Origin of the sequence: Ferruginibacter albus, from assembly GCF_020042285.1 — a bacterium.
Classification (GTDB): Bacteria; Bacteroidota; Bacteroidia; order Chitinophagales; family Chitinophagaceae; genus Ferruginibacter; species Ferruginibacter albus.
Window position 1 is genome coordinate 3,653,575 of record NZ_CP083388.1, and the last position, 57,671, is coordinate 3,711,245.

A 57,671-nucleotide genomic window follows, 5' to 3' on the forward strand; every position below is an offset into this window, starting at 1 on the left:
GAGGTTAGAACGAAATTTCCTTTTTGGAAAGATGCGGATGATTTTAATATACAGGTTTGAATTAGATCAGCTTATTACTTATTTTCTTCTTTGATCATTTGTTTCACTATCTCCATTTTCCTATCCTCTGAGTTTCGTACACCATCTACCGTTGGTGGAATATAAATGTCAGGCATAATTCCTGTTCCTTTGAAGGGAACATGATTGTATTGCACGATACGAAATAAAGGTAACCGAACTCTTAGTTTGGTAATTGGTAAAGTAATATCCGGAATCATAACACCATCATTGCCATACCAGCCGCCGCCGGTTTCTTCACCAACAATTTTTACGTTTTCTTGTCCCTTAACCTGGTTACAAAAAATTGTAGATGCAGAAAAAGTTGGCCCATTCACCAGCACATACAGCTTACCGTTAAAATGATTTTTTACTTTGGGTTTAAAAAGATGGTGTTCCAAATAGCCATAATGTACTAAGCCATCTTTACGCCGTTTGGTTAATAAAAAGAAACCAAGATTATTAATAAAACCATGCTTAATATAACCGGTATAAGGCTTTAGGCTTTTGGTTACAGCAAAAGCAGAATCTGTTGCTTTAAATGGAGTGTTGCGTAAAAACTTTGCCAACACCATGCTCATATTAAGATCACCGCCACCGTTCCTTCGCAGATCAAGAATTACATTTCCAATTTTATTTTTGCGAATGGTTCTGAACGAAGATTTTATAAAATGCCGCAAGTGTTTTCGTCTTCCGTTTGTAAACGTATTTAATGTAATGACTGACGTCTTTAAGCTTGCATCTATGGTAAATGACCGAAGGTTTTTAATATATAGCTTATGTAATTGATGCCTGGTTATTTTGCTTTCAGAAGAATCTACAATTTTATTTCTACCGGTATCGGGAGATTGAATATACATTGGCACAATCGTGCTTTTTTCTTTTCCCATGCTATCAATATACCCTACCCGGTAAGTACTATAAACTCCAAAAACATTTCTATGATAAAAAGGAAAATTACTGCTGATGCGTACATAATTTACATTGTCGGCATACCCATCTAACGGTAAATAATCAAACATTGTTTTAATAGTTTCATTATTGCGCATACCATTAATAGAGGTAACAAGCATTCCCTGTTTTAATATAGAATCTTTTTTATTAAGATTTTCTATTATTACCATAGTGTCTTTCCACACTTTCAGATGAAGAGGGAAAGAAGGAATTCTTATTTTTTGTTGAAATTGATACCAGTTCTTGCTCATGCTGAAGCTTGTATGCCCGCAACGGATTTTATTAATAACGGGAGCCAATACATTCCAGCCAAACTGCAATTCGGTCATTGAATCGGTTATGCTTTTATACCCGTTATCAAAAAACATGTTCATGCTGTCTTTTGATGTGTACCAATAAAGTGAGGGATGTTTTGCCTCTAAAATTTTTCTTAATAAAGTATAGTCTTGCTGAAGCTGTTGAACGGAATATTTCTTATTCGGGTTATAATTTTTACTGGCTGCACAGCCCGATAGCAAGGCAATGCAAATAACTGCCGGTAAAAATATCCGATAGAGCATTTTTATAGATTAGCTTTTCAGGTGATTCCAACCCTGAGCAACCAGCGCATGTTTATTGCCTCCTCTTGTAATAATCGTTTGTCCTTCATTTGCTTCCGTTATATATCCTATCACACTTATCTGGTCGTTCAGTTTAATTTTTTCGTAATCATTTTGTGCAATTGTAAATAACAATTCATAATCTTCGCCGCCGCTTAATGCACATGCTGTCGGGTCTACCTCTAATTTATACGCATATTGGCGGGCTTCTTCATACACAGGAATCTTATCTTCATACAATACACAGCCTGTTTCGCTTTGTTTACAAATATGCATCAGATCGCTGCTTAGTCCATCACTTATATCCATCATGGATGTTGGCGTAATATTATTTTCCGCAAAAAACTCAATTATATCTTTCCTGGCTTCAGGCTTCAATAATCTTCCCACAATATAAGACTGGCTTTCCAGATCCGGTTGCACACCCGGGCTTTCTAAAAATATTTTCTTTTCTCTTTCCAATAAGGTCAGTCCCAAATAAGCCCCGCCCAAAAATCCACTCACACAAACAAGATCTCCTTTATTTGCTGTACTTCTCTTTACATATTTTTCAGGCGCTACTTCACCAATAGCGGTAATTGAAATTACGAATCCTTTTTGTGAAGAAGTGGTATCACCACCGATTAAATCTATATTATATTTTTCGCAAGCAAGATAAACGCCTTCGTAAAATTCATCCAATGCTTCCAGGCTAAAGCGGCTGCTAACGGCAATGCTTAGGGTAATATGTGTAGGCGTGGCGTTCATTGCATAGATATCACTGATATTCACCACTACGCTTTTATACCCTAAATGCTTTAATGGAGTGTACATCAGATCAAAATGAATCCCTTCTACCAGCATATCGGTTGATATAACGGTTTGTCTTCCGAAATGATCGATCACAGCGGCATCATCCCCTATGCTCAAAACAGTAGAAGCATTTTTTGTTTCATTGTTTTGGGTAAGATGATCTATTAGTCCAAATTCACCTAATGATGCTATTTCGGTTCTTGCTTCGCTCATAATTGTTTTTTATTGTTTATCACATCCAACATTTCCTCGTGTATTTTTCCGTTTGTTGCCAATAAATGAGGTTGATATACAGAATAATAATTTCCATCAAAGTCTGTTATCTTTCCACCAGCCTCTTCTACCATTAAAAACCCCGCTGCACTATCCCACGACTGCAATTTATGTTCATAAAAACCATCAAATCTTCCGGCAGCCACCCAACAAAGATCAATAGCAGCACTACCCAAACGTCTCACAGCAATTCCTTTTCGAATAAAACGCTCAAACACTTGCAACGGTCCATTTTCAGAATCAAGATACGTGTAAGGAAATCCGGTAACTAAACAACTTTTAACTACTTCTGTTTTGTTGCTTACAGATATTTTTTTATCGTTCAATGTGGACCCTTTTCCCTTCTCTGCAAAAAAGAATTCATTCAAAAAGGGATTATAAACAGCTCCCAATATCATCTTTCCATTTTGTTCTACAGCTATGCTTACACAACAAATAGGGATACCATTTGCAAAATTCACGGTACCATCAATAGGATCAATGATCCATTTATATTCACTATCCATTTTTATCTCGCCCGCCTCTTCACTTAAAATAAAATGATTCGGAAATTCATCTTTGATAACCTTGAAGATCGCTTTCTCTGCTGCATGATCAGCTTCTGTAACCAGGTTATTGATTCCTTCTTTATTAGAAATTTTAAACTCGCCATTGAAAAAACGCCTCAATTCTTCTGCTCCCGCTTCTGTAGCCTTGATCAGTGTAGCTTTTAACATGGCGCAAAGATAAGAAAGTGATATTTCACAGGGGCAATAAGCAAGTAGAGAAGATCAAATTTATAATATGCTGATAAATGTCATTATTCTCATACGGAATGTTTATCAAAACTATATTTTACTTAATTTAACTTTGTTATCTATCAACATGTCACTTTCATTTATAGTAGAACATAACGAGGTCTTTGACCTGGCGTTTCGATTTGTTACTGAAACCAGTGAAAATATTTTTCTTACCGGTAAAGCCGGGACAGGCAAAACCACTTTTTTAAAATACCTGAAAGATAATTGTGCAAAGAATATTGTAGTTGCTGCGCCAACAGGAGTAGCAGCGATCAATGCAGGAGGGGTTACTTTGCACAGCTTATTTCAATTGCCGTTCCACCCTTTTTTACCAACGGCTAATAATAAATCAGAATTGTTGTCTAAGCTTCGTTTTACAGGGCAACGGCAACAATTGTTACGTAAAATGGAACTGCTGGTCATTGATGAAATAAGCATGGTACGTGCAGATACCTTAGATGCTATTGATACAATATTAAGAAGTGTGCGTCGTAATCATGATCTTGCTTTTGGCGGTGTTCAGCTATTGTGCATTGGCGACCTGTTTCAATTGCCACCCGTTGCACAACAACATGAATGGATGATTTTACAAGAGTATTATTCTTCCCCTTTCTTTTTTGATAGCCTGGCGATAAAAGAACAAATGCCTTTATTGATTGAGTTAAATAAAATTTATCGGCAGAAAGAAGAATCATTTGTACGACTATTAAATAAAGTACGCACCAATAATATGGACGCAGATGATTTTGAGGACCTGCATCTGCGCTATAATCCCACCTTCACGCCAACTGAAGAAGAGAAATATATTACACTTACCTCACACAATAAGCAAGCAGATGCCATTAATGAGCAACAATTAAACAGAATAATTGCACCTGCAAAAACATATAAGGCAGATATAGAAGGAGATTTTGCAGAAAATAATTTTCCTGCAGAAGCAGCATTAGTTCTAAAGGTTGGAGCACAAGTAATGTTTTTAAAAAATGATGCGGTACAAAAAAGATATTTTAATGGTAAGATAGGCGTAGTGAAAAATTTAGAAGATGAACGAATTATTGTGGAATGTGATGGTTTTGATATTGATGTTCGAAAGGAAACATGGGAAAACAGTCGTTATGTATTAAATAGGGAAGATGGGAAATTGGAGCAGGAAACATTGGGCATGTTTACACAATATCCTTTGCGATTGGCATGGGCTATTACTATTCATAAAAGCCAGGGATTAACTTTTGAAAAAGTAATGATAGATGCAGGCGCATCATTCAGCAGCGGACAGGTATATGTTGCATTAAGCAGATGTACCAGCCTGGATGGTATTGTATTGTTATCTAAATTGAATGCTGCTACGCTTTTTAATAACGACAATGTTTTAAAAGCTCAGCAATCATTAGCACATAAAGGCTCGCTGGCAGAACGTTTTGAAGGAGCAAGAAAATTATTTACACAACAGTTAATGCAAGAGATATTCTCTTTTACTAATATTCTTCTTGCTTTAAACTCATTGGAATATCATATAAAAGAACAGCATCTTAAGTTAAGTGATGGAAGTATTGAATGGATAGGCAACCTTAAGCAAAATGTTATTTCCGATAAATCTGTTGGGGAAAAATTCATTTTACTTGTCAATGAACTATTAAAAGAAGAAGGAGTGATTGAAAAAAACCCTTTGTTACAAAAGCGTATTAATGACGCAGCCAATCACTTTATTCCAAGATCGACTCAATATCTTAGCTCAGTAAAAAATACAATTCTTAGTACAGAACATAAAGAAACCTCTGCTGTAATTAACGAGCAATTACAAAATACAGCAATAACAATTTACACTTCTCTTTACTTTTTAGAATATTGTAAGAATGCTTTTTCGATCAGGGATTTTTTGCATTACAAATTGAAATTTGTAACGCCTAAGTTTTCTATTAATAGTTATGCCGGCGCAAAAAAAGAAACAGTAACCATTACGGATACAGCCAACATGGCTTTATATGATAAATTACGGATTTGGAGAGATAATATATTAAAAGAAACCGGTCAGCCAATATACATGGTTGCCAATAAAGCTTCTTTAATGGAGATATGTCAATATCTTCCTTTAACAAAAAAAGAGCTGCAGCAAATTGGCGGCTTTGGAAGAGCTAAGGTAGAAAAGTACGGCGATGAGATACTTGATACAGTGCAGCAATATTGCACTGAAAATAATTTAGTATCTCTTATCAATTTAAAAGAGCCTGTTACAAAAAAGAGCACGAAAACCAAAGCAACAACAGAAGAAAAGATTGATACAAAAACGCTTACATTAAATTTATACAAGCAAGGAAAAACAATTAGCGAAATTGCTAAAGACCGGAGCTTTACAATAAGCACTATTGAAGGGCACTTAGCACACTTTATTCAAACAGGGGAAATTAATATTGATAATTTAGTAAGCATAGAAAAGCAAATTGAAATTAAAGCAGCCATTGAAAAAGCAGGTTCCGAAAACTATAAAGCCTTATTCAGCGAACTAAAAGGAATTATGAGTTATGGTGAGATCCGTATGGTAGCTGCCTCTATGAATATAAGCCAGCAAGCAACTTCTTAATATTTTGAATACTGCTATAAAAAATCGTATTTCGTAGTATAAACTTTTTATTTGCGGCTATCGATCATCATAGTAAACTATAACGTAAAGTTTTTTTTAGAGGATTGCCTTAATTCTGTACTAAAAGCATCTGCAAATATTACTACAGAAATTTTTGTGGTAGATAATAATTCTACCGATGGAAGCAAAGAGTTCTTTGCTAATAGATTTTCTTCTGTAAAATTTTTATGGAATAATCAAAATCTCGGTTTCGCAAAAGCCAACAATATTGCATTAAGCCAATGTAGAGGCGAGTATATTTTATTTTTAAATCCCGATACAATTATTCCGGAAGATTGCCTTGATAAATGTTTGACTTTTTGTAACGCTACAAATAATCTTGGCGGATTGGGTGTACATATGGTTGATGGCAACGGAAAATTTTTAAAAGAAAGCAAAAGAGCTTTTCCCGGTTTAGCTACTTCCTTCTATAAGCTGACGGGTTTAGCGGACCTATTTCCTGCTTCTCCAACATTTGCCAAATATTATTTGGGAAATTTAGATGAACATAGCACCCATGAAGTAGATGTTTTAGCTGGTGCTTTTATGATGCATCCTAAAAAAGTATTGGATGAGGTCGGCAGTTTTGATGAACAATTTTTTATGTATGGTGAAGATGTTGACCTTAGCTATCGCATACAAAAAGCAGGATATACAAACTATTATTTTGCCGAAACGAGTATCATTCACTTTAAAGGCGAAAGCACCAAAGCCGGCGATTTAAATTATGTAAAACACTTTTATGGCGCTATGGCAATCTTTGTAAAAAAACATTACAGCGGCAGCCAATACAAATTTTTTGTAGCGCTTATTCAAGCAGCCATTTGGCTTAGAGCAATACCGCTAACAATCGGGAGCTTGTTTAAAAAAATAACAAATTCAAAAAGCTAGCCTTTCCTACTCATACAACAAAAAAACCACCCCTTTCGGAATGGCCCTTTTATTACTAACTAACCCATCACAAAACATTATGCGGCTTGCATTTCTGCAATTTTTGCTCTTATTTTAGCTTCAATTTCCTTACTTAATTCAGGATTATCCAATAATAATTGTTTTACAGCATCTCTTCCTTGTCCTAATTTATTGGTATCATAGCTAAACCAGCTACCGCTTTTTTGAACAATACCTAATTCAACGCCCATATCAATAATTTCACCGGTCTTTGAAACACCTTCTCCAAAAATTATATCAAACTCTGCGCTACGGAATGGCGGAGCCACTTTATTCTTTACCACTTTTACTTTTACGCGGTTACCGATTGCTTCATCGCCATCTTTTATCTGTGCCATTCTGCGAATATCCAGACGTACTGAAGCATAGAATTTCAACGCATTACCACCGGTAGTAGTTTCAGGGTTACCGAACATTACTCCGATCTTTTCACGCAGCTGGTTAATAAAGATGCAGCAGCAATTTGTTTTAGCAATAGTAGCAGTCAGCTTACGCAAAGCCTGGCTCATTAAACGAGCTTGTAAGCCCATTTTACTATCGCCCATTTCACCTTCCAACTCGCTTTTTGGAACCAGCGCCGCAACAGAATCTATTACCACTACATCCAAGGCTCCCGACAATATCAATCTATCTGCAATTTCCAATGCCTGCTCTCCGTAATCCGGTTGGGAGATCAATAAATTATCTATATCAACGCCCAATTTTTGCGCATAAGAGCTGTCAAAAGCATGCTCCGCATCTATAATAGCACACATACCGCCTTTTTTCTGCGCTTCTGCAATTACATGCGTGGCAATGGTTGTTTTACCGCTGCTCTCAGGACCATAAATTTCAATTACGCGTCCTTTGGGCAAACCACCAATTCCCAGCGCCACATCCAACCCTAACGAACCGGTAGAAATTACTTCCTGTTCCAGGTGTGGTTTTTCGCCCATCATCATTACGGAACCCTTACCAAAATCCTTATCAATCTTGTCAATTGTTAGTTTTAATGCTTTTAATTTTTCTGCGTTACTCATGTGTCTAAGTTTTATTAAGTGATGTATCTGGTTTTACGTGTTAAATTTAAATCTTGAGTCAAAGATAATAGGTTTTCTTTATCAACACTAATTTTTTTAGTATTTTTTAGTAAAATTTTTTAGCAATCTAAATATTATAGCATTAACCAATATTAACAAATTGTTACGCAAAAAACACAGGTTGCAAGTATAAAAGTTAAGATGTACCTTTTCATTCTAAAGTAAGCACTTATGAGATGGGTACTAGTAAGCGGTCCAAATGCGGCTCTGCAGGAGTTTCATTTGTTACAAAACGATGAATGCATAGTTGTTTTGAAGTATAATCCTTTGCATCGCTCTGCCAGAGTGATTTCCGGGCAATACCAGCGTTTGTTTTTTATGCAAAGCGCAGGTGCATTAACCGGTAAAAATATTTTCATGAATGAATATGGTTTGGAAGTCGGAAGTCTTACTTCAGAAAAATGGGGGAATAATGGCGGGACACTTATTATTGAGGAAAAGAAGTTTACTTATAAAGTACAAAATTCATCAGAATTAACCGTTTCAGATAGTGCACAACATTCAACTTCCTGTAATCTTAAACCTGAAAGCATTGACAATAACTATTTGTTATTAGGACTTTGCTGGTATTTACATCTTCCTGTTGTAAAAGAAAAGCTGGAATACGCTGCGTAGTTTTTTGAGACAATCATTTTAGCGTCTACTCATCACCGTTGAGTTTGTCCTGAGGAATGAAGGATCACTCACTTATACTGCATATTACTATTGGGCAAGTTAGTAGTATGTCCCTGGCTACAGTTTACAAATATTTTAAAGAACCTCTTTCACTACATTATAAATAACCTTTGGTTTTCCCAACGTATAATAATGTAATACCGGCACGCCAAACTTTTTTAATTCTTTAGATTGTTGAATTAACCATTCCGTTCCGATCTTTTCAACCTCTTCATCAGTTTTAGTTTTTAAAATTGCATTCGACAGATCAGAAGGAATATCTACATGAAATATTTTAGGTAAAATGCTTAATTGCTTTTTATTGGTAATAGGTTTTAATCCCGGAATGATAGGAACATTAATGCCCATTGCTTTACAATCTTTCACAAATTGGAAAAACTTCTGATTATCGAAAAACATCTGTGTCATTATATAATCAGCTCCTGCATCTACTTTTTCTTTTAAGCGGATCAGATCAGTTTGCAGGTTCGGTGCCTCAAAATGTTTTTCAGGATAGCCTGCTGTGCCAATGCAAAAATCAGGCTTGCCGCCATTCTTAATATCTTCTTCCAGGTAAATACCATTCTTTAAATTCATTACCTGCTTGATCAGATCAATTGCATAATTATGGCCATCTGCTTCCGGTTCAAAATGCGCTTCGTTTTTAGCAGCATCGCCACGCAAGGCCAATACATTATTAATGCCTAAAAAATTCAGATCGATCAATGCGTCTTCTGTTTCTCTTTTTGAAAACCCACCGCAAATAAGGTGTGGCACAGCATCGGTTTTATAATGATTCATTATAGCCGCACAAATGGCAACCGTACCCGGGCGTTTACGCACTTCCACTTTATCAAAGCTTCCATCGGCCTTTTTCTTAAACATCGTTTCGCTACGATGGTAAGTAACATTGATAAATGAAGGTTTGAATTCCATTAGCGGATCTAAATGTTCGTAAATGGAGTTGATCGTTTTACCTTTTAATGGCGGAAGGATCTCAAATGAAACCAGCGTGTCTTTAGCCTGCGCAATATGGTCGGTTACTTTCATATTTTTAAATATATACAAACTTAGTCAAGTACTCACTAAAACACAAACTCCGGTTAAATATTGTGTTCTGCAAAGGCTTTTACATGTTTACACTAAATTTGTTCCATGAGTCTTACGATACAAACCAAAGATCTTGTAAAAAAATACGGCAGCCGCACAGTAGTAAACCATGTTTCCTTTAATGTAAAGCAAGGGGAGATCGTTGGTTTATTAGGACCGAATGGTGCCGGCAAAACCACCTCTTTTTACCAGGTAGTGGGTTTGGTTAAGCCGGATGAAGGTGAAGTATATTTAGATGATATCAACATCACTAAAATGCCCATGTATAAAAGGGCACAGATGGGTATTGGTTATTTACCTCAAGAGGCAAGCGTTTTCAGAAAACTAAGTGTAGAAGATAATGTGAAGGCTGTTTTGGAAATGACCAGGCTTAGCAAAGATGAACAAAAAGAAAAACTAGAAACTTTATTAAATGAGTTTCACCTGCAACATGTACGCAAAAACAATGGCGATACATTAAGTGGCGGGGAAAGAAGAAGAACAGAAATTGCCCGCTCGCTGGCAGTTGACCCAAAGTTTGTTTTATTGGATGAACCTTTTGCAGGGGTTGACCCCATTGCAGTAGAAGACATTCAAACCATTGTAGCAAGGTTAAAATATAGAAATATCGGCATACTTATCACCGATCACAATGTAAACGAAACACTCTCCATCTGCGACAGAGCCTATCTTTTAATAGACGGTAAGATCTTTAAACATGGTACTGCCGAAGAATTAGCTGCGGATGAACAGGTAAGAAGCTTATATCTTGGCAGAAACTTTGAGTTAAAACGCAAAGATTATTTGCATGATGAAGCAAGGCAAGCATAACCATTCTTCTCTATGTTGTCTTAACTAATTTTATCATTACGATTCTATTGTGTATTTTGCTACGGTATGAAGTTGCTTTCGCCGGCCATATCGAGATTAGCACGTATGCGCAACTGGCGCATCGAAAATTGGACGAACAATCCAATTGCAGCACAACGTGAGGTTTTGCAACACCTGGTAACAGAAGCGCAATACACAGAGTTTGGTAAAAAACATAATTTCTCCAAATTATTTACTGTCCGGCAATTCAAACAACATGTTCCTATTCATCAGTATGATGATATAAAACCGTACATCCAACGGATGATGAATGGCGAGAATAATATTTTGTGGAATACACCCATAACCTGGTTTGCGAAATCATCCGGAACGACCAGCGATAAAAGCAAGTTTATACCTGTGAGTGAAGAAAGCTTACAGGACAATCACTACCAGGCATCCAAAGATGTATTGACTACTTACTACAAAAATTTTCCATCCAGCGACTTATTAACAGGTAAAGGATTGGTGGTCGGCGGTTCTCATCAAATAAGCAAGGTGAACGAAGAAATTCAGTATGGTGACCTAAGCGCTGTGCTGATGCAGAACTCTCCTTTCTGGGGACAATGGTTGCGTACACCGGAATTAAGCGTTGCCTTATTAGATGAATGGGAAAACAAAATTGAAAAGCTGGCGCAATCAACAGCGGAAGAAAACGTAACCTCTTTAGCCGGCGTTCCCACCTGGACCTTATTATTATTAAAACGGATTTTAGAAATAAAAGGCAAAACAACTATTAAAGAAGTTTGGCCAAACCTTGAATTATATATTCATGGTGGTGTTTCGTTTGTTCCTTACCGTGAACAGTTTGACAAGATCATCGGGGCTCCTATAAACTATTTGGAAATATACAATGCCAGTGAAGGCTTCTTTGCAGGACAAGATCTCCCGGATAACGATGGCATGTTGTTATTTACCGAGCATGGAATTTTTTACGAATTCATGCCGATAGAAGAATACGGAAAACCAGACCCTAAAACAATTGGTTTAGACAAAGTAGAGATAGGCAATAATTATGCATTAGTGATCAGTACTACCGGTGGATTGTGGAGATATTTGGTGGGAGATACCATTCAATTCACTTCCTTAAATCCATACCGCATAAAAGTATCCGGCAGGTTAAAGCATTATATCAATGCTTTTGGCGAAGAAGTAATTATTGATAATTCGGATAAAGCCATTGCAGTTGCTGCTGAAAAAACAAATGCCATCATTACGGATTATACAGCGGCGCCCGTTTATTTTAGCGAAGGTAGCAATGGCGCCCACGAATGGTTAATTGAATTTGAAAAAGAACCGGCAGACCTTCAACAATTCACTATTGAACTTGATAATGAATTGAAAGCGATCAACAGCGATTATGAAGCAAAGCGTTATAAAGATATTGCGTTGAGGCTGCCTATTGTTCATCAATTAGCTAAAGGAACTTTTAAAGAATGGCTGCGCAGCAAAGGCAAATTAGGCGGCCAACATAAAGTGCCAAGATTGAGTAATGAAAGAAAATTACTGGAAGAAATCATTGCATTTTCAAAAAAAGTACAATAGAAAACAAAACGTACAAGAGAGTGACACAAGGATGTTGATTTCTGTACATTTGCCGACAACATAAAAATAAACAATGAAATTACTAGAAGGAAAAACAGCTCTGATAACCGGTGCTGCCCGTGGTATTGGCGAAGGCATCGCCATAAAATTTGCTGAGCATGGTGCGGATGTTGCATTTACATATGTAAGTGCCGGCAGCGCCGACAAAGCAAAAGCATTGGAAGATAAATTGACAGCGTTAGGCGTAAAAGCAAAAGCCTATCAAAGCAATGCGGCTGATTATGCAGCCAGCGAAACATTGGTGAACGATATATTAAAAGAGTTTGGTAAAATAGATATTGCCGTAAACAATGCCGGCATCAGCAAAGACAATTTAATGTTGCGCCTTACTCCCGAACAATGGCAGGAAGTAATTAATGTAAACCTGAATAGTGTATTTAATATAACCAAGCAGGTTATCCGCCCGATGATGAAAGCAAAAAGCGGAAGCATCATTAATATGAGCTCTATCATTGGCGAGATCGGTAATGCCGGGCAGGCAAGCTATGCCGCATCAAAAGCCGGTGTGATTGGTTTTACAAAAAGCATTGCTAAAGAATTAGGAAGCAGAAATATTCGTTGCAACGCCATTGCCCCCGGCTTTGTTGAAACGGATATGACCAGCTATTTAAAAGAAGGCGAAGCAGCCGACAAATACAAAGCAGGTATTCCTTTAGGCAGATTTGGTTCTGCTGAAGATATTGCGAACGTTACGCTGTTTTTAGCAAGCGACTTGAGTAGTTATGTAACCGGACAGGTTATCAGTGCCTGCGGTGGTTTAAATATTTAATTGTGCATCGCCGGGCATTGCCTTTCGCAATGCCCGGCGGTTTTTATTTGTATAGGGCAGAAGCATACTTAACAGGTGCACCACACTTTAACCTTACACTACCTTTCACTATTGCCCATTCACCTCTATCTTTGCAAAAATTTTAAAAAGCCTTTATGAGTTCACATTTGTCCGAACAGGAAATTATTCGCAGGGGAAAATTAGATGAATTAAACAAACTGGGAATTGATGCCTATCCTGCTGCATTATACCCGGTAAATACCTCCGCATTGTTCATCAAACAAAACTATAAAGGCGAAGAAAACAAAGAACAATTTGCAGAGGTATGTATTGCCGGCCGTATCATGAGCATCCGCGATATGGGTAAGGCCAATTTTGCCGTGATACAGGACGCTTCAGGAAAGATACAGGTGTACATTAAGCAAGATGACATCTGCCCAACAGACGATAAAACATTGTATCAAACCGTTTGGAAAAAATTATTAGATATTGGTGATATTATCGGCATTAAAGGATATGTATTTACTACTAAAACAGGCGAAACCTCTATTCATGTAAAAGAGTTTTCGTTGCTGGCAAAATCCTTGCACCCGTTACCGGTGGTAAAAGAAAAAGATGGCGAAGCGTTTGACGAAGTAACCGATCCTGAGTTTCGCTATCGTCAACGCTATGCAGACTTAATTGTAAATCCCGGAGTAAAAGAAGTTTTTGTAAAGCGTTCAAAAATGATAAACGCTATCCGTGATTTTTTAAATGAACACAATGCATTGGAAGTTGATACGCCTGTTCTGCAAAGTATTCCCGGTGGTGCAGCCGCACGCCCGTTCATTACACATCACAATGCATTGGACATACCGATGTATTTGCGTATTGCCAATGAACTTTATTTAAAACGTTTGATCGTTGGCGGTTTTGAATGGGTGTATGAATTCAGTCGCAACTTCCGCAATGAAGGAATGGACCGAACGCACAATCCTGAATTTACTGTACTGGAATTTTATGTAGCGTATAAAGATTATGAATGGATGATGGATACGACGGAACAGCTGTTAGAGAGAACTGCCATTGCTACCAACGGCACAACCGTTATAACATCAGGAGATAAAGAAATTGATTTTAAAGCTCCGTATAAAAGGATCTCGATCTTAGAGGCTATTAAAGAACATACCGGTTTCGATCTTTCCGAAATGGATGAAGCCGAAACAAGAAGTGCTTGCCAACAACTAGGCATACACGCAGATGCAAAATGGGGTAAAGGAAAATTGATCGATGAGATCTTTGGCGAAAAATGTGAGCATCATTATATACAACCAACATTTATTACCGATTACCCCGTAGAGATGAGCCCGCTTACTAAAAAGCATCGCAGCAAACCCGGCTTGGTAGAGCGTTTTGAGTTGATCGTAAATGGTAAAGAAATTGCCAATGCCTACAGTGAATTAAATGACCCGATCGATCAGCGTGAACGTTTTGAAGACCAGGTAAAATTAATGGAACGTGGAGATGATGAAGCGATGTTCATTGATCATGACTTTTTACGTGCCTTAGAATATGGCATGCCGCCAACTGCCGGTATTGGTTTTGGAATAGACCGGTTGTGTATGTTGCTCGTAAACCAGCCTTCTATACAGGATGTGTTGCTCTTTCCGCAAATGCGCCCGGAGAAGCGAGAAGAGTAAATCTATTCTTCTCCTTCCTTTCGTCGCCTTAAAGTGATCGCAGCATTTTTTTCCAGATCACCGGAGAAACGGACCTCGTATCTTTTTTTACCATCTTTTAATATCAATACACCGGTATTAGGTGGTATGCTTCCCAAATTTTCCGCGTACATCACAATTTGCATGGAGTCGCCAACTTCATTTGTATAAATAGTTTTAGTAACCGGGTTGGTGCTCAACCCTTCTTTACCCATAATAACAACTCCGTTCAATAATACACTTACGGTATCACCATCTACATAACCATTATCGTATAAAGTAATGGTTACACTATCCGATGTAAAGTATAGTGTTTGAATATTTTCAATAGTGCGTTTAGCAATGTCCTTTGCCGAGCCGGCAGGAACAAAAACAGGTGGTGGCTTTGGCACAGGCGGTTTTGCAACAACGGGGGGTGGAGTAACCGTAGGTGCCGGCTTTGCAATTACCGGTTGCGGTTTGGGTGCTACGGGCGCCGGTTTTTGTACAACAGGCGGTGCTTGCGGTTTTGATATAACTGTTGGCTTGGGTTGTGGAGTGGCGGGCTTAGCTGCCGGTGGTGCCGGTTTGTTTACGGCTACCGTTTTATCTGCTTTTACAACAGTTGTTTTTGCTGTAGTATCAACAGGTTTTACAGCGGGCTTATTTATTACGATCGCTTTTTGTTTTTGGGTAGTATCTACTTTTTTAATGATCGGTTCAGGTTTTGAAATAACGGTAGTGGGCGGAGCAACGGCTTCTTCTTTGGGTTTTACTATAGCAATTGCTGTTGTATCTTTTTTCTCAACAGGCGGCGGTGCTATTGCTTTTACTTCAGGTAATTTTTTTTGCTGAACCAATAATTGCCCGGTGTCAGTTTTAGGTATATCATTATCCACTACTTCAACTTTATCATTCATTTTCTTTTTTGTTTTAAAAGAGAATGGGGTGGCTAAATTAAGCTCCAGCAATTTGGCGTATAATTTTGAAGTGTCCGGGTTATCTGTTTTTTGCAAAGCGATCTGTCCGCCGATAGGCTTTAGATCCATTACCCGTTTTACCGTAAAAGAGCCGCTCAACTTTTTGCCATCATCTTTAAAAGAAAACTCATCTACCTGTTTTATTTTTTTGGCTCCTTCATCTTTATACGTGTCATACACCAGGGTTTTATCTTCTGTAATTATTTTACCGTCGTCTTCACTGATAGATAATTTTTTAAGCGCAACTTCTTCTGAATTTTTTATAGGAAAGCTGATATAAGAGTACGCCACTATTTTTCCGCTGTCTTGAAAAAATGCCACTTCATACGGAAGCTTTTGTTGTGAGGTTGATAAAACGCCTGTCCATATACCAATAAGCTCCTGTGCAAAAACAAAAGAAGGGAGCAATAATAAAGTAAGTAAAAGTATTCTCATGAATTACATGTTAGCAGCTTAAAGATAAAGATATTGCTGCTGCTGTATAAATTTTTTAAAGCTGCTAACTAAAAAAGCTACCTCTGTTTAGAAGTAGCTTTTTTCAGTTTTATGGATATTAAATATCTTTTATCCGAAGATGCCGCCTTTCTTTAATTCTTTTGTTCCTTCTCCAATTTTAAATCCGTTTTGATAGATCTGGATAGTGTAACTTCCTTCCTGGAATTGAGAGCTTGGCTTAAACGCAAACTCTACATTTTTCTTCTTAGCTGTTTCAATATCAACTGTTACTTTAGCTGAATAAGGTTTATCCCCTTCTTCACGTGTTGTAAAGGTTGATGCAGCGGAAGAATCCTGAATAACAGGTTTTCCGTCAGGACCAATAACACAAACATATACATCTGTTGCACCTGTCTGAGCAATGCGGTTGTCAACGTCGAAAGAGATCACCATTTTATCTACACGTTTAGCAGTAGTGGTTACTTTTTCTTTTCCGCTTCCTTTAATTTTTACGGGTGTAATAGAAATATTGGACGCATTCAATGTAGAAGCAACATCTACTTTGTTGCTAAGCGCTTTATTGGAGCTGTCTGATGTAGCCAGATCCTGCGTTAATTTGTCTTTTGCCTGCGTTAAGGTGGCCTTGTCTTGCGTTAGCATTTGGTTATCCTGGGTTAACTGTGCAATTTGATTTTGCATATCAGTTATTTTTCCATTCAAGTCGGCGATCAATGATTTTGCTTTGTTCAATTCTGCAGCTGTAGCATTTTTCTTATTTAAGATGCTGCGGATTTCTGCTTTTGTTTTATCAATTTCCTGGTTGCTTTCTGCCAACTTTGTTTGCAGGGTATTGCTGAAATTGGTCATTGAATCCAGACGTACCAACGATGCGTCAAAGCTTTTTTGTAAATCACTTTTCTCATCGGTTACTTTCGCAATTTGGCTTTGCTGAGTTTGAATTGTTTCACCGGACCTGTTTTTATCTACAATCAAATATCCTCCTACAAGAATAAGCGCTGCAGTTAATATTCCGATGATCACATTTTTTCCTTTTTGTTGTGATGGCTGATTTTCGGAGCCTGGCACTGAATATTCTGATGTACTCATAGTAATTAAATTTTTTGTTTAAAAATGTTAACGAACACTATATTTCCACAACCGTGCCACAGCGTTTTAAAAAAAAGTTAAAGCGATTTTATTCTATAGTAAAAGAAGAGTTATAATAAGGATAAGGGAATTTTATCTACAATTTGGGTAATGGTATAAATCCAAAAGTGTTGTAAAAGAGGGTTGTAATAGTATAAACCTACTGGCGTCTAATCTGTGACAAGTTCATCCGAGTTCCAATCTATTTTTAAATCGTTTACTAAATCTAAAAACTCTGAAAGATTCAGCTTTTAACTCCACCAATGCAGTAAAAAACTTCAGTCGCAGAGCACCAAACTCCGATCTTTCAAAGCTTTTACTACAACATCAAATAAAAAACTGCAGATTGACAGTTCGTAACTCCAACTTTGTAGCCTTTAGCTCTGATCATTCAGTAAAAGTGTTTCGGTAATCAGTTTAATAACTGTGGCTTTGGAGTAAAAGCTTCGTTGGCAGGGTTGTTAAAAGTGAGTTTGCGGTAATTAGCTAAGAGGTGCAAGTTGTTTGCATAGTTCAGGAGGTTTTAAAGCAAAAGAAAGAGCCACCCAACAGCGGTGACTCTTATTTCTAATTCAAACAACATGTATTTTTAAGAACCGGCAGTAACATCTCCTGCTTTACTCCTGTTACCACCCGGATACCGTTTCTTTAATTCTTCGTGAATAGTGCGGGCATTACGGGCACCATGGCTTTCACCTAATACTACATTGCTGTAGTAAGCACGGGCAGCATAAAATGCTTCGCTGCCGGCAAGCATAGCAATATCGGCCAAGCTATTAGCTAATGTATGTCCAAGGTTTGCCAATGGAGTAACATTAACTGCGTTGTTCACATCAATATCAAAATCTTGTGAAACAATAAAGGCGGGTAAAAACTGGGGGTCGCTTTTATTGTAATCATTTGCTTTGGTTACAAAGGCAACCGACTTGTCGCCCATCTTTGTCATAGATTGTCGCTCATCAGGGTTTAACGGAGTAAGAAAAGGGGCTATCGCTTGTGAGGCCTGCGTTAATAGCGAATTTATCTGGTTAATTACATCGATAGGAATTAGCTTGTACGATCTGTTTTCATTTGGCATAACAAATAATTTAGTAGTTAAAAAGTAATTTATACTACTAGTCTACGCCTTTATTTTTTTCTAAAAAATAGTCCTCTGCCAATTATTGATCTATGTCATTATAAACTTATAGTCCTCTGATAATATCTGGCCGGTCCTCTTAATGCTTTCTAATTCTTCTTATTAAAATAATTTTTATCTTGTAGCCCTACCATATGAATATAGATAAATTAGAAAACCGCAGTCGCACTTATATAATTGCCATAGTAAGTTTATGTATAGTGAATATCCTTTTAATGCGACTTGGGGTAAAGAATCGTTTTTTGAATTGGTTGTTATTTCTGCCTTGTAGTCTTATTTGGATTGCCGCATTGGTTCACTACTTTTATATAATCTATTTTTCAGTTAAAGAACGAGTCTCGTTGTTCTCACTAAAGGCATTTACAATATTAGTTTTAGTGTTGTTTACCTTTTTGTTCTTTTGTATAATTCTTTTTTTCTGCTTTGTAAACGGTCTTCGTGGATTGAGCTTTTAACTTATAGTACTGCGGGATTTATAGTGCCTTTTTTAATTGCCCCTGTTTTATTTGAGAATTGCCTTTTGACAAGTCGCTTAATGATTACTTAACAACCAACCTGCCAATACTTTTATTATAATATTAAATAAATTATATACATTAGAGTGTTGCTTCAATTGTCAACCCAGGCGGTTCCGTTTAATATCCTATCAAAGATTCGTATCAGTTTTCTTTACTAATTCTTACACAACAAAACATTTGCTTTATGAAAAAGCTTTTACCCTTATTGGCATGCCTTACTTTTTTAAGTATGAACAGTAAGGCGCAGTATGTCGACATCAATGATTTTGGTTTCAGGTATTTTTTGGAAGAAAAATATCCGTCCTGTCTTAATAATGACCTTATGCTGGATACTACCTGTATCGCTACAATAGCAGATTCACTAATTATTGACATGGAGTTCAGAGATATAGTTGAATCTTTGGACGGACTTCAATATTTTAAGTCATTAAAGTATTTAGATTTTTCAAATTGTACTAACTTAACTACTATACCGGCTTTTCCTTCCTCATTACAGTATTTGGATTTATCACAATGCCCTAACCTGGTTATAATACCGTCTCTTCCATCTTCCTTACAACACCTGAACTTATCAAATGCTTCTAAACAGCTTGCTATACCGGCTTTCCCCTCTTCATTAAAATATTTGGATTGCAGTTACAATGCAATAAATTTTTTAGACATCTTACCCGATTCGTTAGAGTATTTAAATTGCTCTAATCAATCTGGTTATTATTTTGACCCTTATTTGGGTGAAGGCATTTATAGGACATTATCCTCTCTACCCACCTTACCTAAAACATTAAAGTATTTAGATTGCTCCGTTAATGCTATGGAGCATTTGCCCCAATTACCCGATTCTTTAATCTATCTGGATTGTTCCGGACAAGATTCTCTCATCAGTTTACCTGCTCTCCCTGCTAAACTGGAGTATTTAATTTGTGCAGGTAATTATAAGCTTGGTAATTATTTGGGAGGGCAAGGTCCTGGTTTACCTGCTTTACCTAACTCATTAACTCATCTTAACTGTTTTGGAGACAATTTAACACCCTTGCCGACGTTGCCTAATAATTTAAAAACGCTTGTTTGCGGAGGTAATCTCTTTACTAAGTTATCAGCGTTACCTAACTCATTGGATAGTTTAGATTGTTCAAATGGAGCACGGTTGTTTACCAGTTTACCTCAATTACCGAATACTCTTAAGTATTTAATTGTAGACAATAATAATAACCTTACCTGTCTGCCTCGATTACCTGATTCATTAAAGGTGTTAAGTTGCTCTTATACCAATATCAGCTGTCTGCCTAATCGCCCACAGCATTTAACCGGCACATTTACTTCAACTATTTGCAATCCTGCAAACAATACCTATCACTGCCAGCAATTTCCTTCAATAACAGGAACCGTTTTTTACGATAATAATAGCAATGGTATAAAAGATGCCAACGAATTTTTTGCATCCAATATAAAGCTGCAGCTGTCTAATAGCTTGTATACATTTACAGATAATAATGGAAGCTTTGCTGTAACTACCGGCAACTTAGGTCAATATAAGCTTACAACAATTTCCCCTTACTATTACAAACCAATGCCCGACAGCAGCTCTTATACATTTACCAGCTACGATACAAGCGTATCTACCAGCATTGCTTTACAACCAATAGCCAATGTGGATAGCCTGCATATTGCTATTGGTTCTTATTTTGAAGCAAGGCCCGGCTTCCCTTTTTACTATAAAGTAAATTATATCAATACCGGAAGCACAACATTATCGCCCGATATTTCCATCGATTATAATGCACAACTACTTACGTTTGATTCAAGCTCTAATTCATTAATAACAGGAACAGGAAGTCCGCTTCATTTGCACATAGCAAATTTGAAAGCAGGAGAGCAGGGTAGTTTTATTGTTTACTTTACAGTAAATACTTTTGCTTCATCCGGCACACATTTTAATGGAACGGCTTCCATTAGTACCAATGCAATAAATTTAACCAACAGTATATCAAATGTAATTGTTGCTTCTCTTGATCCTAATGATAAACAAGCTACTCCGCAGCTTACTCCGCACGAAGTGTCTATAGGTAAACCAATAAACTATACCATACATTTTCAAAATATCGGTGATGCATCTGCTGTTAATATTTATATTGTAGATACGCTCAGCAGCTTGCTTGACGCTAATAGCTTACAGGTGAATAGCAGTTCTCATTTATGTAAAACAACCATCAATGGAAACCTGGTAACATTTGAGTTCTCTAATATATTCTTACCCGGGTCATACAACGAACCTGCCAGTCATGGTTTTGTTAGCTTTAGCGTAAAACCACAATCAACGCTAAGCTCCGGATCCATTGATAATACAGCCGCTATTTATTTCGATTATAATTCTCCGGTAGTTACCAATACTGCTAGCACCTTAATATCAGATGGAACGGTTCCGTTACAGCTTTTATCTTTCTCCGGATCCATGCAAACTGTTTCCAATACTGTTTTATTAAGATGGAATACAGCCAATGAATTCAATACAAATTATTTTACTGTTGAGCAAAGCGCTGATCGCATGCATTTTACTGAAATTAAAAATCTAACCGCAAAAGGAATAGGTGATAATAGTTATAATTACAGTGTACCCGCTAAAGATGCGGTGATGTATTATCGTATTAAGATAACAGATAAAGATGGACATTATATTTATTCAAACATTGTTGAAATAAAATACATAGCAGATAACAATGATCTTATAGTGCTAAACAATCCTGTAACCAATACACTCTTTATAAAAACCAATGCATATTCCTTGATAAATACAAAAGCAGTTATCGTTACCAGTAAAGGAGAGGAAGTAAAAAGGATCATTTTACAACAAGGCATTCAACGAATAAATGTAAACGAATTGGCCGCAGGGGTTTATTATATTAAAGCCGGAACGGGAATTAAAAAAATAATAATCAACCATTAGTATTAAAAACTTAAAAACAAAACAGCCTTACAAAATTTGTAAGGCTGTTTGCTATATTATCAATTCAATTAAAACTGATGTTGAACGTTAGTTACTTCCTGCAACAGTTAATTTAAATCCGGTTGATACCTGAACAGTTATGCCCGGAGAAGTAGCTAACGATCTGCAGGTTGCCATCGATGATACTACCGGGTAATTAGGTGCCGGCGCAGCAATATATACATCCGTGTTGGCATCAGGTACTTTGCCTGTGCTCCAGTTGGAAGGATTTTCCCATGCTGTGCTTACGGTCCCCGTCCAGTTAGATGCTTTTATACTGGCGGTATTTTTTGAAATAAAGAAATTGCTGAAGCCGGTAACTTTTATCTCAATATAATAGCCACCGGTAACAGCCGCCCATGATAATGGCGCTACCGTTTGTTCGCCCGCTACAACGCTGTAAGTGCTTCCCGAGCCCGTGCCCGGTTGTTTTATTACAGCAAGGTCTGCGGGTGTTGTTATAGAAGGGTCTGCTGTTTTCAACGCATTGAATTCTGCCGTAGTAAAAAACAAACGAACAGTAATAGTAGCGCTTCCATTAGGATTGTTAGCAGGAGTGATGGTATAGCTTCTGTCAAGGTAAGCCTTACCGCTAGTAGTGCGAATGCCACTTGTATTTTCATATACTTTCACCGTTACACTACCTAAATTGTAATTATCAGAAATATCAACTGCAGGAGAATAGCCTGCATCGCCATACGGGCCATAGGCATCAAAAGTAGTGAGTGTATTAGTAGTGCCGAAAAGAACGGCAGTAGTAATTACAGGACCATAAGGATTGGGCATGCTTCTTACTCTTTTATAAGGTGGCTTATAGTCTGTCTTATTCAGATCATCTAAATGCCGTACATATATATCGTATCCTGTGGTTCCGTTGTTGCGGGTGTCTGTCCATGCGATCAAACCTGTGCCATTGACAGGGTCTAATGAAACAACCGGGGTGATCACATCATAATAACCACTCCAAACACCGGTACCAATGGTTTCACCCATGGCACCCCACGCCAATTGCGTTCCGCTGAGAACAGGACTAACACGAACAGGTCCGGTAGAACCATCATATTCTTTTACATAAAACAAAGCATTGCCATTTTTATTTACACAGATCTGCGGCGGAGAACTATAACTTCCTTGTCCTATTACAGTTCCTTGCTTTAACCCTGTTTTATAGATCACCGCAAAAGAATCGGCTGTTTGTTTTTCTATTGCCAGTCGTTGCAGGTTTACAAAGCCGCCCGAAGATTGTACAGCTGTTGCATAGACCTGGTTGCTGCCGCCACTTAAACCAAAGTCGTAATTAAAAGGAGAGGGCAATATGGTATCGCGGAAAAAAGTAAGCTTGTTTAGTGAACCGGGCTCTACTGTATTATAGCCGGGATAATTAGGATTGGTATTGGATGTTCTTTGATAAGGAATGCTATCATAGATCTCATCTTTTATTACATATCCTTCAACAAAAGGATCAGAAACACTGGTTATATACGTTCTTTTCCAGCTTGCTAAAAAAGCAACATTGATATTACCGGTTGTAGTTACGGTAACACCTTTAGGATAATCAAGATCGTATAATGTAGGGCCACCATCCACTTCCAAAAATCCATTTTGAACTAAGCGGTATTGAGTTACGGTATATACATTTGAACTACTTCCGCAGCTGATGGTTTGATGATCTGTTTTTAAATAGTACAACCGATATACATTTCCTTTTGTATAATAATCTGCGCCGGCAACAGGATTATATTTATCATCCAATGAATATTCAACAGCCGTAGATGTTTTTTTAGCACGCCATAATTTATTATAACCAAGCATAGGACCTTGCCCGTTTACATTCAACTGCATTACCACATTACAGCCACCCTGCCAATCGCTGAAAATATTATAATCTTTTACTTCCGCATCGGGATAATTTAAATACGTATAATTGCCACAAGGTGATGTTGCTGTTACCTGTACGGCATTCTCATTCATCTGTCCGCCGCCATAGCTTTGCAAGGTTCCGCTCACCTCTTTATAACAATAAAGAAATACGCTGTTAGGAGTGCCCACTACAGGTGCTGCTCCAATAAAGGAATAAAAGAAACCACCTGCACCATCAGCGATCAATTGAGGAGAGATATTCAGGTTGGCTGTTGTAGAGCTTTTAATGATATAACCCGGTCCGCCAAAAACAGTAGTGCCATTGCTTTTTACATGTTGCAAACAGGCACGCTGGTAAACATAATTGGTAACACTGTCATCTGCATATGCTATAAAAAAACCATTGGCACTGTCGGTAGCGGCATAAGAACGATTGCGATAGTCTTGCCCCTGGTAAGTATAATGCTGGCTGTTAGCACTTGTTGATACAGGTATCCCATTAGCTGCCCATAACGCAACTCCATTCTTACTATACTTCTGCGCAAATACAACGGTCTTGCTATTGTTATGGTCATTGCGACTGTCCTGCCATATTACAAAATACCCGCTATCCGGGTAGCTGCGTACAATAATGGGAGAGCTTTGGTTGTAAGAAGCATTGGTGGTCTGCATGTGCAGGCTATCGGTAAATAGATTGGTAGTATCGCTCCACTGTGCAGCAACGTGTAAACTGATAAAAAAGAGGAATGACGTAAAAGTAAGTTTCATGTGCTTTTATATTGATAAGTTGGTATGATAACCCAAAGGAATATTCCTAATAGGTATTAAAGAATGTGATCAACGGCTAATAAGAAGGGACTAATGCAAGATCTTAAACAGGATGGAGGAGATGTCTTATACTACGAAAGTACAGTTTTCGGCAATCTTGGTGAAAGAGATGTTTTGTAAACGATTTGTTAATAGGATAGGAGCTTTTATAACATACGCTTGTTGTGAAAAAAGGCATATAAAAGTTTATACTAATAAATAAAAAATCGAATTTTACAGAAAACCACATGATGAAACATACATTACTTTTTTTATTTACTGTAATAAGCATACATATACATGCACAGAATGTCGGCATTGGTACATTAACTCCCAACACAAAATTTTCGGTATTAAATGAAGGCTTTGGAATAGAGCATACCAATGGAACTGTTAGTCTTAAAACATATGTGTTTGGTACTAAGCTGGCGCAGATAGGAACATTCAGCAATCATCCTTTTCAGCTAATGGCAAATAATGGTAGCGGACAGTTTATCTTAATGCCGAATGGTGTGGTTGGTATTGGTATAGCAAACAGTACTCCTACTTTAGCAGGGTTGGTAGTAGATAAATCCGTTGGTGCTGTTTATGGACTTTTTGGCAGCGATACAACAGGTGTTGCCATTGAAAGTAATTTTCCGGGTATTGGTTTTAATAGCTACTATAGTAGCGGCAGAAAATTTATTGCCGAAGGATATGGTGGCGGCATCGGCTTTAATCCGTTAACAGGAGGTGTTACATTCTATAGTTCCACTACAAGCGGGGTTGCAAAAACCGCCGGAACGTTTAATACGATTTTTAGCTTATCAAAAGATGGTTCAGAAAAGATCAGCGGTACTGATGCCGGATATATTTTCGCAGATCGTAATGATGCCGCTTATGGCGGCTGGAATTGGTATGCCAGTGATGGGAAAGCTAAACTTTATAGATATACGTTAGGTGGAGATATATTAACTATAGATTCTTTGGGAAGAATGGGTATCGGCACTACAGCTCCATCAGGCAAGCTGGATGTAGCCGGTACCACACGTACGCAAGGACTTTCCTCTTCTACCTCAAGCGGTACATTTGCAATTTCGGGGAATTCTCAAAATGGAGATGCAGTTTACGGCGCTGCATCCGGCACAGGTGCAGGAGGTGAATTTACATCGGCAAGCGGCGCCGCATTGGTTACCGACCTGGGAAATGCCGGTATCGGCACTTCCACTCCATCTTCAAGGCTGCAGGTAGCAGGTTCAATGTCTTTGCCAATTAAAGTTATAACTGCAGCGTATACACCAACCAGTAGCGACTATACTATTATCGTTGATCTGAAATCAGACTCCACTAAAAACATTACCGTTTCCTTGCCGGAAGCATCCAACTGTACAGGAAGAATATACAGGATCGTTGGTAGAAATATTCCTTATGTACATTATCCAACCAGTACCGGTTATGCAATTGTAAAACCATTGAACAGTTCCAATTACTTTTACATTCTTCATCCTAATGCATTCAATGCGATCTTTCCGCAAAGTAATATCAGAACTTTAAATGAGGGTAATTCTAACATAACAGAAACGTTTACTGTTGTACAATCAGATGGCACCGACTGGAATGAGATAGAAGATGATGAGACCCAGATATATTTTTAAAGTATAGTATAAAAAATAAAGTCGTCTAATTAGACGACTTTATTTTTTATCTCTCTCCAATTGTTTTTATATCATTTTTTATTTCTATCCTTGTTGGGATGGTTATAAAATGATAAACATTATTACTCTTTAATTATTTTTTTATTTACTGTATGTATGCCATCAAAAACACTCAGCAAATAAACTCCGGGAAGGAACGATTTTGTTTGAATCTTTATTAATGAATTACGGAATAATTTCCTTCACTCATTTTTCTGCCGGTAATATCTGTTATAACGGCATGGATATTTTTAATGCTGGAATTTGCATTGATATATAAAATCTCTTTTACGGGGTTTGGATAAACAGTTAATATATATTGCGAGAATTGAAAACTGACTTTAGCGATGTCACTGTATGTGTATTCTCCATTGTTATCAATACTCTTCAGGCGATAATAATTAGTTCCGCTATAAGGATATTCATCTATAAATGAATAGCTATTATCATTCGAAGCATTTACAAGAGCTATCTTAGTAAATGTAATTCCATCGGTGCTACGTTCAATAGTATATTCTTTTAAATTTATCTCTGCAGTGGTTTGCCAGCTAATCAAAACATTTTTTTCTTTTGCCTGCGCAGTAAATGACAGTAGCTTTATTGGTACTGGCGTACAGATGATTTGATTCGAAGCAATTACGTTTACCTTGAAAGAAAAATTTACTGAGTCGCCATATCCGTCATTTGCAATAACCGAAATAATAGAGACACCAGTTTGGTTAGCTGAGCTTGTATAAGTGATAGTGTAAGTACTGTCTGTATGTGTTATTAAAATATTCTGTTTCGGAATCAATGCTGTATTGCTGCTGGCAATGCGAAACAGCATACTGTCATTATCTGCGTCGCTTAACGTAAAATTAGTTGTATGAGGTGCTTCATTGGTACAAACAGTTAAAGTACCCGGTGTGTTTGACAAGAGGGGAGCCTGGTTGGGAATTACTTCCACTAACTGTGTATAAAAGTTGGGAGCGGTGCAACTTTTATTCCAATTGCCGGGGTTTGTAGGTATTTCCCTTATCCAATAAGAAGTATCCAAAACGGGATCATAGGCATAAAGATCCAACACGGTTAAATTAGTAGCAGATGCAAAATAAATTTTCCCTTCGCTATAGGTTGGATTTCCAAAACAACGATAAGCAAGCTGACTGCATTTTTTTAGAACATTTGTTGCAGGGTTCCACTTAAATAAAACACTATAAGGCGACGGACCGCTACCATAATTAGAAGTAATGCCATAAAATTCATTGCCAGCCAATGTTAAACTGCCATAAGGCACAAAACCACCAATGCTATCTAATATTACTTTTCGTACAGCAACACGGGTTGTTGTATCCCACTCATATATCATAGCCCCCTTCCCGTATCCTGTACCGCCGCTCATTGTCATGCCATAAAATTTTCCATTATAATAGCTTATCCCATTTGCGTTAAATGGATTTCCTTCTACTGCTTTTATTATCGCCCTATCTTTAAAACTATCAATAATTGGATCGTATTCTTTTACTGTTCCGGAAGCTAAAATTTTTGTTGCTGTATCTGTATAAGATTCGGGTTGTATGGTATAAAGTTTATTGTTATAATTAATAAATGTTGCGCCCGGGTAAACATTTAGCCCCTGCCTTACATCATTATAACTAATATTTTGATAGAGATTACTTACAGGATCCCACGAATAGATCTCTCCGTAAGATCTGTTATTGGTCCAGCCACTGGCAAAGGTTTGCGTATTACCTACACCAATGCTGCCTTTAAAAGATCTTCCCCTGCTATTGATGCCGTAAAATTTTCCATTACAATAAGTAAGCGAAGTGGTTGGCTGTAAACCTGTTTTATATCCGTCAAATTCAAAACGGGTTTGGTATTGGTGTGTGGTTAGATCATATTCGAAAATAGTTCCGTTATGATTATAACCACCGGTAGCGGTTACACCAAATAGCTTATTGTTTAATTTAGTTAAATACGTATTGGGATACAATCCATCTGCGGCGCCCATGTGCACGGCACTTACAAACTGGTTTGAATCCGGCAAAAATTTAAAGATGCAACCGGTATACGTTACTCCGGCAGAAGAATAAGTACCTAGCAGCATATTTCCACTTACTAAAAACGATTCGTACGATTCGGCAGCCGGTGTAGTTAATCCTACATCGCAAACAGGATATCCTGAAGAGTTATTAAAAAAATAATCAGAAAAAACATTGGTGGCCGGATCATAAGAAAATATTGCACCTGCACTATTGCCATTTGAAGTTACTCCCCAAAAAATATTTCCTTTCAGCGTTAAAGATCCTAAAGGATATACCGTACGTATATTGCCTAATTGCGGGTAGTATACAAAACCCATGTCTAACTTTTTTGTGTAAGTATTTGATGTAGGGTTGTATTGAAAAATTACTCCGTAGTTATGTGTACCGCCATCATAAGTAGTGGCATATAAATTATTATTATAGAAAGATAAAAAGCCCAACGGATGTGAGCCATTTGTACCGGTAAAATCAACTTTTTTAGTAACGGTGTTTGTTACGTAATCCCATTCGTAAAGCGTACCCATATTGCTACTTCCACCTGCATTGCACATAGCATATAGCTTGCCGTTGAAAGGAACCAGCTTCCCAACAGGATTGCTTCCTTTTGTACTATCAAAATCAAACTTTTTTGTATAGGTATTTGATGTAACATCCCATTCAAACAGAACGCCTTTATTGTATTGTCCTCCTGTGTGGGTAAAGCCGTAAAATTTATTTCCTATTAATGTTAATGTTCCATCGGGATTGCTTCCGCTGGCATTATCAAGATCAATTTTTTTAGTGTACACGTTATTGCTATAATCCCACTCATAAATAACACCAGCATTATTTGTTCCTCCCAAATTTGTTATGCCGTAAAATTTATGATCGTATTCGATCATTTCTCCCCTGGCATCATTCCCATCGATGCCTGTAAAATGATAAGGCTCAGTATACTCGTTTGTAGCAGAATCCCACACAAAGATCACCCCTGCGTTATAATTTCCTCCGGACGTAGTAGTACCATAATATTTACCATTACCCGGGGCAACTATTTTGCATTTTGGAGTTGCTCCCTGTACTTTCCTTTCAAAGCTATAGTCTGTTGTGAAAATATTAGTGCCGGGTGTATAATGAAAGATAGAACCTAAATAATTGTTTCCGCCAAATGTTGTTACGCCATACAATTGTGCAGCATGTGGCGATTGGGCAATTAAGGTGGAAGAAAACAAAAAGGAAATGAATAATAAAAAATAAAGTTTGAGCATAATTTATATTGGTGAAGTATACTTAAAAAGCCAAGATATACTTGCATTTACTTTCAGGTATATCTTTAAATATACACTTGAATTATGTTCTTGAGCTGATAAAGTTTAAGCCTTCAATTTTAAAACCCGGTTTTAATAGTGTTTTACTCTTTGCTGAACTTATAGCTTTTGTTCTCAATTGTAATAAAGTAAATTCCTTTTGCTAAGCTACTAATATCAAAATCCCTTTCAGGCGTGTTTATCCAATTTTTAATTGTTGCGCCGCTTTCATTAGTAAGTTTAATGTTGTTGGTTGAATTTATCAAACCGGTTATATGTACTGAATTGCTTGCAGGATTTGGGAATATTGTAATGAAACTAGTCGTACAATAGTTCTTTACAGAAACAATTGAGGAATATTCAAAACTTCCGTCAATATCAATTTGCTTTAATCGAAAATAGGTTTGTCCGTATATTAAATTGTTACAATTAAAATTATAGACCAGTCCATTATTATTGGTTGCTTTAGCTGCTTCGAAACCAACTTTATAAAAAGTGTGGCCGTCTGTACTTTGTTCTATGTCAAAACCTTTGTTGTTTATTTCTTGTGCTGTCTTCCAATTTAATAATGCAACATTGCAGCTTTGGGCAATAGCCGTAAAGGAAATCAGTTGTACTGGAGTTACAACATCCGGCGCAAGTTTTACTATCCAGTAATCGTAGCCGCTGGCATTGGGCAATGAAACATTTAAATGAAAACCCGTTACATCGTCATCGTTTACTTTTTGAGCAACAGTTGAACCCACTACTACATAACCACCATCAGTAGTTTGCTTAACGTCGTAAGCATAATCCAGATAACTGCTACCCATTGTTTTTTGCCATTGTACTTTCCCTGTGTCACTTATTTTTACCACCCAATAATCAGGGATAACCCCACTGGTATTACTATAAGCCCCGGCTGTACCATGATAACCACTCGCATCTCCATCGTTTGAATTAGTGATACCTGCAATGATATAACCACCGTCAGTAGTTTGTTCAATACTATTTGCCTGATCTACATAGGAACCTCCTAATGCTTTATTCCATTGCAGCTCACCCATACTGTCTAATTTTATTACCCATGCATCAGAGCTGCCTCCATGGTACCCTGTAACATCGCCGGATTGCGTATAGCCTGCAACGATATAGCCGCCATCACGGGTTTGTTTAACACTATTGGCAACATCGGGTCCGCTGCCCCCATAAAACTTCCACCATTGTTGATAGCCAAGGCTATCTATTTTTAAAATACTAAACTGGCCCAACAAGGCACCTGCAATAATATACCCGCCATCGGAGGCTTGTTGCACGCTGTAATTGAAATTGCCTCCCTGGTAATGGTGCCATTGTATTTCGCCGGTGGAAGATAGCTTTACAATATTGCCGCCATTTACAAAATCACCATCACCCGAATTGCTAACCCCAGCAACAATGTACCCACCATCCAAGGTTTGCGCTACGCTATAGGCTTCATCAAATCCTGTTCCCCCCAATGTTTTCTGCCATTGCAGCTCACCGATGCTGTCTATTTTTACAACCCAATAATCTTCCCATAGCGGATTCTGTAGATTACGGTGAAACCCGGTTACCTGTCCATCGCTAGAAAGTGTAGAGCCTGCAATAATATAACCACCATCGGTTGTTTGTTGAATGCTGTAGGCTATATCATCATAACTGCCGCCATAGCATTGTTGCCATTGAATTACACCTGCAAACGATAATTTTACTACCCAGAAATCGTCGCCGCCATGATTGCCTGTTACATCGTCTTCATTATAATTGGCGTAACCGGCTACTATACATCCGCCGTCTTTTGTTGGTTGGGTGGAGTATGCCCTTTCCGCCCAGCTGCTTCCGAATGTTTTTTTCCATTGTATGGCAGGAGCTTGACTATTAGCAAAATCAAAACAAAGAGATGTGAAAAAAAGCAGTAGTAGGTTTTTCATGTTAGATTTATATATGGATTAACTATTCTTCATCAAGAATATTCCAAACAGTATTGATAGATGGGCTATTGGGGTCTTTGGATGAAATTTTTTCTTTAGTGGTTTCAGAGGGTTTAATTTCCTCTATTTCAAAATGATCTATTTTGGCGTTCTTTAAATCATCATCAGAAATTATATCATTCTGATTTTTCAAATGCTCATGTACTCTTTGTGTAGTACCCTCATCGAGTGAGTCGCTTTTGCTTTCTTCGTCTTTTTTGTTTTTTGGATCCATCACTAATTATTTATTTGTAACACTAATTCAGGCTTGAGTTTTTATCTCTTACAACGTAAAATGAGAATTTTTTTCCTGTTCTCCCAATTGCCTTTAGAATTTCAGCATTGATCTCCTGAAGCGAAACATTCCCTGATTTGCTCAATACTATTTTGGATGGGTGTTTCAATTTATCAGCATTGATATTTTCATTTTTAAAAGAGGACCTTAAAAGTTCTTTATTTAAGCTGGAAAAGTCTTCCAGGTTTCCGTTTTCCATTTCAATGTGAGTAATATACTTTGGCATCTTTAATACGTTGTTTAGATATTCATTTCAATAGCCGCAAATATAGAGCCCATATTTAGCGAAGGCTGTTAATTTGATTGTGATAAACATTAATTAATATGTGATCTCTATTTCAGCCTGCATTTGAAGAAATAAGTGAGTAGAAGATGAGCAATTTAAGTCTCCTCCTCATGATGTATCCTTTATTAAGAAAAAGAAAACTTAAGAGTTCGAAGTTATTTGAGGTGCAAATAAAAAAGCAGCTACAACTTAATTCGTTATAACTGCTTTATTTTTTCCGCTCCCCCTGTTGGACTTGAACCAACGACCCTCTGATTAACAGTCAGATGCTCTAACCAACTGAGCTAAGGAGGAATTTCCCTTTTTGAAAGGAGTGCAAAAATAAGGGGTTTTTAGTTTTTTTTAAAAATAAAAGCAAACTATTTCAGCCAGCTAAATAAACCCTCCTGTTCCAATCCTATATAGATGCCATCGGCACGTGTTTCTATCGGGAAAGTCTTTAAAAAATATCCTTCTCCGCTGGTATTTCTACCGTTTTGCAGGCTGAATTTGTAGCGGTGTATCGGGCAAACAATATTGCCTAATGCATCAATATACCCTTCCTCCATATAAGCGCCGGCATGCGGGCATTTTTGCGAGCAGGCATGTAACACATCATTGTGTTTTGCCATGCAAACTATTTTTCCGGCAACTTCTACTTCCAATAAATTATTTTCATTGAAAGGAAGCTCTTCTACCGAGTCTGCAATTTTATGCCACTTGTATCTTTTCATAAGAAATGCTTTGCCGGTAAGATAGTAAGACGTAAAGTTTAAAATTTTCTCGCCTTCCCGACTTTACGGTATCAATAAAAGAATTCAGCTTTATAAGGATAACGAATGCGATATAGTTCACGTACTTTATTTAAGATTGTTTGTCGCAGTTCGGCGATATTCATTTTTTCAGTAGCCGAAACAAATACACAATTGTCTTTTGTTTCGTTCTGCCAACGTTGTTTTAGATCTTGCAGAATTTCTTTTTTTACATCATCTTCCAACCATTGATCAAACGTCTCTGCCTCGTATTTGTCCATCTTATTAAAAATGGTAACGGTTGGTTTTTCGGCAGCACCTAATTCTGCCAATGTTTTATTTACTACGTTCAGCTGATCTTCGTATTGCGGATGCGATACATCTACCACATGCAATAAAATATCTGCTTCTCTTACTTCATCCAACGTGCTTTTAAAGCTCTCAACCAAATGATGCGGAAGCTTACGAATAAATCCAACGGTATCGCTTAATAAAAAAGGAGTTTGTTCAAATACTACTTTACGGGTGGTAGTATCCAGCGTAGCAAATAATTTATTTTCTGCAAATACTTCACTCTTGCTCAATAAGCTCATTAAGGTTGATTTACCAACATTGGTATAACCTACCAATGATACGCGTATGAATTCTCCTCTTTCTTTACGTTGTGTGAAAGCCTGCTTATCAATTTCGGCCAAGCGTTTCCGTAAGAGACTGATCTTATCTTTTACAATACGACGATCGGTTTCAATTTCCGTTTCACCGGGGCCACGTGTTCCAACGCCACCACCTTGTCTCTCCAAGTGCTTCCACATTCCTTTTAAGCGAGGTAAAATGTATTGGTATTGTGCCAGCTCCACCTGTGTTTTGGCTTGTGCTGTTTTTGCACGACTGGCAAATATGTCGAGGATAAGATCGCTACGGTCTATGGTTTTAACCTTCAGCTCTTTTTCTATATTCTGAATTTGAGAACCTGTTAGCTCATCATCAAATATTACCAATTGAACATCATTGTTCTTATGCTGAATGAAGTTTTTAATTTCTTCCAGCTTTCCTTTACCAACAAATGTTCTTGTATCGGGATGAAGTAATTTTTGAGAGAATGTCTTGATGGTTTTAGCGCCGGCGGTTTCTGCCAAAAAAGCCAACTCAGATAAATATTCATTGAGTTGTGCTTCTGTTTGCTCTTTAGTTACCAAACCAACTAAAATTGCTTTTTCCTCTTTCTTGATTTTTGATTGTTTCTCTATCAATTTGTTCTAAACGAATTTTGACTGTATGAATTACTTTATCCACTTTTTCATTTCTTCACAGCTCTTGTATTCATCATCTATTTTGATATAATAGGTAGGGATTTGTTCAACAAACCATTTATCTAAAGCTGCGTTCTTTTTTTCTTCTAAAGCTTGTTGTGCTATTTTACTGTAATCATCTTTTAAATTTTCACGATGCGGTTCTGTTTTACTTTTCAGATAAATAATACGAATGCCTTGTTTGCTTCTGTCGTCTGTAAATACAGTAGGTTTAGAGTATTCACCCACTTTAATATCTTTTAACATCAGCACCATATCCTTATCCAATTGGTCGATGGTTACAATAGAACTACCTTCTCTATTGGTTACCATGCCACCGGTAAATTTGCTATTGTCATCATCGCTGTATTTAGAAACGGCATCACCAAACTGTAATTTACCGCTTACCAGTTGTTGTTGAACAGAATCCATTTTGTCTCTTGCTGCATTTAATTCTGTTGGAGTTATCTGCGGAATGATCAATATATGACGCACCAATGCATCATCGCCATTACGTGTTTCCATCTGCACAATATGATAACCGAATTTAGATTTAAAAGGACTCGAGATCTGTCCTTCTTTTAAGCTAAACGCCTTTGCTAAAAAGGTAGGGTCCCATTGGCGTTCATTCCGGTTGATCTGGTATTCGCCGCCTTTATCTTTACTGCCCGGATCGTTTGAATAAATGCTTGCCAACGTTTCAAATTTTTTAGCGCCGCTTTCTATTTGCTGCTTAAATTCTTTCAATTGGTCGACGGCATATTCCTCTGCCTCCCTGCTGGCTTTAGGATATTCTACAATTTGTCCTATTTGTAATTCGCTTTCAAAAAAAGGCAAACTGTCTGTCGGTATCTTATCAAAAAACTGCTTTACTTCATATGGAGTGATCTTAATATCGCCTATGATCTTATCACGCATTGCTGCCGCTAATTTTCTTTCACGAAAGCTTTGCTTGTAATCTTCTTTCATTTGATAAACCGTTTTACCGGCTATTCTTTCCAGCTCTTCTTTAGAACCGTAAGCGCTGATGAAATAACGTATTTGGTTATCCAGGTCAGCATCTATTTCTTCATCAGAAACTGGCAAAGAGTCTTTTTCTGCCTGCAATACCAGGGCTTTTATGCCCATGGTTTGCTCTAATGATGCACATCTGGCATTTGCCGGAACAGGCATATTCTGCCGCTGCATATCAATAATGCTATTATCAATATCGCTTTTTAAAATTACTTTGTCACCAACAACAGCGATCACTTTATCAGCCAGCACTTTTTGCGTTTGTGCAAAACCGTTAGTAATAAATAATGCCGAAATAAAAACTGCAAGAAGAAATTTCTTTTTCATGTTACCAGCGTATGTTCTTTTCTCAACATGGTTGTGTCACTCTCTGCAACTGCATACCAATATTGAACTTTGTTTTATGTAGTATAACTACCTGATTCTATTTAATTAAAAAAAGCCAAAAGTAAGTTGCTGTTCATTCTTTTGGCTATTCAACATTCGTATTAACAAAATATTACAGCGTTCTTTTTACTTCCACTTCTTCAAAAGCCTCCACAATGTCGCTCACTTTAATATCATTATAATTCCTGATGCTCAATCCGCATTCCATGCTCGATGTTACTTCCTTAACGTCATCTTTAAAGCGTTTCAGACTTCCCAATTCACCGGTAAAGATCACAATACCATCTCTTACTAAACGAATCCGGTTATTACGAGCCAGTTTTCCATCTAACACAAAACATCCGGCAACCGTTACTTTATCAAACTTGTACACTTCTCTTATCTCTACGTTGCCCAATATTTTTTCTTCCACGCCAGGTTCCAACATACCTTCCATCGCACTCTTAATTTCTTCAATAGCATTGTAGATAATAGAGTATAGCTTGATCTGTATCGATTCATTTTCGGCTAAACGTCCGGCTTGTAATGAAGGACGAACATTAAAACCAATAATGATCGCATCCGATGCTGTTGCTAACGTAACATCGCTTTCGGTGATCGCACCTACGGCTTTATGAATTACCTTAACAACAATTTCCTGCGTGCTTAATTTTTGTAATGAGTCGCTCAATGCTTCCACAGATCCATCCACATCACCTTTAATAATTACGTTCAATTCTTTAAAGTTACCCAATGCCAAACGGCGACCGATCTCATCCAATGTAATATGCTTACGGGCACGCATACCCTGTTCACGCAAAATTTGTCCGCGTTTGTAAGCCACTTCTTTTGCCTCGCTTTCATCGTGGTAAACTTTAAATGTTTCACCTGCCTGTGGCGCACCATTTAAACCTAATATTAATACAGGAGTTGATGGTGGCGCTTCATCCATTCGGGCATTACGTTCGTTGTACATGGCTTTTACCTTACCGAAGAATTGACCCGATACGATCATATCGCCTTGTTTCAACGTACCGTTTTGCACTAAAATAGTAGCAACATATCCACGACCTTTATCTAAGGACGCTTCAATAATTGTTCCTGATGCCGGGCGATGAGCATTTGCTTTCAGCTCTAGCAGATCAGCTTCCAGCAATATTTTTTCCATCAATAGATCTACGTGTAATCCTTTCTTAGCACTTATTTCCTGGCTTTGAAATTTACCGCCCCAACTTTCTACTAAGATGTTCATGGTAGAAAGCTGTTCTTTTATCTTTTCAGGATTTGCTCCGTCTTTATCAATTTTATTCAAAGCAAAGATCATTGGTACTTCTGCCGCCTGTGCATGCGAGATGGCTTCCTTTGTTTGAGGCATCACCGCATCGTCCGCTGCAACAACAATTACTGCAATATCCGTAACCTTGGCACCACGGGCACGCATAGCTGTAAACGCTTCGTGACCCGGTGTATCCAAAAATGTAATATTTCGTCCATCCGCCAACGTTACTTCATATGCACCTATATGTTGCGTAATACCTCCGGCTTCGCCGGCAATTACATTGGTTTGACGTATATAATCCAGCAATGAGGTTTTACCATGGTCAACGTGACCCATGATCGTTACAATAGGCGGTCTTGGTGTTTGATTTTCCGGGCTGTCGTCTTCATCCTCTTCTTCCATTTCGGCAGCGTCATCCACACCAATAAATTCTACTTCATATCCAAATTCGCTTGCTACCAGCTCAATCACATCTGCTTCCAAACGTTGATTAATAGACACCATTATACCAAGCCCCATACACTTGCCGATAACTTCAGCAAAGCTTACATCCATCAAGTTCGCCAATTCACTTACAGAAATAAATTCTGTAACCTGCAGCTTATTGTTTTCATCTGCTCCACCTTCGGCTTGTTCTGCCAATTCTTCTCTTCTTGCTTTCCTGTATTTTGCTTTTAAGCTCTTACCGCGACCACTGCCGCCTGTAAGTTTGGCTTGTGTTTCCTTGATTTTATCCTGAATTTCTTTGGCATCAATCTCTCTGTCTTCTCTACGTTGAAAAGGAGGTTTGTTGCCAAAACGTGCAGCAGGTCTTTGTTGACCACCATGATGACCGCCGCCCCCGGGACCATGTGGCCTGTTTCGGTTTGGATCATGTGGTTGTCCGCCTCTTCCTTGCTGACCGCCTTGATGTTGTCCCTGTCCTTGTTGTTGACCGGGAGGAAAATCATTTTTACGCTCAATAGGAATACGCTTGCGTTTACGCTTATCTTCTGTATCTCTTTTAGGTCTTGTGTCGCTGTTAACCGGCAACTCTATCTTTCCTAATATCTTAGGACCTTCTAATTTTTCCGCACGAATATTTTCGATAATCGGCTCAGTAGGTTCAGGAGCTGCAGGTGGTGCTGTTTCTGCAACAGGAGCAGGGGCTGTCGCTGCCGGAGCTTCTTCAGTTTCCTCTGTTTTCTTCTTGCCTTTTTTAGGTGCTTCTTTCTCTACAGGTTTTGCGGCTGCTTTTTTTGGACGGGTAGAAGAATCTATCGCATCCAGATCTATCTTATTAATGATCTTCGGCGCTTCTAATTCAGGCGCTTCTATGTTGGTAACCGCTTGTGGTTGTGCCGCTTCTTCAACCGGTGCTGCCGGCGGCGGAGTTGTTGTTTCTGCCTCTACCGGTTTTGGCGTTTCTACTACCGGCGCTGCCGCTTCTTTCTTTTTAAAAGAAAGATCTTCTTCGTCTTTTTTCTTTTTAGGCTCAGTATTACCAGAGCCTTTTATTAATTCAACCTGCTCGGCTTTCTGCTTAGCTACTTTATCCTGTTGAAATTCTGCCTGCAACACACGGTACATTTGTTCCGTGAGCTTTGCAGTGGGCTTCAGATCATCAGCACTGAAGCCTTTGCCGGTAAGGAATTCAATCAAGGTGTCTTTACCAATGTTGAACTCTTTGGCGGCTGCCATTAATCGTGGTGTATTACTTGCTGTTTCTGACATTCTTTCTTTTTAGTTAAGTATGCGTGCATGACCAGTCCATGGTTGATAGCCCATAATATCATTCTGTTTGAATCCCGATATTATGGTCTATTAGACTATAAAACTAAAACCCCATGCACTTTTATTCTTTCTCGAACTCTTCCTGTAATATTCTTCTTACTTCTGTAATCGTTTCTTTTTCCAGGTCTGTTCTTCTTTCCAATTCTTCAGGAGTAAGATCCAATACTGAACGGGCAGTATCGCAACCTACTCTCTTCAACTCATCAATTATCCATGATTCAATTTCATCTGCAAATTCTTCCAGGTCAATATCAAATGATTCTTCTTCGCCTTCATTATCGCGGAACACATCTATTTCGTATCCTGTTAACTCACATGCCAATTTAATATTAACACCACGGCGACCGATGGCCAATGAAACCTGGTCTGGCTTTAAGTATACGGTTGCATGCTTACTTTCGTCGTTCAATGCAATGTTAGTGATCTTTGCCGGAGTTAATGAACGTTGGATCAATAATTGATTATTAGCTGTCCAGTTGATAACATCAATATTCTCGTTTTTCAACTCACGAACGATACCGTGAATACGGCTACCTTTCATACCGACACAAGCGCCCACCGGGTCAATTCTGTCATCAAAACTTTCTACTGCAATTTTTGCTCTTTCTCCCGGGTCACGAACGATCTTTTTAACAACAATCAAGCCATCGAATATTTCAGGAACCTCAATTTCCAATAGTTTTTCGAGGAACATCGGACTTGTTCTTGATACTATAATTACTGCCTGGTTATTTTTTAATTCTACTTTCTTTACAACACCGCGGATGTTTTCACCTTTTTTGAAATAATCCGATGGAATCTGTTCTGACTTAGGTAAGATCATTTCATTCCCTTCTTCGTCCAGCATCAACACTTCTTTTTTCCAAACCTGGTAAACTTCCCCGCTAACGATCTCGCCTACACGGTCCTCGTATTTTTTAATTAATAAGCTCTTTTTCAGGTCATTGATACGGCTTGCCAATGTTTGTTTACCGGCAAGTATAGCACGGCGACCAAATTCCTTTTGAATATCAACTTCTTCGTATAACTCTTCCCCTACCTGGTAATCGGGCTCAATTTTAATAGCATCACTGTACTCAATTTCCGTAAGGGTATTATATATATCACCATCATCCACAATGGTACGACGACGGAAAATTTCCAAATCACCCTTCTGGTCATTAACAATTACGTCAAACTGCTCGTCGCTTCCGTACTTTTTGCGGATCAATGTTTTAAAAACATCTTCCATTACTTTCATTAATGTAGGACGATCGATATTTTCGGCGTCTTTAAATTCCTGGAAAGAATCAATTAAATTAATACGTGCCATAAACTGCCGGCCTCACTTTTGTTTCCCCGCCGGTAGGGTGTTTTATTGTTAATTAAAATACTATCTGAATTTTTGTTTGCCTGATATCTGCAAACGGAATACCTGTAATTTTTGTTATTGCCTTTTTTCCTTTACCCTCGTGCTGTTCCAGCGTTACGGTCTCTTCATTTACTGCCAACAGCTTACCCTCTTGTTTTTTGTCGTCGTTGAGCGTAACTTCTACATTTCTACCGATGTTTTTTTTGTACTGACGTAACAATTTCAACGGCTCATCCAGCCCCGGGCTCGATACTTCTAATGAAAAATCGCCGTCAGGATACCAGCCTTTTTCCTCAATGACCTTATAAAGGGCCCTGTTTATCTTGATGCATTTTTCAATGCTTAACCCACTATCTGCATCTAAAAAAATTTTAATATTATTAGTAGGTTTGATTTTTACAGACACCAGAAAAATGTCTTCATTTTCCGGTAAAAGCTCCTTTACTAAACTCTCTATTGCTGTTATGGAATTGTCCTGAGTCATATCAAAAGAAGAAGGGAACGGCTCCGTTCCCTTCTTTTGTATCGTTTTTCCAATGCAAATGTAGGTAAGATTTTTGAATTAGCAAACATGCATTGTATTTGGTTTAATTTTTAACAGCTTACTATTTTTCAACACCATAACTTTGCCATATGTTTAAAGTTATTGAGGACATAATTCTTCTTTACCTGGCTTATAAAGTGATATTCGACTTTATCATTCCTGCCGCTACCACCACCAAACAGGTAAAAAAGCAGTTTTCGGAAATGCAGACAAAAATGCAGGAACAGGCAGATAAATTTAATCAACAACAACAGCAGCAACAGCGACATACTTCAACTACTTACTCTGCGCCCACAGATAAAGATGATTATATTGAGTTTGAAGAAGTAAAATAAAAAGCTTTATTATAACCCGAGCGTTTCTATCCTTTCTTCTTTTAGCAACAAATGTGTATTTATTCCTAATTGCCTTGCTGTTTCTATATTATTAAAGGAATCATCAATAAATAAAGTTTCTTCTGCCACTAAAGCTGCATCGTTTAAAACATACTGATATGCTTGCGGATAAGGCTTTCGTAAATGTATAAGATGGGAATAATATGCTTTTATAAAATAACCATTGATAGAATCTTTACCCGTTTGCTTCTGTAATATTTTTTTAAACGCTTCGTAATGGATACTGTTGGTATTACTTAGCAGGTAAATGTTGTATTTATCTTTAATAGAATTTAAAAAGTTTAAACTTTCTAGCCGAAAATCCAGCAGCATAGCATTCCAGGCTGTTTCAATTTGTTTATTGGTTAACCTTTTTCCACTGTAATCATGCATAGTTTCATAAAAAAAAATTTCAGAAATTCTGCCCGTTTCCAATTTTTCAAACAGATCATTTGCTTTGAATTGAGAAAAGAGCTCATCAAAATTTTCAACGCCTAATCGCTTGAATGCATTGGTTGTTTTGTCGTAATCGAGGTTTAATAAAACCCCGCCCAGATCGAATATAATGTTTTTAACAGGTGTCATAAGTTTGAAATGATCTGTGAGAATATACAAATCATCTTGTTTGTTTGGTGTAACATCTACAAAAAGGGAAAGTTGAAAAAATTTATACTGCTAATTAAGCAAAGAGGCTGATTTTTTTATTAATGCCAATAATATCCAATTTATCAGAAAACAACTCAAAGCCATTCTTCTTTAAAAGCTTAAGAGATTTGCGGAAATCTCCTATTGCTAAATGTACATATTCATAGATCACTATATCCACTTTTATTTTACTCCAGTTGATTAATTTCAATATCTCAAAATCGTATCCCTCTGTATCAATATGAACAAGATTAATGTCTTTTAATTGGTATTTGCTAAGCAAAGAATCAAAAGTGATGGTATTTATTTGTTCTTCAATAAGCAACTCATTAAAACCGGGAATATTGCTATGTGACAATATCACATCTTTATTGAATGATCCTATTTGATCATACCAAACGGGCAAAGCCGGATTATCACTTTCCTTCAATCGGTAAAATGGCTGTGTTCCTTCAAATTTAGAAATAGCAGAGTTTTCAAAAAATAACTCATTTTGACATGAGGCATAATTCTTTTTTAGTTTTTCAAACAAATACGGAACCGGCTCTACCAGCACGCCTTTCCAAAGCTTATTTTTTTTTATATATTCCGTTAAAGGATCGTTTGTAACGCCATCATTAGCGCCAATTTCTATAAATGTTACTGCTTTGTTACGATTAGCGTATTGATCTAAAATTTCTATGAGAGTTTTTTTATTAGGAAGCCATATTTTAAAGCTATATCTGTACGTTTTGGAAAGAAATTTAAAAAGTGAACTGTTTGATGGAAGCAGGGCCTTTATAAACCTTTTCATCGAAAAAATATTTGGGCATGAAAGTAGGGATTTTATTTTGTTCAGGAATTTCTCGAAAAAAATATTTGCTATATGTTAAGTAGTTGACGTCACGGATGGATTCGAACCATCGTAAAAAGTTTTGCAGACTTTAGCCTAAACCACTCGGCCACGTGACTATTTAGATCGTTTTTTAAAATAAGGCCCGCCCTAAAGCAGGCCTTCCTCTAATAGAAACTAAAAAACAAAGACAATGTCTATTTATCCGCTACACATCTGAATCCTACATGTTCCATCCCGCTATCTTCAGTACTCTTCATACGCCGTGCAACCCTGTAACCCGAGCAATAAGAATCATTACATAAAAAAGAGCCGCCACGTATCACACGTTTAATTGCATAAGGCTCTTCCGGATCAAAGCTTTTATTGGGGCCTTGCGGGTTAATTACTCCGTCTGCTTTATTGACGGTGCTGTAATAGGTATTGTTATAATAATCACCGCACCATTCCCATACATTGCCTGCCATATCATACAAACCATAATGGTTAGGATCAAACGATCTTACAGGCGCTGCATAATAAAACTTATCCCACTGCGTATTCTTGTTAGGAAAACTTCCCTGCCAGGTATTGGCTTTTGGTTTTCCTGTTTCAACAGGTTCATTTCCCCATGGATAAATATTATTTTTCAATCCACCTCTTGCAGCATATTCCCACTCTGCTTCTGTTGGCAAACGTTTGCCTGCCCATTTGCAATAAGCCACGGCATCGTACCACGAAACATGCACTACGGGATAATTTTCTTTTCCTTTAATAGTACTACCCGGGCCATGTGGATGTTTCCAATCTGCATCTTTCTTCCATTCCCACCACTGACTGTAATCATTTAATGAAACAGGCTGATCAGATGCATGAAAAACTAATGAAGCAGGAACTAACTCACTTTCATCCGGCTTTTCTGTTCCCGGTGGCAATTGCTTTTTTAATTGTTCCCAATCTGGTTTTTGCTCTGCTGTTGTGATGTAACCTGTTGCCTTTACAAATTTTTCAAATGCTGCATTGGTTACTTCTGTTGCATCGATCCAATAACCGCTTACCGTTACTTTATGCTTTGGATATTCATCCGGTGATGCCTGCTTATTATCTGCTCCCATTTCAAAACTTCCTCCTTCTACCCAAACCATTCCTTCATGCGAAGCTTTTGCTACTGTTGCCGATGAATCTTTGGTTGAATCGCTTGTATTATTATATCCAACGGTACTGAATCGCTTTGGTAAATTCGATTCGCAGCACAACGCATTTTTTTGTTTTGCAGTTGTAACACTGTCTACTGTAACTGTTCCGCTATTATTTTTTGAATTGCAGGAAACAGCTGCCAAAAGGTATACCGTTGAAAGAAATGTGACACAACGATGTTGCCATGAAAAACCAATGCCTGTATCAAAATTTAATCGAAATGATTTTTTAGTCGTGGTAATACTTTTCATCATTTATTATTTTAAAACTAAACCTGTAATAATTTTTTCTACATCCCCTTTTTGTGTATCTGCTCCCGTTCTTCGCCAGATAATTTTATCATCATTGTATACGATCAATGTGGGAACAGCATTCGCTTTAAAGGTTCCTGCAATAGCAGGATTATCGTACACATCTATCTTTACTACCTTCAACGTAATGCCGTATTCTTTCGATAAAGAATCAACCGTTGGTTGCAATTTTCTACAGCCGGGACAATACCTCGTGTGCAGATCCAACAACACCAATTTGTTTGTTGAAGTGATCTTTTTAAAATCAGCAATGGTAAAATTATCTTTTGATGTAGAATAGATAGGCTTGGCATTTCCGATCCATCCGCCGATGCCGCCATCCAACACATATACCTGCGTAAATCCTTTTTCAGTTAATTCATTGGCGAGCTGCACGCTTCTTCCATTGCCGATCGCATACGTAAATACCGGCTTTGTTTTATCAAGCTTACTTAACTGTTCTGCATAATTGCTTTGCAGCGAATTAATATTTATTGCATTGCTAAGATGATTGATAGCAAACTCTTCCGGCAAACGCGTATCTATAATTTGTGCAGCAGTTGCTTGATTCAATTTTGCTTCGAAAGAATCTACCGGCAATACAATTGCATTTTCTTTTGTTGTTGCTGAAGGTTGTTCAACAGTTAGCAACTGTACCCTTCCATTAAAAGGAAATGTGCCAGGATATTTCTTGGTAACAGGAGAATTTAAATCTCTGCCTACACTTACACCTTCTGAACCAAATGTGTTTAGATATTTATTCTTTGCTGTGATGGTTGCTTGCGCTTGCTGTTCTCCATTTACTGATAGTATTACAGTTGAGTCGATGAATTGAACGTTGATCGTGTATGTTCCTTCAGTAATAACTTTTGAGGATGACAAAACAGTTTCACTTAATCCATCACTTAAGAGATAAATTAATTTTCCGTTTTGTATATACAAAGATGTTCCGCCAAACAAACCACCGTTTGCAAAAATTACTCCCTGTGGGTCTTTGCCTGCAATAACGTTAGCAGTTATACTAACATTTCCTTTACCAATATTTATTTTTGTACGAACAGTTGTTCCTTCATAAATAACACGCTTCGGTTTTATTTCAGGCTGCGGCAACCCTTCCGTATAACTTTTTAAAGGATAGACATTGTTCTGTATTGCCAATGAATCAAACAAAGCTTTTAGCTCTTCCAGCTTTTGAGGTTCTTTAGCTGCAAGATCTGTCGTCTCTGTCCAGTCTTTATTAATGTTATATAATTCCCATTTATCCTGGCTAAATGGACGTGGATTGAAATTGATGTCTCCATTCTTTTCGCCGAATGTATTTCTTGGATGATACACTGCTGCTTTCCAACCATCTTTATAAACAGCACGTCCGCCATGCAATTCATAATACTGAATAGTATGTTGAGATGCCGCAGAAGCATTATTAAATGAATATGCTAAACTTGTTCCCTGTATTGGGTCTTGCTTATAGCCGTTGATGGTATCAGGAACTTTTAATCCTGTTAACTCAATAGTAGTTGGCAGAATATCTATCACATGCCCGTATTGAAAACGAATGCCACCTTTTTCTTTTATTCCTTTAGGATAATAAACGATCAACGGATTGTGTGTGCCGCCTTCTGAATTGGCATCACTCTTCCAATAGCGGAAAGGCGTATTCGCAGCTTGTGACCAACCCAATGGATAATTAGGTGATGAAAATTCTGTTCCTATCTTATCGTATTGGCTCAATAAAAATTTAATGTCTTCGCCTTGAGATTTTGTACTAAAGCCTGAAGTGCCTGTGTACGTACCTTCTTTACTGGCACCATTATCACCGATCATTAGGAAGATAACCGTGTTATCAATAATGCCTGTTTGTTTTAAATAATTTATAACTCTTCCCACTTCATAATCTGTATAAGACAAATAAGCCGCATACACTTCCATAAAATGCGCATACACTTTTTTCTCATCTGCACTTAATGAATCCCATGCTTTAACACCTAATTGTCGTGGAGGCAATACTGTACCTGCAGGTAATAAGCCTAATGCCTGCTGCCGTTTGAATACTTTTGTACGATAAGCATCCCAGCCATTATCAAACTTACCTTTGTATTTATCTATCCATTCTTTTGCTACCTGGTGCGGTGCATGTGTAGCGCCGGGAGCAAAGTATAAGAAGAAAGGTTTATCTGCATCTGCCGATTTTTGATTTGCGATGTATTCAATTGCTTTATCAGCAAGCAACTTATTTAAGTGCGTAGTATTGGGCTCGATATTTACCGGATTGGTTTCATCTATCAATAACGGATGCCATTGATCCGTAGCGCCGCCCATAAAACCAAAGAAATGTTCAAAACCTCTGCCTGTTGGCCAACGATTGTAAGGTCCTGCTGCAGAAACATCTTCAGGACGTGTAGAATGCCATTTACCTAAAGCAAATGTATTGTAACCATTCTCTTTAAAAATCTCTGCCGCTGTTCCTGCTTCAAAAGGAATATCTCCGTCATAACCAGGGAAACCTGTTGCTAATTCAGGATGATGGCCCATTGCCACATGATGTGCATTACGACCCGTTAGTAACGCTGCTCTTGTAGGGCTGCATAATGAGGTTGTATGAAAATTCGTGTAACGTAAACCGTTAGCTGCCAATGTATCGAAGTTAGGCGTTGCTACCAAGCCTCCAAAAGTAGAGCTGGCACCAAATCCGACATCATCGATCAATATCCAAACTACGTTAGGAGCGCCATCTGCTGCTTTTATCTTTTCCGGCCAGGACTGCTTGCTGTCTGCCAATGTCTTTCCTATTACACCTTTAAATGGTTGCCGTGCATCTCTTTGAGCATAGACACTTAGGTTAATTACTGCAGCTAATACTATTATTACAAACTTTTTCATTACTGCTTATTGAATATTAAATGCAAAATCGGGTTGTGATTGTTTTCTGAAAGAATCAGCGATGGGATGTTCCTGAATAATCGTTGGAACTTCATCTCCTACTTCAGGTCCGTTCTTAGACAATTCACTTCCTTCTTTTTTAGATTTGAAAATTGGCCATAAAAATTGCGCCTGCCATTCTTCTGCTTTATAAAAACTAATGCCATATGATGAAGGGTACTTTCTTGTGATAAGTCCGGTTCCGAATATTACATCCCAGATAAAAAACATATTACCGAAGTTGCCTTTGTAATAACCAACGCCATCATCAAACGTATCTGCGTGATGTGCATGATGCGTAGCAGGCGTAGAGATCAATCTTTCTAAAACCCAAGCAAACGGATGTAAAATCTTATACTTGTAAAAAGGCTTGTCCCATGCAATGCTTGAATGAGCAGACAAGGTTATCACTGATTTTATAACAGTAACGAATAAGGCTTGCGGTCCTAATCCTAAATACACCAATGTTGCCGTAAGATATATTTGTGAAAAGAAAACAGTGTACAAAAAGTTCTGTCTGCTTGCCATTGCCATACCCATGTACGGTGCCGAGTGATGTGTACGATGAAAGCGCCACATAAAAGGAACCTGGTGATGCAAACGGTGATACCAATATTGTGTAAGGTCGTCAGCAACTGCAATGATCAATGATCCACCCCAAAAAGGCACCCACCAAAAATGATTTGCCAATCCCGGTAAAACAAAGGGTAATAATTTCAACCCGAAGAAAGCTGTTACCGGTACTAACAAAATTTTAGGTGCAATAAAGCAAACGATGTCTATTGCTCTTTCCGTTTTTGTCCATTTATTATCATACAGTCCTAATGCAAATTCTGCAATACCTAATACCAACGCGATTGCGATAAAGCCCCAGGATTGAAGGTTTGTAAATACAGGTTTAATAAAACTGAATACAGCCGGCACATTTATTTGAGCTGAAGCTTCATTAAGCCACGGCGTTTCACCTTTTATAGCAAAATAAAGATAAACTGCTACTACCGGTAACGCGTAAATGAAAAGACTTATAGTTCCATCTTTCAATATTTTTCTTCTTAATGTTTTATCGATTGCCATAACAATAAGTTTATTTGGTTAAGATGATCTTTGTGAGCCATAGTCCACCGCCGATGATCAGCAGTGGAACTATGTAGATCACAAATCCTACAATAATTTTTTTAGTAAGGATCTTACTATCTAATATATTCATAACAATAATTTTATTTTACTATTGGCGCCTGTGTATCACTGTCGTTCGGGTGATGTATTCTTTTATTATACACATCATACCAATCGATCAATGGATATAAATGATTCTTTTGAGCCTGCTCATCAAACACCTTTTTTAATTCTGCTAATTTTTCAGGATATTTTTTTGCCAGATCAACACGCTCGTTGAAGTCTTCGTTCAGGTTATACAATTCCCATACATCTTCATCAAAACTTTTATCAGCGATCTTTTCTCCCGGTTTAAAATCAAAATCGATATTGTATGGATGATGCGCTGCTTCTGCTTTCCATCCATCTTTATAAATAGAACGTGAACCAAAGATGTAATAATGCTGAATAGTATGTTTGGACGCAGCTTTTGCATCATCAATAGAATAAGCTAATGAGGTTCCTTGTATTACATCCTGCTTAACGCTTTTAATATATTCCGGCGCTTTAATTCCTGTAAGATCCAACGTAGTAGGTAAGATATCTATCACATGCCCATATTGATTGCGGATACCACCTTTGTCTTTAATTCCTTTTGGATAAAAAACGATCAGTGGATTATGTGTGCCACCTTCTGCATTGGCATCTTGCTTCCACTCACGGAAAGGCGTATTCGCTGCTTGTGCCCAGCCCAATGGATAATTGGTGAATGCAGCGGCAGTACCTATCGAATCAATATCTTCCAGGTTTGCTTTTAAATATTCTGCTTCTGTTTTAGTGCGGGCAGAATTTGTTTTAGGTTCGATCACGCCTTCATTGGTACCTTCTTTACTGGCGCCATTGTCACCGATAATTACATACACCAATGTATTATCTAAAAGGTTATTTTCTTTAAGATAGTTGATCAATCTTCCGATCTGGTAGTCGGTGTAAGTAAGGTAGCCGGCATATACTTCAAAAAAACGTTCGAATAATTTCTTTTGATCTTCCGTCAAAGAATTCCATGCAGGCACACGAGAATTACGTGGAGGTAATTGTGCATAAGAAGGAACAACACCTAATTTCTTTTGGTTCGCCAATACTTTTTCACGGAATACATCCCAGCCTTCATCAAATTTTCCTTTATATTGATCGCTCCAATACTTATCTACCTGGTGCGGTGCATGTGTTGCGCCGGGTGCATAATATAAAAAGAAAGGTTTGCCGGGAGCTGCTTTTTGCTGACGATTGATATAGAAGATAGCCTTGTCAGTTATCTGTTCATTCAAATGCCTTCCATCAGGTGTTGCGTGTGCATCGTCTTCTACTAAATCAGGTTTATACTGATCTGTTTGAGAACCTAAGAAACCAAAAAAATGTTCAAAACCTTTACCGCTTGGCCAACGATCAAATGGACCAGCATCTGTAGCATCTTCATCAGGTGTTAAACCATATTTACCTACTGCAAATGTATTGTAGCCATTGTCTTTTAATATCTCTGCAATGGTTCCATCTGTAGAAGGAATCCTTCCGTCATAGCCGGGGAAGCCCGCTGACATGGAGATATGAGAGAAACCTCCTTCATGAACAAAGTGACTGTTACGTCCTGTCAACAATGCTGAACGTGTAGGTGCGCAAATAGCTGTAGTATGAAAATTCGTGTAACGTAGACCGTTATTAGCCAAGCTATCCAACGTTGGAGTTCGTATCACTCCGCCAAAAGCAGAAGAAGCGCCATAACCAACGTCATCTAATATAATGAGTACTACATTGGGTGCACCGGCCGGTGCTTTTGCTACAGGCGCCCACCACTCTTTTGAATCATCTAATGTTTTGCCAACTTTGCCCTGGTAAGTTTGTTCAGGAGCTTGTGCCTGTGCATTTGTTACAAGCAATAGGCCTGCAATTGCTGTTGCTATCAATAAAGCAATATTGTTTTGTTTTTTCATTTTTATTTTATTTAGAAAGAATTGTAAGTATTATTCCCAACCCGGGTTTTGTTTAAAGTTTGGATTACGTCCCTGGTACAGATCGATCTCTGATTGAGGAATAGGGAACAGTGTATCTTTTAATGTTGCTGCCGCTTTTGGATTACCGGGCATAGCATATACTGATTGCAGGTAATATTGTCCGGGTCCTTTATCTGTTCTTCTTACCAGATCAAACCAACGCTGACTTTCCTGTATGAACTCTCTTCTTCTTTCAGTAAAGACAGTATCCCTAAATGATGATTGATTCAAAGCAGATACATCATATGTATGATCTGTATAACTTCCATTAGAAGTGTAAGAATTAAATGCTCTTGCCCTGATAATATTTATTGCCACATATGCATCAGGAGTTGGTCCACCGTTTAATTCGTTCAACGCTTCGGCATATAACAACAATACATCTGCATAACGAATTACAGGAAAGTTGATCTTGCTGTTAGCTCCCTGGTTACCTTGTAAAGCAGTAACAAAGCCAGTACTTTGATCAACAAACTTTAAGAAATTATAGTACGGCCATTTAACCCATTTGCCTGTTTGGGTATTGTATAATGAATCGTAAAAAGAAACACTTCTTCTTTGATCATTTACATTGAATACATTTTCAATAACTGTTTTGTCTGCAGGAATATCACTGGTATAGGCAGAAGTGCTCCAGGTAAATGAGCTGATATTTTGTGTACTGGTAAAGCCTCCGGTAGTTCCATTGAACTGTGCAGAGAAAATATGTTCTTTACCATTTTTTGTTGCCGCCTGGAATGCATCGACAAATTTCGGGAACAGGTCATACCCATAATTACCCGTTGTAGCCTCGGTAAGGTTAGCTGTCCCGGCAGTGATCACTTGCTTAAGTTCTTTAACTGCATTTGCCCAGTCCTGTCTTGTCACATATACTTTACCTAACAAAGCATGTGCAGCGCCGCTTGTTACTCTTCCTACATCAACACCTGAATATTTTGCAGGCAATGAAGTAGCAGAATCCAGGTCTTCAATTATCTGGCGATACACAGAATCCTTAGGAGTACGACCTACCAGGATATTTGCATTCGCCACTGTTCCTGCATCATGCAATACCAATGGCACATCACCAAATAAGCGAACCAGGTTAAAATATAACAATGCTCTTATAAATCTTGCTTCTCTTACCAGGTTAAGGGCAGAGTGTGTTGCATCATAAAATTTATCAGCAGGTATCGTCGGAATTTTATCGATCGCAACATTTGCTTTGTCAATTCCCCAATATAATTGTGCATATATTTTATGTACTCTGTCGTTGGTACTTACATACGTTGCAGTGCCTAATGCACGCACATCCGGGTTTGTATTGGATGGACTGTACACCTGGTTATCACTTGGATTGTCTACTAATAAATTCAGGTTACGACCATAGACAGGAAAGTCATTATTTATATCTGTTGTTAGAGTGCTGTACACCGCTGTTACAGCAGCAATTGCATCATTCTGTGTTTTATAAAAATTGTCTGTAGTGATGGTGCCCTGCGGGTTTTCATCCAGCTTGTTGCACGATGCGATCGTAACAAGGGTTATTATGATGGGTAGTATTATAGATATCTTTTTCATTGCTATTCTTGTTTAATAAATTAAAATGTTACGTTAAGCCCGATCGTATATGTTCTTGCATTGGGATACACTCCATAATCAATTCCCGGTTGAAGATTATTTTGATCGTAGAAATTTGCTTCGGGATCTAATCCTGAATAATTTGTTATAGTCAACAGGTTTTGTGCTGATACATATAAGCGTAATTGTTTTGCCAGAATTTTATGTGCAACACTTTTTGGAAAGTTGTAGCCAAAGGTGATATTCTTTAAACGTAAGTAAGAACCATCTTCAATGTAAACATCTGAAACCTGCACTACCGGTGCATTCGTAACTTTTGGCGTTTTGCCATTTGGATTGTTTACCGAATCCCAACGATCTAACAATGTTGCTGACACATTACCTGTAGTAGTAGTTTTTTCTAATTGCTGTTGTATCAGGTTAAACAACTTACCACCAACAGATGCCTGGAAGAAAAATGACAGGTCGAAATTTTTATACGTAAGTGTATTATTAAAGCTTGCTGTAAAATCAGGCTGTGCACTTCCTAAATTTTGCTTATCAGCAGTTGTGATAGTAGCGCCCGTCACTCCAGGCGCATGCAAATATTTTCGATCTCCCGTTTGTTGTGATACGCCTGATAATTTTGCTGCAGGGTTTGCTCCATACACATCATCAGTAGTCAATAAGCCGTCTGTTTTGTAACCCCAGAAAGTACCAACCGGTAATCCAACTTTTACTATAACCGGCGACACCTGACCGGTTGGTGCTACAGGAAATATTGCGGGATTAGGGCCAAGGCTTAGAACTTTATTTGAATTAGATGCATAGATCAATGTTGATTTCCATGAGAAGTCTTTTGTCTTGATATTTTCTGTGCTCAATGATAACTCTAACCCTTTATTTTCAAGGCTTCCAATGTTCTCAGATACAGAAGCATAACCTGTTGATAATGGAACCAATCCTGAGCCGCTGATGTATAGGTTGGTTGTTTTTTTATAATAGTAATCTGCTGTTAATGTAATTCGATTGTTTAAAAACCCGATGTCAACACCTGCATCATATTGCGCAGTAGTTTCCCAGGTAAGATCAGGATTAGACAATTGCGTAGGAGCTAAACCGATATTGGCACTAAGCGGACTTCCATAATAATACCCGTTAAATCCTTCCAAACCTAAAGAGCTGTATGCAGGGAAGTTTGCATTACCTACGCTACCGGCAGTTAATCTAACTTTTAAATTATTAATTGTTTTAGATAATGGTTTAAAGAAATCTTCATCCGATGCATTCCATGAAAAACCTGCTGAGGGGAAGAAGCCCCATTTTTTATTAAGCCCTGCAACCGAAGCGCCATCTGCTCTTCCTGTTAAGGTAAGATTGTATTTATGTTTGAATGAATAAGAAACCCTACCCAACCATGAATTAATTATTGACTTGCTTTCTCCACTTGCAGCGCCTGGATTAGAAGCGAGATTGAGGTTATTATACGCTGTAATATCATTAGGGAAATTATAACCACCTGCAAATGCGTATACTGATCTTAAATATTGTGTAGTATACCCTGCCAACACATCAAAGAAATGTTTGTCGTTGATCGAATGATTATAAGAGAAAGTGTTTTCATTCAACCACGTTAATGTATTAATATTTGTTACTGAACCAACGCCTTTATAAGTTCCGCCATTACTACCCAATGAAGTATAAGAAGGTGTATAGTAATTTAATTTGGTATTTAACTGATCTGCACCAAACGTCGTTTTGAAAGTAAGATCTTTTGTGATCTTATATTCGCCGGAAAGATTGCCTAATACACGTCCAAGATTTACCTGGTTCGTAATTGAGTTAATATCCTGCAACGGATTAACAGAAAACTGTTGACCGTTTACGGTATAAAGAGTGGGTGCAATAGAAGGTTGATAGCTTACATTATAGCTGCCGTCTTTATTAGTAACAGCCTGTAATGGATTAAACAAGTATAGGCCTGGAAAAGCTGCTGTATTAAAGTTAATACTGTTGTATGCAGTACCTACTAATTTATCTTCAATAGAATTACTTCCTAAAATGCTAACATTCACTTTAAAATCCTTTGAGTAATTCTTTTCATAGTTCACCTTTGCTGAATAGCGTTTGAAATCTGTTGCCGTTACAATACCTTTTTGATCAAAGTAATTACCTGAAATAGAATACCTTGATTTCTCATCTCCTCCGTATAATGTAAGCTGATGGTTTTGTGTAGCACCTTGTCGTAATGCAGAACCTACCCAGTCGCCGTTAACACCTGCATTACCTAAAGAATCTATCAACAATTTTGATACAGAAAGTCCGGGTCCTGAATTACTTGGCTGAAGACTTGGTGTAGCCGCATATAGGTCATCAAAATACTTTGCCCACTGCGGACCATTTAATAAGGATAATGTTTTAGTTGCATCTTGTATACCATACGATGCACTGTAATTGATATTGTTGCTTCCTTTTGTTCCTCTTTTTGTTGTAATGATCACTACACCATTCGCACCACGTGAACCATAGATAGCTGTTGCAGATGCATCTTTCAATATATCGATCGATTCTATATCATAAGGATTGATAGTGGAGATACCATTTGTTGAAACCCCTGTAACAGAAGGTATCACAGCAGAAGGTGAAGCAAAGTTCACCAGGCTGTTATCGTTGTAATAAATAAATCCATCAATTACATACAAAGGATCGTTACCAAAGCTCAGTGAGTTACCACCGCGTATGCGTATGCTGGAGGTTGCGCCGGGCTGCCCGGAACTTTGTGTTACCACTACACCCGCAACAGATCCTTGTAATAAATTATCAAAGGAAGTTACAGGACGGGTAAGCAGGTCTTTAGAAACAGTAGCAACAGAGCCGGTTACATCTTTTCTTTTTTGTGTACCGTAACCCAATACTACTACATCTGCCAGCTGATTGCTTTGTTCAACCAATTCTATGTTGACGAAACTATTATCACTAATAGTGATCTCTTGTGCCTGGTAACCAACAAAACTAACGGTAAGGTATACCGGTAGTTTTTTATACGTCTCTAATTTAAACTCTCCTTTATTGTCTGTTGTAACAGCGTTGGTAGAACCCTTAAGACTTATAGAAGCGCCGGTTAAAGGTGTCTTGGTTCTAGATTCAATTACTTTCCCTTTTAGTATCGTTGGTTCCTGCGCTTGTGCGGAAGAAACCAACAAAAGAAATAGTGATAAAAATATTATTGTGTGTTTATAAATAAAACTGCGATTAGTTTGGTTCATTGTATTTTTTATAAGCTGATAATGATTAATGGAAAGGACAAACCTCTTCCGGCACACAGACAAAAGCCTGTGGCACATGAATATGTTACCACCACATAAGCCTATGCTCTACAGGCTAATGTCTGTGTGCCGGCAAAGCCGGAATTAAATGAATAAGTAAAGGATGATTAACAACAACAATAAATGCTGGAAAAGAAAATGGAAAGAATCAGTAACTCTTTTTGTTTACCGTACCCCGCGTGAGAATGTAGTGTCTGCATGTTAATTAAGTTTTTAACTTACTAAATGACACTTGTCGGTGGTAAAACAAGTATATTTTTATTAGTCTAGTAATTTGGTAGGGTAAAAGTAGAACGTTTTTTTGAATTGAAAAAATTTTTTTTGATTTTTTTGGAAACTACTTTCTTGACTGCTTTTTTAAGCCTTGATAAATTTTTATTCAGGGTTTGTTTTGTAAAAATAATTAGCTGTATTAGCAGATATGATTTTTAATTAAACCGTTATGAATTATTGGCTTAATAAAATCCGAGCTTCGAAATTTATATTATCTCATAAAATAAAAAAGCTTCAACGAAATTCGTTGAAGCTTTTTTATTACTGTGGGCCCACCAGGGCACGATCCTGGGACCCCCTGATTATGAGTCAGGTGCTCTAACCAACTGAGCTATGGGCCCTTCTTCAAATCTTGAAGAATGAGGCTGCAAATATAGTAAACTGTTCAATTTAACGCTTCATTAAATTATTTGCCGTTATTTTGCAAACTCAATTACTAATATGAAGAAAATTTTTTCCGTTGTATTGCTGACTTTCATTGTGTACGGAACCTTTGCACAAACAACCACAATAACCAAAAAAACCAAACCAAAGATTGATATTGCTGACCGTGCTGCCGATCATTTAATGATCGATCTTACTACAGACCATTGGACCAATATGCCGGATACCATCAGCAATCATCAAAAAGGATTTTCCAGAGGATTCAGCATTTACTATATGTTTGATAAACCTTTTAAAACCAGTCCTAACTGGAGTGTTGCTTTTGGTTTGGGTATTAGCAACAGTAATATTTTCTTTGATAAAATGAGTGTTGGATTAAATGCAACCGGAGCTGTTCTTCCTTTTCAAAATTTAGATTCAAGCAATCATTTTGATAAATATAAACTATCTACAACCTTTGTGGAAGTTCCTGTTGAATTACGTTTCACCAAACATCCTGAAAACAATAAAAAAAGCTTTAAGGCTGCCCTGGGTGCAAAAGTTGGCCTAATGCTGAATGCACACACAAAAGGCGTGACCGAAGTAGATAAATACGGTAACCTGGTAAATGATTTTACGGAAAAAATAAGCAATACTGCTTTTTTTAATGGAACCAGGTTAACAGCAACGGCAAGAGTAGGGTATGGCAGCTTTTCTTTATATGGAAGCTATCAAATAACCTCTTTATTGAAAGATGGTGCAGGTCCCGATATAAAATTTTTCCAGATAGGAGTTTGTTTAAGCGGTTTATAAACTATTCTTCTTTAAAATTGTTGAATCCTCCGATGTTCGGAGGATTTTTTGTTTGAAGCTATTTTTCAAAATTGTAACTTTGCCGCACCAACATGAGCGATGAAATAAAACACGAATGTGGCGTTGCCTTCATTCGTTTGCGCAAACCTTTTAGTTATTACCAACAAAAATATGGTTCAGTACTGTACGGGCTTAATAAGCTGTACCTGCTGATGGAAAAACAGCACAACCGTGGCCAGGATGGCGCCGGTATTGCGGCTGTAAAACTGAATGTGGAGCCGGGCTATCCCTTTTTACAACGCCTTAGAAGCAGCGCTCCACAGCCTATTGCAGATATTTTTGCCAAAGTAGGAAAAGAAGTTGCCGAGCTGGAAAAAAGCCAGCCTGACATTAAGAATCACCCTGGTTTAATGAAAGGGCATTTACGCTTTTTAGGTGAGCTATTGTTGGGGCATCTTCGTTATGGCACACAGGGGAAAAATAATGTAGAATATTGCCATCCGTTCTTTAAGCGAAACACTATTCCTGCAAGAAACCTGGCATTGGCTGGTAATTTTAATCTGGTAAATGTGGATGAATTGTTCCGCATGCTGAATATAAATCCGGGTGATTTTGAAAAGACGAGCGATCTGGCGGCAATGATGGAAGTGATACATCATTTTTTAGTAAAGGCCGATGAAGCATCTCCTGATAAATTAGATATCGCAAAAGTTTTAAAAAAAGCAGTTCCGTTATTTGACGGCGGTTTTAATTTTTGTGGCCTTGTTGGCAACGGAAGCTCCTTTGTAATGCGTGATGCACACGGTATTCGTCCTTCCTATTATTATATTAGCGATGAGGTAATTGTTGCAGCAAGCGAGCGCTCAACTATACGTACTGTTTTCAACGTGGGAGAAAATGAAGTGTTGGAATTAATGCCGGGAAATGCGCTGATAACAGAGCCGGACGGTAGCTACAAGATCGAACAAATTGTAGAGCCGAAGGAAAGAAGAGCATGCAGTTTTGAACGCATTTATTTCAGTCGTGGTAGCGATGAAAAGATCTACCGTGAAAGAATTTCACTGGGTCATCATTTAAGCGAGCCTATTTTAAAAGCCATTGATCACGATCTGAAGAATACCATTTTCTCTTTCATTCCCAATACAGCAGAAACAGCGTTTTATGGTTTGTTGAAAGGAGCACAGGAATACCTGGATAAAACAAAAATAGAAAAGATATTAAGTTGGGGTAAAGATTACGACGAATCGAAGCTAACGGAAGTAATTACCCGAAATGTACGCATTGAAAAGATTGCGATCAAGGATGTGAAGATGCGTACGTTCATTACGGAAGATATTAATCGTAATGAAATGGTACAGCACGTGTATGATATTACTTATGGTACTGTTCGCAAAGGTGTTGATACATTGGTGGTAATTGATGACTCCATCGTAAGGGGAACTACATTGAAAGAAAGTATTGTGCGC

The 57,671-nt window shown here is 37.8% G+C and carries 41 protein-coding genes and 3 tRNA genes (2 of these 44 only partly in view); 13 read left to right on the plus strand and 31 right to left on the minus strand.

The genetic code is table 11. The annotated features are described in order from the left end of the window. A protein-coding gene (locus K9M53_RS15605; protein ID WP_224016652.1) for an amidohydrolase crosses the window boundary here: on the plus strand, positions 1-60 show its 3' portion. It extends 726 nt beyond the left edge of the window; the window shows 60 of its 786 coding nt (coding positions 727-786); its start codon lies beyond the left edge, outside the window; its stop codon occupies positions 58-60. A 14-nt stretch (positions 61-74) separates the two neighbouring features. On the opposite strand, the gene K9M53_RS15610 is transcribed toward K9M53_RS15605, so the two are convergent. The 3 genes from K9M53_RS15610 to K9M53_RS15620 are packed head-to-tail and all read right to left on the minus strand — an operon-like array spanning position 75 to position 3,391. Further along, positions 75-1,571, minus strand: a complete 1,497-nt coding sequence (locus K9M53_RS15610; protein WP_224016654.1) for a S41 family peptidase — start codon at positions 1,569-1,571, stop codon at positions 75-77. A gap of 9 nt (positions 1,572-1,580) precedes the next feature. Further along, positions 1,581-2,615 (minus strand): thiamine-phosphate kinase, encoded by a 1,035-nt coding sequence (thiL, locus tag K9M53_RS15615; protein WP_224016656.1) that lies wholly within the window; start codon positions 2,613-2,615, stop codon positions 1,581-1,583. Next, complete coding sequence (locus tag K9M53_RS15620; RefSeq protein ID WP_224016658.1) at positions 2,612-3,391, minus strand: inositol monophosphatase family protein; 780 nt, start codon at positions 3,389-3,391, stop codon at positions 2,612-2,614. Before K9M53_RS15620 ends, thiL begins: the two co-directional genes overlap by 4 nt. A gap of 148 nt (positions 3,392-3,539) precedes the next feature. Between K9M53_RS15620 and K9M53_RS15625 the strand changes: the two genes are divergently transcribed. Beyond that, positions 3,540-6,032 carry a helix-turn-helix domain-containing protein gene (locus K9M53_RS15625; protein WP_224016660.1) on the plus strand — a complete coding sequence of 831 codons (2,493 nt, stop codon included), beginning with the start codon at positions 3,540-3,542 and terminating at the stop codon, positions 6,030-6,032. Positions 6,033-6,083: 51 nt separating this feature from the next. Then, positions 6,084-6,962 (plus strand): glycosyltransferase family 2 protein, encoded by an 879-nt coding sequence (locus K9M53_RS15630; RefSeq protein WP_224016662.1) that lies wholly within the window; start codon positions 6,084-6,086, stop codon positions 6,960-6,962. A gap of 77 nt (positions 6,963-7,039) precedes the next feature. Here K9M53_RS15630 and recA read toward each other — a convergent pair whose 3' ends face one another. Next, a complete protein-coding gene (gene recA / locus K9M53_RS15635; RefSeq protein ID WP_224016663.1) occupies positions 7,040-8,041 on the minus strand; it encodes a recombinase RecA in 1,002 nt (333 codons plus the stop codon). A gap of 231 nt (positions 8,042-8,272) precedes the next feature. Here recA and K9M53_RS15640 point away from each other — a divergent pair, with 231 nt between their 5' ends. Then, a complete protein-coding gene (locus K9M53_RS15640) occupies positions 8,273-8,716 on the plus strand; it encodes a hypothetical protein (protein ID WP_224016665.1) in 444 nt (147 codons plus the stop codon). A gap of 135 nt (positions 8,717-8,851) precedes the next feature. On the opposite strand, the gene metF is transcribed toward K9M53_RS15640, so the two are convergent. Further along, positions 8,852-9,805: a methylenetetrahydrofolate reductase [NAD(P)H] gene (gene metF / locus K9M53_RS15645; RefSeq protein ID WP_224016666.1), complete on the minus strand. Its 954-nt coding sequence runs from the start codon at positions 9,803-9,805 to the stop codon at positions 8,852-8,854. Positions 9,806-9,910: 105 nt separating this feature from the next. Between metF and lptB the strand changes: the two genes are divergently transcribed. The 4 genes from lptB to lysS all read left to right on the plus strand — a co-directional run bounded on the left by lptB (position 9,911) and on the right by lysS (position 14,767). Continuing rightward, complete coding sequence (gene lptB / locus K9M53_RS15650) at positions 9,911-10,675, plus strand: LPS export ABC transporter ATP-binding protein (RefSeq protein ID WP_224016667.1); 765 nt, start codon at positions 9,911-9,913, stop codon at positions 10,673-10,675. A gap of 66 nt (positions 10,676-10,741) precedes the next feature. Continuing rightward, positions 10,742-12,259: a GH3 auxin-responsive promoter family protein gene (locus K9M53_RS15655; protein ID WP_224016668.1), complete on the plus strand. Its 1,518-nt coding sequence runs from the start codon at positions 10,742-10,744 to the stop codon at positions 12,257-12,259. Between the two features lie 73 nt (positions 12,260-12,332). Next, positions 12,333-13,088 (plus strand): 3-oxoacyl-[acyl-carrier-protein] reductase, encoded by a 756-nt coding sequence (fabG, locus tag K9M53_RS15660; protein WP_224016670.1) that lies wholly within the window; start codon positions 12,333-12,335, stop codon positions 13,086-13,088. A gap of 155 nt (positions 13,089-13,243) precedes the next feature. After that, positions 13,244-14,767, plus strand: coding sequence for a lysine--tRNA ligase (gene lysS, locus K9M53_RS15665; RefSeq protein ID WP_224016672.1), 1,524 nt, complete (start codon positions 13,244-13,246; stop codon positions 14,765-14,767). A gap of 2 nt (positions 14,768-14,769) precedes the next feature. Here the strand turns inward: lysS and K9M53_RS15670 are convergent, their stop codons facing one another. The 3 genes from K9M53_RS15670 to K9M53_RS15680 form a co-directional block, all read right to left on the minus strand. Then, the gene (locus K9M53_RS15670) at positions 14,770-16,179 is read right to left on the minus strand and encodes a hypothetical protein (RefSeq protein ID WP_224016674.1); all 1,410 of its coding nucleotides are present in this window, start codon (positions 16,177-16,179) and stop codon (positions 14,770-14,772) included. Between the two features lie 129 nt (positions 16,180-16,308). Further along, positions 16,309-17,286, minus strand: coding sequence for a hypothetical protein (locus tag K9M53_RS15675; RefSeq protein WP_224016676.1), 978 nt, complete (start codon positions 17,284-17,286; stop codon positions 16,309-16,311). Between the two features lie 628 nt (positions 17,287-17,914). Next, positions 17,915-18,403, minus strand: a complete 489-nt coding sequence (locus K9M53_RS15680; RefSeq protein WP_224016677.1) for a hypothetical protein — start codon at positions 18,401-18,403, stop codon at positions 17,915-17,917. Positions 18,404-19,165: 762 nt separating this feature from the next. Between K9M53_RS15680 and K9M53_RS15685 the strand changes: the two genes are divergently transcribed. Continuing rightward, positions 19,166-21,922: a DUF7619 domain-containing protein gene (locus K9M53_RS15685; protein WP_224016679.1), complete on the plus strand. Its 2,757-nt coding sequence runs from the start codon at positions 19,166-19,168 to the stop codon at positions 21,920-21,922. 87 nt (positions 21,923-22,009) lie between these two features. On the opposite strand, the gene K9M53_RS15690 is transcribed toward K9M53_RS15685, so the two are convergent. Continuing rightward, positions 22,010-24,589 carry a hypothetical protein gene (locus tag K9M53_RS15690; RefSeq protein ID WP_224016681.1) on the minus strand — a complete coding sequence of 860 codons (2,580 nt, stop codon included), beginning with the start codon at positions 24,587-24,589 and terminating at the stop codon, positions 22,010-22,012. Positions 24,590-24,876: 287 nt separating this feature from the next. On the opposite strand from K9M53_RS15690, the gene K9M53_RS15695 reads away from it, so the two are divergent. Continuing rightward, positions 24,877-26,262, plus strand: coding sequence for a hypothetical protein (locus K9M53_RS15695; protein WP_224016683.1), 1,386 nt, complete (start codon positions 24,877-24,879; stop codon positions 26,260-26,262). A gap of 217 nt (positions 26,263-26,479) precedes the next feature. Here K9M53_RS15695 and K9M53_RS15700 read toward each other — a convergent pair whose 3' ends face one another. The 11 genes from K9M53_RS15700 to rimP all read right to left on the minus strand — a co-directional run bounded on the left by K9M53_RS15700 (position 26,480) and on the right by rimP (position 40,452). Next, entirely contained in the window at positions 26,480-29,575 is a 3,096-nt protein-coding gene (locus K9M53_RS15700; protein WP_224016685.1) for a T9SS type A sorting domain-containing protein, read from the minus strand. 143 nt (positions 29,576-29,718) lie between these two features. Next, positions 29,719-31,545, minus strand: a complete 1,827-nt coding sequence (locus K9M53_RS15705; RefSeq protein WP_224016687.1) for a T9SS type A sorting domain-containing protein — start codon at positions 31,543-31,545, stop codon at positions 29,719-29,721. A 22-nt stretch (positions 31,546-31,567) separates the two neighbouring features. After that, the gene (locus K9M53_RS15710; protein ID WP_224016689.1) at positions 31,568-31,819 is read right to left on the minus strand and encodes a hypothetical protein; all 252 of its coding nucleotides are present in this window, start codon (positions 31,817-31,819) and stop codon (positions 31,568-31,570) included. A 22-nt stretch (positions 31,820-31,841) separates the two neighbouring features. Further along, positions 31,842-32,105, minus strand: coding sequence for a hypothetical protein (locus tag K9M53_RS15715; RefSeq protein ID WP_224016691.1), 264 nt, complete (start codon positions 32,103-32,105; stop codon positions 31,842-31,844). 280 nt (positions 32,106-32,385) lie between these two features. Beyond that, a tRNA-Asn gene (locus K9M53_RS15720) sits at positions 32,386-32,459 on the minus strand. A 65-nt stretch (positions 32,460-32,524) separates the two neighbouring features. Then, the gene (locus tag K9M53_RS15725) at positions 32,525-32,878 is read right to left on the minus strand and encodes a Rieske (2Fe-2S) protein (protein WP_224016692.1); all 354 of its coding nucleotides are present in this window, start codon (positions 32,876-32,878) and stop codon (positions 32,525-32,527) included. 71 nt (positions 32,879-32,949) lie between these two features. Continuing rightward, complete coding sequence (hflX, locus tag K9M53_RS15730; RefSeq protein WP_224016694.1) at positions 32,950-34,146, minus strand: GTPase HflX; 1,197 nt, start codon at positions 34,144-34,146, stop codon at positions 32,950-32,952. Positions 34,147-34,176: 30 nt separating this feature from the next. Further along, entirely contained in the window at positions 34,177-35,526 is a 1,350-nt protein-coding gene (locus K9M53_RS15735) for a peptidylprolyl isomerase (protein WP_224016696.1), read from the minus strand. Positions 35,527-35,698: 172 nt separating this feature from the next. Beyond that, a complete protein-coding gene (gene infB / locus K9M53_RS15740) occupies positions 35,699-38,557 on the minus strand; it encodes a translation initiation factor IF-2 (protein WP_224016698.1) in 2,859 nt (952 codons plus the stop codon). Between the two features lie 121 nt (positions 38,558-38,678). Then, positions 38,679-39,929, minus strand: a complete 1,251-nt coding sequence (gene nusA / locus K9M53_RS15745) for a transcription termination factor NusA (RefSeq protein WP_224016700.1) — start codon at positions 39,927-39,929, stop codon at positions 38,679-38,681. 52 nt (positions 39,930-39,981) lie between these two features. Beyond that, positions 39,982-40,452 (minus strand): ribosome assembly cofactor RimP, encoded by a 471-nt coding sequence (rimP, locus tag K9M53_RS15750; protein ID WP_224016702.1) that lies wholly within the window; start codon positions 40,450-40,452, stop codon positions 39,982-39,984. A 149-nt stretch (positions 40,453-40,601) separates the two neighbouring features. Here rimP and K9M53_RS15755 point away from each other — a divergent pair, with 149 nt between their 5' ends. After that, positions 40,602-40,847 carry a hypothetical protein gene (locus K9M53_RS15755; protein ID WP_224016704.1) on the plus strand — a complete coding sequence of 82 codons (246 nt, stop codon included), beginning with the start codon at positions 40,602-40,604 and terminating at the stop codon, positions 40,845-40,847. A 9-nt stretch (positions 40,848-40,856) separates the two neighbouring features. On the opposite strand, the gene K9M53_RS15760 is transcribed toward K9M53_RS15755, so the two are convergent. The 11 genes from K9M53_RS15760 to K9M53_RS15805 form a co-directional block, all read right to left on the minus strand. Then, positions 40,857-41,471: an HAD family hydrolase gene (locus K9M53_RS15760; protein ID WP_224016706.1), complete on the minus strand. Its 615-nt coding sequence runs from the start codon at positions 41,469-41,471 to the stop codon at positions 40,857-40,859. Between the two features lie 94 nt (positions 41,472-41,565). Then, positions 41,566-42,324 carry an FkbM family methyltransferase gene (locus tag K9M53_RS15765; protein ID WP_224016707.1) on the minus strand — a complete coding sequence of 253 codons (759 nt, stop codon included), beginning with the start codon at positions 42,322-42,324 and terminating at the stop codon, positions 41,566-41,568. Positions 42,325-42,410: 86 nt separating this feature from the next. After that, positions 42,411-42,482 (minus strand) — tRNA-Cys (locus K9M53_RS15770). A gap of 78 nt (positions 42,483-42,560) precedes the next feature. Further along, positions 42,561-43,793 (minus strand): formylglycine-generating enzyme family protein, encoded by a 1,233-nt coding sequence (locus K9M53_RS15775; protein ID WP_224016709.1) that lies wholly within the window; start codon positions 43,791-43,793, stop codon positions 42,561-42,563. 3 nt (positions 43,794-43,796) lie between these two features. Beyond that, positions 43,797-46,709, minus strand: a complete 2,913-nt coding sequence (locus K9M53_RS15780; protein ID WP_224016711.1) for a sulfatase-like hydrolase/transferase — start codon at positions 46,707-46,709, stop codon at positions 43,797-43,799. Positions 46,710-46,715: 6 nt separating this feature from the next. After that, a complete protein-coding gene (locus K9M53_RS15785) occupies positions 46,716-47,822 on the minus strand; it encodes a sterol desaturase family protein (protein ID WP_224016713.1) in 1,107 nt (368 codons plus the stop codon). Between the two features lie 10 nt (positions 47,823-47,832). Next, positions 47,833-47,955, minus strand: a complete 123-nt coding sequence (locus tag K9M53_RS16110) for a hypothetical protein (protein WP_255580642.1) — start codon at positions 47,953-47,955, stop codon at positions 47,833-47,835. A gap of 10 nt (positions 47,956-47,965) precedes the next feature. Further along, positions 47,966-49,831 (minus strand): arylsulfatase, encoded by a 1,866-nt coding sequence (locus K9M53_RS15790; RefSeq protein ID WP_224016715.1) that lies wholly within the window; start codon positions 49,829-49,831, stop codon positions 47,966-47,968. Positions 49,832-49,861: 30 nt separating this feature from the next. Next, the gene (locus K9M53_RS15795; RefSeq protein ID WP_224016717.1) at positions 49,862-51,451 is read right to left on the minus strand and encodes a RagB/SusD family nutrient uptake outer membrane protein; all 1,590 of its coding nucleotides are present in this window, start codon (positions 51,449-51,451) and stop codon (positions 49,862-49,864) included. A 20-nt stretch (positions 51,452-51,471) separates the two neighbouring features. Beyond that, complete coding sequence (locus K9M53_RS15800) at positions 51,472-54,696, minus strand: SusC/RagA family TonB-linked outer membrane protein (protein WP_224016719.1); 3,225 nt, start codon at positions 54,694-54,696, stop codon at positions 51,472-51,474. A 600-nt stretch (positions 54,697-55,296) separates the two neighbouring features. Beyond that, a tRNA-Ile gene (locus K9M53_RS15805) sits at positions 55,297-55,370 on the minus strand. A gap of 100 nt (positions 55,371-55,470) precedes the next feature. Here K9M53_RS15805 and K9M53_RS15810 point away from each other — a divergent pair. Both K9M53_RS15810 and K9M53_RS15815 read left to right on the plus strand, forming a co-directional pair. Beyond that, positions 55,471-56,205 carry an outer membrane beta-barrel protein gene (locus K9M53_RS15810; protein WP_224016721.1) on the plus strand — a complete coding sequence of 245 codons (735 nt, stop codon included), beginning with the start codon at positions 55,471-55,473 and terminating at the stop codon, positions 56,203-56,205. Positions 56,206-56,297: 92 nt separating this feature from the next. Beyond that, positions 56,298-57,671 carry the 5' portion of an amidophosphoribosyltransferase gene (locus tag K9M53_RS15815; RefSeq protein ID WP_224016723.1) on the plus strand. The gene runs 474 nt beyond the window's last position, so 1,374 of the gene's 1,848 nt are visible here — the first part of the coding sequence; its start codon is at positions 56,298-56,300; its stop codon lies off the right edge, out of view.

What these genes read in the sequence shown, in the direction of transcription:
- infB (WP_224016698.1), bottom strand. Translation starts at nt 38,557, where the DNA reads ATGTCAGAAACAGCAAGTAATACACCACGATTAATGGCAGCCGCCAAA.
- K9M53_RS15735 (WP_224016696.1), bottom strand. Translation starts at nt 35,526, where the DNA reads ATGAAAAAGAAATTTCTTCTTGCAGTTTTTATTTCGGCATTATTTATT.
- K9M53_RS15785 (WP_224016713.1), bottom strand. Translation starts at nt 47,822, where the DNA reads ATGGCAATCGATAAAACATTAAGAAGAAAAATATTGAAAGATGGAACT.
- K9M53_RS15765 (WP_224016707.1), bottom strand. Translation starts at nt 42,324, where the DNA reads ATGAAAAGGTTTATAAAGGCCCTGCTTCCATCAAACAGTTCACTTTTT.
- K9M53_RS15700 (WP_224016685.1), bottom strand. Translation starts at nt 29,575, where the DNA reads ATGCTCAAACTTTATTTTTTATTATTCATTTCCTTTTTGTTTTCTTCC.
- lysS (WP_224016672.1), top strand. Translation starts at nt 13,244, where the DNA reads ATGAGTTCACATTTGTCCGAACAGGAAATTATTCGCAGGGGAAAATTA.
- K9M53_RS15640 (WP_224016665.1), top strand. Translation starts at nt 8,273, where the DNA reads ATGAGATGGGTACTAGTAAGCGGTCCAAATGCGGCTCTGCAGGAGTTT.
- K9M53_RS16110 (WP_255580642.1), bottom strand. Translation starts at nt 47,955, where the DNA reads ATGAATATATTAGATAGTAAGATCCTTACTAAAAAAATTATTGTAGGA.
- K9M53_RS15675 (WP_224016676.1), bottom strand. Translation starts at nt 17,286, where the DNA reads ATGAGTACATCAGAATATTCAGTGCCAGGCTCCGAAAATCAGCCATCA.
- K9M53_RS15775 (WP_224016709.1), bottom strand. Translation starts at nt 43,793, where the DNA reads ATGATGAAAAGTATTACCACGACTAAAAAATCATTTCGATTAAATTTT.
- K9M53_RS15790 (WP_224016715.1), bottom strand. Translation starts at nt 49,831, where the DNA reads ATGAAAAAACAAAACAATATTGCTTTATTGATAGCAACAGCAATTGCA.
- K9M53_RS15780 (WP_224016711.1), bottom strand. Translation starts at nt 46,709, where the DNA reads ATGAAAAAGTTTGTAATAATAGTATTAGCTGCAGTAATTAACCTAAGT.
- K9M53_RS15670 (WP_224016674.1), bottom strand. Translation starts at nt 16,179, where the DNA reads ATGAGAATACTTTTACTTACTTTATTATTGCTCCCTTCTTTTGTTTTT.
- K9M53_RS15685 (WP_224016679.1), top strand. Translation starts at nt 19,166, where the DNA reads ATGAAAAAGCTTTTACCCTTATTGGCATGCCTTACTTTTTTAAGTATG.
- rimP (WP_224016702.1), bottom strand. Translation starts at nt 40,452, where the DNA reads ATGACTCAGGACAATTCCATAACAGCAATAGAGAGTTTAGTAAAGGAG.
- K9M53_RS15695 (WP_224016683.1), top strand. Translation starts at nt 24,877, where the DNA reads ATGATGAAACATACATTACTTTTTTTATTTACTGTAATAAGCATACAT.
- K9M53_RS15690 (WP_224016681.1), bottom strand. Translation starts at nt 24,589, where the DNA reads ATGAAACTTACTTTTACGTCATTCCTCTTTTTTATCAGTTTACACGTT.
- K9M53_RS15620 (WP_224016658.1), bottom strand. Translation starts at nt 3,391, where the DNA reads ATGTTAAAAGCTACACTGATCAAGGCTACAGAAGCGGGAGCAGAAGAA.
- K9M53_RS15655 (WP_224016668.1), top strand. Translation starts at nt 10,742, where the DNA reads ATGAAGTTGCTTTCGCCGGCCATATCGAGATTAGCACGTATGCGCAAC.
- K9M53_RS15625 (WP_224016660.1), top strand. Translation starts at nt 3,540, where the DNA reads ATGTCACTTTCATTTATAGTAGAACATAACGAGGTCTTTGACCTGGCG.
- nusA (WP_224016700.1), bottom strand. Translation starts at nt 39,929, where the DNA reads ATGGCACGTATTAATTTAATTGATTCTTTCCAGGAATTTAAAGACGCC.
- K9M53_RS15795 (WP_224016717.1), bottom strand. Translation starts at nt 51,451, where the DNA reads ATGAAAAAGATATCTATAATACTACCCATCATAATAACCCTTGTTACG.
- K9M53_RS15800 (WP_224016719.1), bottom strand. Translation starts at nt 54,696, where the DNA reads ATGAACCAAACTAATCGCAGTTTTATTTATAAACACACAATAATATTT.
- K9M53_RS15710 (WP_224016689.1), bottom strand. Translation starts at nt 31,819, where the DNA reads ATGGATCCAAAAAACAAAAAAGACGAAGAAAGCAAAAGCGACTCACTC.
- fabG (WP_224016670.1), top strand. Translation starts at nt 12,333, where the DNA reads ATGAAATTACTAGAAGGAAAAACAGCTCTGATAACCGGTGCTGCCCGT.
- K9M53_RS15725 (WP_224016692.1), bottom strand. Translation starts at nt 32,878, where the DNA reads ATGAAAAGATACAAGTGGCATAAAATTGCAGACTCGGTAGAAGAGCTT.
- K9M53_RS15760 (WP_224016706.1), bottom strand. Translation starts at nt 41,471, where the DNA reads ATGACACCTGTTAAAAACATTATATTCGATCTGGGCGGGGTTTTATTA.
- K9M53_RS15610 (WP_224016654.1), bottom strand. Translation starts at nt 1,571, where the DNA reads ATGCTCTATCGGATATTTTTACCGGCAGTTATTTGCATTGCCTTGCTA.
- K9M53_RS15680 (WP_224016677.1), bottom strand. Translation starts at nt 18,403, where the DNA reads ATGCCAAATGAAAACAGATCGTACAAGCTAATTCCTATCGATGTAATT.
- K9M53_RS15715 (WP_224016691.1), bottom strand. Translation starts at nt 32,105, where the DNA reads ATGCCAAAGTATATTACTCACATTGAAATGGAAAACGGAAACCTGGAA.
- lptB (WP_224016667.1), top strand. Translation starts at nt 9,911, where the DNA reads ATGAGTCTTACGATACAAACCAAAGATCTTGTAAAAAAATACGGCAGC.
- thiL (WP_224016656.1), bottom strand. Translation starts at nt 2,615, where the DNA reads ATGAGCGAAGCAAGAACCGAAATAGCATCATTAGGTGAATTTGGACTA.
- K9M53_RS15705 (WP_224016687.1), bottom strand. Translation starts at nt 31,545, where the DNA reads ATGAAAAACCTACTACTGCTTTTTTTCACATCTCTTTGTTTTGATTTT.
- K9M53_RS15755 (WP_224016704.1), top strand. Translation starts at nt 40,602, where the DNA reads ATGTTTAAAGTTATTGAGGACATAATTCTTCTTTACCTGGCTTATAAA.
- recA (WP_224016663.1), bottom strand. Translation starts at nt 8,041, where the DNA reads ATGAGTAACGCAGAAAAATTAAAAGCATTAAAACTAACAATTGACAAG.
- metF (WP_224016666.1), bottom strand. Translation starts at nt 9,805, where the DNA reads ATGAAAGTAACCGACCATATTGCGCAGGCTAAAGACACGCTGGTTTCA.
- K9M53_RS15810 (WP_224016721.1), top strand. Translation starts at nt 55,471, where the DNA reads ATGAAGAAAATTTTTTCCGTTGTATTGCTGACTTTCATTGTGTACGGA.